The sequence below is a fragment of the Bacteroidota bacterium genome, assembly GCA_018816945.1.
Lineage (GTDB): Bacteria > Bacteroidota > Bacteroidia > Bacteroidales.
Genome location: JAHIVC010000097.1, coordinates 57,672 through 99,618, shown reverse-complemented (window position 1 = coordinate 99,618; position 41,947 = coordinate 57,672). Strand labels below are relative to the sequence as shown.

The following is a 41,947-nucleotide window of genomic DNA, read 5'->3' as shown; positions in this document are numbered from 1 at the left end:
TGTTGTGGGCGTTGGAAATTTGAGGGCACCTGACTCTAGTACGAGAGGACCGAGTTGGACGAACCTCTAGTGTACCTGTTGTCACGCCAGTGGCATCGCAGGGTAGCTATGTTCGGACGAGATAAGTGCTGAAAGCATCTAAGCACGAAACTCAGCCCAAGATGAGATTTCCTTTAAGGGTCGTTCAAGACTAGGACGTTGATAGGCTGCAGATGTAAAGTCAGTAATGACATAGTCGAGCAGTACTAATTACCCGTAAGCTTTCTACTCTGATGTTTTTATATATCATGAACTTTTGTATTTTCTTTCTAATATATGTCGATTTTTTTAAAAAAATTCTTCATTGGTTACCTTAAGGTACCCTTGAGTTAAGAATTTTTGGTGACTATTGCGGTGGTGTTCACCTCTTCCCATTCCGAACAGAGAAGTTAAGCCCACCAGCGCCGATGATACTGCAGTTAATGTGGGAAAGTAGGTCGTTGCCAACTACCATAAAAGCCCCCAATAAATTGGGGGCTTTTTTTTTTATCCAAGTGTAGCTCAACACTGCTTTTATCCGTACTTTTGGTACACTTTTTTATCTCAATTAAAAAACTGATTAGTTTTGCTTTATGTTATCCGGAAATAAATATATCACTTTTTTATTCATAATATCCTCTACCCTATTTTCATCACTCTATGCCTCACATTTTACAGATGAAAATAAAAAACCGTTATTTATCACACAGGATACAATTCCACAGAAATCTATAAAAAAAGATACAATTAAGCCTTGGAAAATAAAAGAAGATACCATCCAATCTATTTCCGCAATTCAGGATAGCATAAATTTAATAGGAACAATTAAGGATTCGTTAGTTGCAGCTCCACTCGATACGCTTAATCCAAACAAATTAAAAACCCAGGATAGTATCCCAATAATCCGTGATTCCTTTTTGGTAGAATACTTTACCGCCCGAATTGATAGTTTTGCACTTGGTAAAATTCACCGCCTCGACACAAGCCTATCTGGAATTCAAAATTACGATCCGACATACCAGGCGGGGAGTTATTATGCAAATCTTGGGAATGTTGGTCTCCCTGCTAAAAATCTACGATTTAAACCACAGATAAGTGAAGGTTTTAATTACAGATACAGCCCATTGGATATCCATACATATACCAACGAAAATGTGAAATATTATCGACTTTTCAGACCTTTTACTGAACTCTATTATGTGTCCGGACCTAAAAAAGAAAACAATTTAAGGGTAATACATTCTCAAAATATTAGTCGTGGTTTAAATGTGGGTATTAATTTTAAATTCATTAATGCGCCCGGCTTATATGAGCACCAGCGGTCTGATAATAAAAATCTGTACGTTACTGCAAGATATTCTACCCGAAATGGGCGTTATGGGTTTATAGCCAACTATATTCACGATAAATTAATAATTGAAGAGAACGGTGGCCTTGTAAATGATAGTGCTTTTACATTTAGTCTTGAAGTCAACCGTAAACTAATTGCTGTAAATCTTCAACAAGCAAAAAATACGCTTAAAAAAGGTAGTATTTACTTAAATCAGTATTTCAATATAGGCAGGGCACCTTATATTACAACTGATACTCTTGGGCAGAAATCCAGACACCAAGGATTACCACTCGGGCAACTTAGTCATACCTTATCTATCGAGCGAAAGTCATTTATTTTTGAAGACACGAAGGATCAAAGTGCATATTATAATAAATTCGATGAGATCCTGAATCCTACAAATGCATTCGACTCAACGCGAATACTTAGGATTGAGAATCAAGTAAAATGGTCGAATCTGGGATATGAAATTCAACCCGAAGACAAACCAATATATGTGTATTTTGGTATTAAACAGCTTCACACAGAAGTGTATGATACAATTGCCAGGCAATCATTTAATAATATGATACCTAAAGCCGGAATTTCAACCTTTTTATTTAAAAGTTTCAGGTTAAATGTGGATGGGTTTTATGTATTGGGAGATCACAACGATGGCAACTATTCTCTGCAAGCCAATATTCGACAATTTATTGGGAATAAAGATAGAAATTATGGATTATTAAACCTACGTGCAGAAATAGCAAAACAAAGCCCTTCATGGTTTTACAATCTTTATCATGGAAATTATTTACGTTGGGAAACAGATTTTTCTGCAGAAAAGTACCTGATATTACAGGCCGATTATTCTTATAAAGGGATCACAGCCGGCATCAACTATCAAAAGATTGATAATTACATTTTTATGGATAAAACGGCACATCCAAAACAAACAGAAATCACCCAATCCATATTCACTGCAACTCTTGATGTAAAGAAGAGATTGGGTGACTTTAGTATGGATGCACATTTGATTTATCAAAAGCCCAAGAGTGATAGTTTACTTCGTGTACCTGAATTCCATGGAAGTATTTCTTTTTATTATACAAGGTCCTTATTTCAAAATGCCACTACCGTTCAACCCGGAATTGAAATCTTCTATAACACGGCTTATTTTGCCGATGCTTATATGCCCGCGACTAGAAGTTTCCATCTTCAGAACATGAACAGGATAGGGAATGCGTTTTATGCTGATTTGTATTTAAATTTCACCATTAAAAACACGCTGCTTTTCTTTAAATACCAACATTTCAACGCTGCAGTCACAGGGTATAATTATTTTCTGGTACCACATTATCCCATGCCCGATTATGCAATCAAGTTTGGGGTGATTTGGAAATTTATTGATTAGAAAAAAGGTATTGTAATTTTGCAGAGAAACAGTTTCGCCCGGGAAGATCTTAAAAATCTTAAAAAATCAGATTTTGAAGGCAAAAAACAGCTTACTCTTGATATCCTTCCTTTAAAAGAAACAGGCAAATAAGTGCACACCCTCACCGTTGTAGAACACGTTCCATTTGTTAAAGAAACAGCTGAGCAGGATACACGAACAGGATTACTTAAAATTGGCATTGCCCTGCTAAGCGGCATTCCTGACTGCCGCCAGCCTGCCGGCTGGCAGGTCAGGCAAGTTGCAATGCCGCTTAGATCAATCGCATATCACTCCTAGCGTGGGCTAATATCGAAAATAAAAAAATCTTAACTCTCTATTGTATAGATTATTAGGATTTTTTATGGCGGAGAAAGAGGGATTCGAACCCCCGGTACACTAATGCGTACAACTGATTTCGAGTCAGTCCCGTTCGACCACTCCGGCATTTCTCCAATTTTGTTACTGAATTCTTATCTTTTTTTATCTCAAAAGATAAAAATTATTTTATACCCCTTTGCTTTTTAATTTCTTCGTAAGCAACATTTAGTTCCTTAATCTTCGATTCGGCAGATTTTTTTATTTCATCGCCTAAATGAGTAACTTTATCAGGATGGAACTTTGTTGCCATCTTGTAGTAGGCTTTCTTTACTTCATCGTCGCTCGCATCCGGTTTCACTTCTAAAATTTTATAAGCACTATCCACCTCTTTAACCGACATGGCTTTGATAGAAATATAGTCTTCTCTGTCAATCTCCAAAAACCTGGCAATTTGCTCAATAATTTCAATCTCACGTGCATGTATTTGTCCATCAGCTTTCGATATACCAAATAAAAAATGCATAAGTTGCAGTTTTGCCGCATAGTCCATATATCGCTTAATTTGACGACAAACCTCAATTAAATTAACATCTTGTTTTAAAACTTCTTTAAGTAAAAAAATATTTCTATTCGCATTATCAACCCCAAATTGTTGAACAAAGAACCTCTTCACGTAATCCAATTCTGATTTTAAAACTTTGCCATCTGCTTTCATGACTGATGCAGATAAAATCAGCAAACTCACGCTAAAGTCACCTTCCTGAGTTTGGTATGATGCGGTTCCACCAGATGGATCGTGCGCGTATTCACCTTTTTGGAGCCCATCAAACATGGATCCAAAAACAAAGCCTAATATACCTCCAATTGGACCTCCGAAAGCCCAACCAAGCCCCCCTCCTATCCATTTACCGTATGATTTTTTACTCATTTTATAATTATTGAATGAAGCTACAAAAGTAAAAATGTTTTGGTTTTTTACTCCGGTTCATATGTTAATCTAACTTAAAATTTTATTTAATATTTTCGCTCATTGGCAACCCATATTCTTCAACCATCTCTATATCCATAGTTTCAAGCTGGTCAAGGATGGGATTGTATATTTCAGGGATTACCGGAATATGAACACCTCGTGCATTAATTTTGCCTTCCAAAATCATCTCAACACCACATGCAGCCGGAAGTGCAACAGTTCTGGCAATGGATGTATCTGTTTTTAGAGTTCCAAAATCAAGCATACGGGATTTAATTACTTCTCTCTTCCCATCAGCATATTTAGCAACAAATGTATGCTGCATCACCACCATATCGCGTTCATCCTCTTGAATCATCATTTTTTCGATCATTAAATCAGATATAACTTCGAATGGAGAGTCTTCTAACCTATTCATCTTTTCGTCCGAAAATAAACCAAGCCATTCCATGGCTGCAATTGGATTTGAATCTATGGATACATCTAGCCTGGCAGCAACTTTATCTTTTATGTTTTCTGAATTATTTTCATTAATCATTTTACTCATAAATTCAGCATACGAAAAGCCTTCAAGATTCAATTTATCATAAGCGATAAGCTTGAGTGATTTAATGGCATCCAATACTTCACACCATTTTTTATAACGAAATGTACCTCTAAACATCGTTTTAGCTTCGGGTATTCCGTACAGATTAAGATAAGGTAAAGAGTCTCTGTTCGGATAAACTTCCAATTCACCAACTTCCGGAAAATCCAAACGAATTGGATTCTTAAACAAATCTTCGGTTGGGATATATTTTATTTCGCCTTTTCTAAGATATTTTCCTTCATTATTACCTGCCATTACTACGCCTTTCGGAGCCCAGGAGAATTTATAACAAAAAGGATTCTTTTCAACCTCGGGAGCTACCAATGCTCCACAAAAGGAATAAAATTCTTCAACTGCACCTCCTTTTTTATGAATATTGTCAATAATTCGCATAGCCGACATATGATCGATTCCAGGATCCAGGCCTATTTCATTCAGTATAAGAATTCCCGCATCCCGAGCTACCCCATCTAGTTCTTTCATAGCCGGTTGAACATAAGAAGTTGTAACCATGTTTTTTCCATGTTTGATACATAATTTGGCCACCATCACATGGTGGGCATAAGGTAACAGGCTCACGGTTAAGTCATGTTCTGCAATCATTTCATCTAAAAGAGTTTCCTGATCAACGGTCCATGCAATAGAATTTCCATTCGAATGTCCGTTAATCATTTTATCCGCTTTTGATTTGGTTCGGCTTGCAACACTCACAAAATAGTTTTTATTCAAAAGGTAGGTAACGATAGGTTTTACAACCATTCCGGCACCAAGGATTAGAACTTTTTTCATCTATTTAAATTTAAGTTAGGTCGATGGATAATCGTAGTTGTAAATTTATGGATGTTTATTTTAATATCTAAATATCTGTCTGTAAATTATCAAAAAAAAGCTCTCCACAGGATACTTGTTCTGAGAGAGCTTTTCTAATATCATTTTAATACCTATTTTTTTACCTCTTTTTCAATAAATTTTATTCCGTAAGTATTCAATTCTTTAAGGATGGGTTCATACACTTCTTTCACGATAGGTATTTGCACTCCTTTAAGCTGAATTTTATTTGTTAAAATCAATTTGGTTGCGATAGCAACCGGAATACCAACGGTAATTGACATGGCAGTATGCACCTGATCGTTTCCCTTAACAACCATTGTTGAAGTTAGGCTCCTCTTCTTACCATCCATCTCATAATCAAACAGATGATGCATCACAATCATATCCTTATCTTCCGGATCAAGTATCCACTTTTCTTCTAACAGGTGCTGTAAAACCTGTGCCGGAGTAGTTTTCTCTAACCCAATCACCCGATCATCAAAAATACCGGTCCAAATTATTTTTTCCATTATTTCTGATTCTACATCTATTTTAAAAACCTTTGCTAATATTGATTCGGTGCTTAATCTGCTATTATTCGGAAGAAAGCGATCTATAAACTCACGGTAAGTAATTGAAGCAGAATCTTCGATGATAAAAGTATCATCGGTTAACCCCAATTGCACAAAAACGTTCCATGCCTCGGAATAGCCTTTGCGCCTGATGGTTCCACGGAACATGGTCTGAATGTCTTCCAGTCCGTATATTTCACGATACTTTAGTGAATCTCTGTTAGGGTAAATTTCAAAGTGTCCAAGATCAAGAATTTCAACATCCTCGGTTCTAGAAAATAGTTTACTATACGGGATGTATTTGTATTTTCCGTTATGCAAAAACTGTGAAACTCCTTGTCCTGCGAGAATCACATTTCGAGGATTCCAGGTAAATTTGTAATTCCAGGGATTATTGTCAGACTCTGGTGCGACTAAACCGCCTGTTGATGATTCAAAATTAATTATTTTACCCCCCTTATCCCTGATGTCATCTATGATCTGCATGGCCGACATATGATCGATGCCCGGATCTACTCCTATTTCATTCAGTAAAAGAACCCCTTTTTCTTTAGCTTCTTTATCCAAGGCCCTTATTTCATTTGAAACGTAGGAGGCTGTAACCATATTTACACCTTTTTTAACACAATCGACCGCCACCAGATGGTGCATTCTGGCCGGAAGCATAGAAATAACAATATCTGATTCTGAAATTTCCTGCATCCGCTGCGTATCATTGTAAACATCAAAATAATATACCTCGCTACGAGGATGATTTGCTGCTTTTCGCTGAGCTAACTCAAGCGAATAATCACAAATTACTACCTTCCAATCATATTGTTCGGCATGATCAAGTAAATATTTTATTAAACTTGAAGAACTTAAACCGGCACCTAAAATCAATATCCTTTTCATCTTTGTTAATTAATTAACACTATTAAATAAGGGTGCAAAAATAGATGAATATATAGTCTAAAATGCATTGTAGGGTTGCTTTTTTTTTTACAAAATATAATATGGAAATACTCTAAATAGCTTTGCTTACAAAAACTTTTTTACGTATTGATAATCAGGGGTCAATTCTCCGTTATGAAGAATAAGCGCTCTTTTAATCGGGCCGGGTAAATCCAAAAGTTCGAATGGCTGTTGATAATTAGCCTTAGCGATTGGTTTTATAAATTTAACTAGCGCATCCCCAAAAGCAATCGATGAGTCACGAGGCAATTCACTGGGTAAGATATCAACGGACATTACTAGTATACCCTCTCCTTCAAATCCCATTTTTGGTTTTCTGGTTTGAGGGTCATATACAAAAACAGGGTCCTCAATTGCCGTTCCGATATGGGTACATTCAACCGATCCATCTGGATCACAAGTAATATCCCCAATTACCTTTAATTTCTTCTCGCCCTTGGCACACAATTCAGCCAGATAATCTTTTGTTACAATTCTGGGATATTTAATATCCCAATACATACAATTCATTAAAATGCTTAAATGAGGAAGGAATTTTTCAAAAGCATTTTTATACGCTTCGGGATGGTTATAATAATGTTGCAGCTCAAATGCAGTATTTTCATCCTTGGGTTCAGAAATATCTGACTCTTTGAATACAATTTTGTAGATAACTTTGTTATTTGAGTCACCCTGGTTTGTTATGCTCAGAAGTTCTTTGGGCCTGATTTCGGCTATGGGCAATAAGTCAATTATTTCCTGTGCCCCCTTTGAAACATTCCCATAACCTGTAAATCCGATGGTAAGCGGGCATAGTTCCTTTGGCAATCCATTTTTTTTAATTATTTCACCAACACTTGAAACAGCAGATTTTGCCTCTTCGAGTGAATGATAAAAACGTGACTGCTTTAAAACTGAAAATGGATTATCAATACCCTGAACTTTCAATCTTTGACCCAAGGACCATAGGGAATTTATCATTCCGGCCAATCCCGCAAATCGACCAAAGAAGATTAAACGTTTGCCTGCATCATCAGTAATTTTTTCATATTCAATCAGGTTACACTTTTTCTCCATCATCGCCTTTAACATGGGCATATTATAGGGCTGGCCTTTTATTACATGAGAAAAGAACACATAGGTTTTTTTGTACTCAAAAAAAGAATTCGGCATTTCTTTGACACCAAAAATTACCGGTGCCGCACTTAAATCAGAAGTTAAAACTGCACCAGCATTTTTGAACTCATCATCCGAGAAAATCCTCTTTGCCGAAGGTTCAACATAAACTTCAAGTTCTTCATTTTGGATCAGTTTTCTAACGTGCTCAGGAGTAATTGCAACCCTCCTTTCCATTACATATTTATCTTCTATCCTGATTCCAATTTTTCTGTTCATCTCTCAAATTTTTTAGCTGTACAAATTATCTTTTTTCAGAACAAACTTACAAAATATAAGCCATATTTTCCTGTCAAACTTCAATTTGCTAACCGTTTCTAATATTTATAAATAAACCATGAAAAATACCCGAAGCTTTAGATTTCCGATTGTACACCAGAGAAAAACTTTAAAGGATAAAGGTTGGTGGCTCTTAATTGTTCATGAATTTAAAAGCTAAATGAAAAATAAAACCTGCTTTTAGTAAAACCTTGATTTTTCTTTTAAAATATTGCTTTTCAATTGATTTTATAATCAAATATTAAGTCGTAGTTTAAAGAATATTACACTTTTGATTTATTAACATTTTGCTGGTTATGAGTGGGTTTTTTTGTAATTTTGCTGTCCTTTTAAAAGATTAAAAAAAGAAAGAATATTTGAGTTAAAATTTATTTAAACGTAAAAAAGAAATTAATGATGACAAATCAAAAACATGTTTATCTGTTTGGCGACAAAACTGCTGATGGAAAAGCGGACATGAAAAATTTACTTGGAGGAAAAGGAGCAAACCTTGCTGAGATGAATTTGATTGGAGTGCCGGTCCCTCCCGGGTTTACAATTACTACCGAAGTTTGTAATGAATATTATAATATAGGTCAAAACAAAACTGTAGAACTAATTAAAAAGGAAGTTGAAGATGGAGTAAAGTTCGTTGAACGAATCACAGGAACTAAATTTGGCGACAAAGAAAATCCATGTTTATTATCTGTCAGATCTGGTGCAAGAGCTTCTATGCCAGGCATGATGGATACCGTTCTTAACCTTGGGTTGAATGATACGGCTGTTGAAGGTATTGCAAAACGAACCGGAAACGACAGATTCGCATGGGATTCTTATCGACGATTTGTTCAAATGTATGGTGACGTCGTTATGGGAATGAAGCCGGAATCGAAAGAAGATATTGATCCTTTTGAAGAAATCATTGATGAAATGAAAGAAGCAAAAGGCATTGAAGATGACACCGAGCTTACAACTGATGACTTAAAAGAAATGGTTGCTAAGTTTAAGAAAGCAGTTACCGAAAAAACTGGCAAACAGTTTCCCGACGACCCTTGGGAACAACTCTGGGGTGCCGTGATGGCCGTTTTTAATAGCTGGATGAACGATCGCGCTATTTACTATCGTCAATTAAATAATATTCCTGCTGAATGGGGAACTGCTGTAAACGTGCAAGCCATGGTATTTGGAAACATGGGAAGTAATTCAGGGACAGGTGTTGCCTTTACACGTGATGCCGGAACCGGAGAAGATATTTTCAATGGCGAGTACCTGATTGATGCGCAAGGTGAAGATGTTGTTGCAGGTATTAGAACTCCTCAACAAATTACACTCGAAGGTTCAAAAAGATGGGCCATACTGGCAGGGGTTTCTGAGGAAGAACGTAAAGCTAAATTCCCTTCTTTGGAAGAAGCGATGCCGGCAATTTATAAAGAACTGATGGTAACCCAGCAAAAACTTGAAGATCACTATTCAGATATGCAGGATCTGGAATTTACTATTCAGGATGGTAAATTGTGGATGCTACAAACCAGAAACGGAAAACGTACTGGTGCAGCAATGTTGAAAATTGCCATTGATTTGTTAAAAGAAGGGAAAATTACTGAGAAAGAAGCACTGTTAAGATTTGATGCCAACAAATTGGATGAGTTGTTACACCCGGTTTTTGATGCCGATGCTATTAAATCTGCAGTAGTACTGGCCAAAGGACTTCCGGCTTCTCCCGGTGCTGCAACCGGACAAATTGTATTCCACGCTGACGAAGCTGAAGAATGGGTTGCTCAAGGAAAAGATGTTATACTTGTTCGTATTGAAACATCTCCTGAAGATTTAAAGGGAATGAATGTTGCCAAAGGGATTCTTACCGCCCGCGGTGGAATGACCTCACACGCTGCAGTAGTTGCTAGAGGAATGGGGAAATGCTGCGTTTCAGGTGCCGGTAAATTGAACATAAATTACAAGAGCCGATCACTTGTCGTTGATGGTAAAAACCTGAAAGAGGGTGATTGGATTTCATTAAACGGATCAACAGGTGAAGTTTATGAAGGTAAAATCAGTACCATTGCAGCTGAACTTAGTGGTGACTTTGGAATAATCATGGAAATCACAAACAAATATTCCACGATGTTAGTGAGAACTAATGCAGATACTCCTCGTGACTCAGAAGTAGCGCGTAAATTTGGTGCTCAGGGTATCGGTCTATGCAGAACTGAACATATGTTCTTTGAGGGTGATCGTATCCGTCCGATGAGAGAAATGATTTTAGCAAATGATGAAGCAGGCCGAAGAATTGCATTAGAGAAATTATTGCCTATACAAAGAGAAGATTTTGAAGGTATATTTGCTGCCATGCATGATCTTCCGGTGACTGTCAGGTTACTCGATCCACCTTTGCATGAGTTTGTCCCACATGAAGCTGCAAATCAGAAAGAAATGGCCGACCAAATGGGCATTTCAGTTGAAGAAGTTAAACGAAAAGTTGAAGAACTTGCTGAATTTAATCCGATGTTAGGTCATCGTGGTTGCCGACTTGGAAATACTTACCCTGAAATTACGGAAATGCAGGCAAGAGCAATTATCGAAGCTGCGCTAAACCTTAAAGCAAAGGGTATTGTTGCCATACCGGAAATCATGGTTCCTTTAATCGGTACTAAAAAGGAATTGGATATGCAAGAAAGTATTGTTCGATCAACAATTGAAAAAGTTTTTGCAGAAAGAGGCGAAAAAATTGATTACTTACTGGGAACGATGATTGAAATTCCTCGTGCTGCCCTAACTGCAGATAAAATCGCAGAATCTGCTGAATTTTTCTCATTTGGAACGAACGATCTCACACAAATGACTTTCGGTTACTCTAGAGATGATGCAGGTTCATTTTTACCAATATATATCAATAAAGGCATCCTAAAGCATGATCCATTTGAGGTATTAGATCAGGAAGGTGTTGGCCAACTCATGAAAATTGCAGTTGAAAAAGGAAGAAAAACCCGACCGAACATTAAAATTGGAATTTGCGGAGAGCACGGCGGAGAACCTTCTTCTGTTGAATTCTGCAACTCACTTGGATTCAATTATGTAAGCTGTTCCCCTTATAGGGTTCCGATTGCACGCTTAGCTGCTGCCCAGGCCGCAATTAAGCAAAATAAATAGTTAAAGTTAAGTTGATTAGGTTTCTAAAGGAAAACAGCCTGGAGCTGTTTTCCTTTGATTTGGTTTATTAACTTGTGCGATTTATTAAAATATTAAATACAACAAAATCATTTTAAATAACAAATTAACAGCTGCATCAATATGAAAAATCCGGACAGGCTAAGAAAAGCTTTAGAAAACTATGGTTTAACTCAGGTTGACACAATTTACTATAATCCTTCTTATGAGGAATTATACAAGGATGAAACTGATCCAAACCTGAAAGGATTTGAAAAAGGTCAGTTAACAGAATTGGATGCAATCAATGTAATGACAGGGAGATTTACTGGACGAGCACCAAAGGACAAATACATTGTTAAGGATAATACAACCAAAGATACCATGTGGTGGACAACTCCTGAATCACCAAACGACAATAAACCAGTTAGCACAGAGGTTTGGAATGAACTCAAAGAAAATACACTAAAACAGTTATCTGGAAAGAAATTATACGTAATGGATACTTTCTGTGGTGCAAATCCCGATTCACGATTGAAAGTTCGCTTTATCATGGAAGTTGCATGGCAGGCTCATTTTGTTAAAAACATGTTCCTTCGCCCCACTGAAAAAGAATTAGAAAATTATGGCGAACCCGATTTTATTTCTTTAAATGCTTCAAAAACTATCAATCCAAAATGGAAAGAACAAGGGTTAAATTCGGAGGTTTATACTGTATTTAATTTAACTGAAAGAATGCATGTTGTAGGGGGAAGTTGGTATGGCGGAGAAATGAAAAAAGGTTTATTTGCCATGATGAATTACTACTTACCTTTAAACGGGATGGCTGCAATGCATTGTTCTGCCAATGTTGGAGAAGAAGGTGATGTAGCTATTTTCTTTGGTCTTTCAGGTACTGGTAAAACTACCCTTTCAACCGATCCAAATCGTCAGTTAATAGGCGACGATGAACATGGTTGGGATGACGATGGCATCTTCAATTTCGAAGGTGGGTGCTATGCAAAAACGATCGATTTAGATAAAGAAGCGGAGCCGGAGATTTTCAACGCAATCAGACGTGATGCGCTTCTTGAAAATGTAACAGTTGACAGTAAAGGTAAAATTGATTTCAAAGATGGTTCGTTAACTGCAAACACACGTGTTTCCTATCCAATTTATCATATTGATAACATTGTTAAACCTGTTTCAAAAGCAGGTCACGCAACGAAAGTTATTTTCCTTACTGCTGATGCTTTTGGGGTTATGCCTCCCGTTTCGAAATTAACACCTGAGCAAACCAAATATCATTTTTTATCGGGGTTTACTGCAAAATTAGCAGGGACCGAACTTGGAGTTACCACTCCTCAACCTACATTTTCAGCTTGTTTTGGAGCTGCTTTTCTTTCTCTTCATCCAACCCGATATGGTGCTGAATTAGTAAAAAAAATGAAAGCTCACGGAGCTGAAGCTTATTTAGTAAATACAGGCTGGAATGGTTCCGGAAAAAGAATTTCCATTCGGGATACCCGCGGAATAATTGATGCAATTCTAAACGGTTCTATCGAAAAAGCTGAAACAAAGATTATTCCTGTTTTCAACTTAGAGGTTCCTACTTCACTCTCTGGGGTTGATCCGAAAATACTTGATCCACGTGATACATACGCAGATGTGAACGAGTGGAACAAGAAAGCTGTTGATCTTGGCAGCCGTTTTATTAAAAACTTCGAAAAATATACCGACAACGAAGAAGGAAAACTTTTGGTAAATGCAGGACCTAAAATTGGATAATTTCTGAGAAGTCTACTATTTAGTAAGCTTTTATTTCTCGGTTTGATGGTAATCATAATTGATTAAATATGCAAAATTCTTGCCTTGGTAGAAAATAAATGTATATTTGTATAATTATTAACTTAACTTTTTATTACTATGTCAACCGGAATTGTTAAATTTTTCAATGAAAGAAAAGGTTTTGGATTTGTTGTTGATGATGAATCAAAACAAGACATCTTTGTCCATGCCACAGGATTAGTCGACCGAATTTCTCAAGACGACAAAGTCACTTTCGACATCACAGAAGATAACCGTGGAAAAAAAGCCATTAATGTAAAACGGGCTGAATAAAGTACTTCTTCATTAATTGAAAAATTAAAAGCTCTCCAAATTGGAGGGCTTTTTTTGTTATACCACATTCGAGAAACCGTTCCCCGAAGACATAAAAAAAGCAAGGTTTTCGACCTTGCTTTATATCTTCAAATTAAACAATGCTATTGGTTAAGCATCACCGGCATAACCAACATCAAAATATCTTCTTTTTCATTTTCCGTATCAACGGGTAAGATCAAACCTGCACGGTTAGGTGCCGACATTTCAATTTTTACATCATCATTATCAAGATTTGATAACATCTCCTGCAAAAATTTCGAATTAAATCCGATCTCCATATCTTCACCTTCATAACTACAGGTCAGTCGCTCCCTAGCCTCATTTGAGTAATCAATATCTTCGGCAGAAAGGGTCAGTTCTTTACCTGAAATTTTAAACCTGACCTGATGAGTCGACTGATTTGCAAATATCGCGACACGTTTTATTGAATTAAGTAAGGATAATCTGTCAATGGTAAGAATATTCGGATTATTTGTAGGGATAACAGCATCATAATTTGGATACCTACCATCGATTAACCGACAAACCATACTCACATTTTCAAATGAAAAGAAAGCATTAATTTGATTGTATTCAATCTTTACCTTAGCATCTTCTTTGGCAGTAACCAAATGCTTAAGCTGATTAAGTGGTTTTTTAGGCAGGATAAAAGATGCTGAAATTTCCCCAAAAGCATCTGTTCTTTTGTATCTGACTAATTTATGTGCATCAGTGGCAACAAAAGTAATGTCATCAGGAGTAATTTCGCAAAACACACCCGACATTACCGGTCGTAGTTCATCATTTCCTGTCGCAAACAAAGTTTTATTTATAGCATTTACCAGGATAGGTGCCTTTATCTCTAAGGTCGTAGTATCCTCCAAAGCAGGAGCTTGTGGATATTCGTCACTGCGATGGCCGGGTAATTTATATTTACCGTCTCCGGCAGAAATTTCAATACCTAAAGTATCTTTATTTACGGATATCGTAACCGGAATATCAGCAAATGTTTTAAGTGTGTCAAGCAGAATTTTAGCAGGTATCGCAACCATTCCGGGTTCTTCGGCTTTGGTTGGTTCCAACGAAACAGTCATGGTTGTTTCTAAATCGGAAGCGGTAATAAATAACTTATCTTCTTTGAGTTCGAATAGAAAATCATCAAGGATGGGTAAGGTATTGCTTGAATTTAGAACACCACTTAAAGCTTGAATGTTTTTCAGTAACAGTGAGCTGGAAACAATAAATTTCATTTTACTATGATTTTAATAGAGAGTTGATTATTTAACAGTAAATATATTAAATAAAATTATGAACCTGACGAATAAATATTTTCTTTCTCAACAAATTTTGCACATACGAAGGCACTATTTACTTTTTCTTTTGAAGGAAATTTTTGATTCTTCACCCCTTAATAATCGCTTGATATTATTATGGTGCATCACAGGAACAAATAATCCTACAGCAATGGCGAGTAAAATTAACGGGAGATATGGGATATGAAATAAAAAAATGACAAAAAATGGAAACGAAATGGAGGCCAGAACCGACGACAAAGAAACCATTCGGGTGATAAAAAACACCAATAAAAATACGCCTAATACAGTAAGAACTGCATATGGATAAAGTGCCAATGCAATACCGAATAGTGTTGCAACACCTTTACCGCCTTTAAAGCCAACATAAATCGGGAAAATATGCCCCAAAACGGATGCTGCAGCCATACTTATTTCGAGAAATAAGAATTGATTTTCGCTAAGGCCGACATTACTAAAAATCACACCGATGTATACTGCAAACCAACCTTTAAAAACATCAACAATAATTACAGGAATACCAGCTTTTAATCCAAGTACCCTGATTGTGTTTGTAGCTCCGGCATTCTTACTACCCTGAGTCCTTACATCCACACCATAAAAAGCCCTGCCAACCCAAACTGCTGTAGGTATAGAACCAATTAAATAGGCCAGTATTACGGCAACAATTACGCTGAGTACTATGATCATTTTTATTTAGTTTTTAAAAATGTGGCTGCCATCCAGTTATTTTTTTCCTTAGAATCAACTAATTGTAAGTTAGTTTTATTAGTAGCTTGTTTGAGTTTTGTTAAATCAGACTGATAAAATCCACTAAAATAAATAATGCCACCAGCTTTCATCGCTGCGGCATAAACCTCCATATCTTGTACTAAAATATTTAAATTAATATTTGCAAAGATAACATCATATTTCTTAATAATGCAAGAAGCATCTCCTTGAACAACATTTACGTTCGTAACTTTATTCTTTTCCGTATTTGCCAGACAGTTTTTAAAGGCCCATTCTTCAATATCAATCGCGTCGATAAATTTGGCACCTTTCATAGAAGCCAGAATGGCTAAAACCCCGGTCCCTGAGCCCATATCAAGAATTTCCTTGTTTTTTAAATTGGCCTCAAGAATGTATAAAATCATCATTGCGGTGGTCTCATGGTGAGCCGTTCCGAACGACATTTGAGGTTCAATTAATATTTCAAATTCCATGCTTGGATCGGAAGGATGAAAAGGTGCACGGATTAAACAACGATTTGAAATGACAACCGCATCGTAATTACTTTCCCAAACCTCATTCCAATTACGGTCCTGTATAGTTTCTTGAGTACATATAATATCCTTACCACTAAATTTGTCAGCTAATAAGCTTTCAACTTTCAGGTTATCGAAATCGGGTTGAGCAATATAAGCCAATACGCCATTCTCAATTTCTTCAAAGCTTTCATAGCCTATTTCGCCTAAAAAAGCCATTAATACTTCCCAATCAATATATTTATACTCACTTCTAAAAGTAGATGCAACGTAATTCATAATTTCAAAAACTTTTATAGATATGGTAAAAATCATCGGGACTTAAAGATGCTCCCCCAATAAGGCCACCATCAACATTGGGTTTTGAAAAAATTTCACGTGCATTTTTGGCATTACAACTTCCACCGTAAAGGATAGACATATTTTCTGCAACTTTTTCATTATACTTCTCTTTAAGAAGTTTACGAATGAAAGCATGCATTTCTTCAGCCTGATCGGGAGTGGCTGTTAAACCTGTACCAATAGCCCAAACAGGTTCATATGCGATGACTAAATTTTCAATTTCCTCTTTTGAAAGATGAAAAAGACTATCAGATAGTTGAGATTTTACAACCTCGAATTCTTTTCCACTTTGTCTTTCATCAAGTTGTTCACCACAGCAAAAAATCGGGCAAACATCGTGCTCTAAAAGTTGCTCAACCTTTTCTTTAATTAATGCCGACGATTCATTAAAATATTTTCTGCGCTCCGAATGTCCGACTATACAATATTCAACATCCATTGAATCTAACATTGCCGCTGAAACCTCACCTGTGTATGCCCCACCTGAATGGCTACTTACATCCTGAGCTCCAATGCATATCTTAAGTTCATCAGTTAAATCCGTTCCAACCTCCAAAAAAGGATAAGGAGGGCAAATAATCATGATAGGATTCTCAGAATCTTCATCACCGTATAGATCGATAATGGATTCAAATACTTCTTCAGCCTCCTGAAAGTTTAAATTCATCTTCCAATTACCGGCTACTATTTTTTTTCTCATACCCAAATTTACAAACCCAAAACCATTGTTCAAAATTTCGCTAAGTTAAAATACATCAACTATACTTTATCCGTGGATCAAGTAATGCATAAATTATATCAACAAAAATATTGATAATCACCAAAAGTATGGAGATAATTAATACAGAACCCATAATTACAGGAAAATCGTATTTTTCAAGAGCCTTGACGATTACCACTCCTACCCCTTTCCAATCAAAAACATATTCCACAAAAACAGCACCAGCCATTAATGAAGCAAACCACCCTGAAACTGCCGTAACCACAGGGTTCATAGCATTTTTCAAGGCATGTTTACGAATAATCCGTGAAGCTGACAATCCTTTTGCCTTAGCAGTCCTGATATAATCCTGTGATAAAACATCCTGTAAGGAACTCTTTGTAAGTTCGACAACTATGGCTAGCGGACGAATTCCGAGAGTTATTGCCGGCAAAATAAGGTTTTTTAAATCAAAATATTCTCCGTTTCCAAAATCATCGACGGTTTTTAAACTCCCAAACATATTAAGTCCGGTCAGATCTCCCAGTAAATAGGCAAAAATCCAGGCAAATATTATGGCTACGAAGAAAGAGGGCAAGGACATTCCCAGCACCGAAAAAACCATCGCTAATCTTTCAATAAATATATTTTTCTTTATTGCCACAATTACTCCAACAAAAACACCAACAATTACCGCAAATAAGATTGACACGGTCGCCAGAATCATGGTATTGGGAAAAGCTTCGCTCAGGATATCCGAAACTTTGCGTTTGCTTTGATACGATCGACGCAAATATGGTTTTTTCAGGACAATTTTTTGATCTGCCAGTTTGAATAAAACTACATAAGAATACTTTTCAGGATCAAGGAACCAAAAACTGGGCTTATTCTTATAATTATGGATTGAAATAGGCGAAAGATCATTTAAGAATCCGAAATACTGTTTAGGCAAAGATTGATCTAATCCAAGGTCATGATTAATCGCTTCAACTGATGCAATATCAGCACGTTGCCCCAACATCATCCTGGCCGGATCGCCGGGCAACACATTAAACAACAGAAAAATTACGGTGATGACTCCGAACAGAACCAGAAAGCCATAAAAAATCCGCTTAAGAATGTATTGGGCCATACGTTAAAGATAGGATTTCTGTTTTAAAATCCGGGAAATTTTCTTTCAAGTTCGGCAATGTCAGGGCAATCATTATAATGCCACTTTGCCAGAATCTCGCCATCTTTTATTAGTACAATGCCCGGATTTGAGCGTATCATCGTTTTTAAAACAATGCCATCCGAATTATAAAAAACTAAATCAATGCCTGTTTTTGCCTGAAATTGCTCAATATCCTCACTTAAACTGCTGGTGAGTCCTTGAATGGAAGACCCCCTTAAAGTCACATTTTCAACTAAAGATTTGATTTGGGATATTGCTTTGGTCGGAAATTTATTAACATTCCAGGTAACAATGAATAATTGATAATCCGTCTTATGAATAATTTGGTCAGTTAAATCGCTTCCCGACAGATCTTCAAAACGTAAATTATGCAATTGAATTCCACTATGCTCCACCACACGCTGATCCACAAATTCCCATTCACTTATCCAAACAGAATCGTTCCATGGATAATTTGGCGAAAGATACTCCCGCGTTTCACCGGTCTTGGTATTTTTATAGATTAAGAATATTTCATCTCCTTGTTCATTATCAGGAGTTAAATCCGTTCCAACTTTCCATTCAAGGAAATCAATCATTGGTAAATGCCGGTATTGATAAATTGAGAACCAACTAAATCCGATAATTCCGATCAGAATTAAAACAATTTCAACTTTGGGTTTAAAGATCGATTTGAACTTCTCTTTAGAAATAAAAATAAAGAGGACAAAAACCATCAGTACCACATTTTTATAAAAGGTTTGCCAATTCGTTATAGTGATTGCATCGCCAAAACAGCCACAATCAGGAACAGGGCTGTAAAGCGCATCGTACAAAGTAAGTAAAGTAAAAAAGGACATCATTGCAAGCAACAACCAGGAAAGTTGCTTTAATTTCAAATTCAGTACAAGCGTATATCCGAGTACAAATTCAACCATGCACAGAGTTATCGATAAGAACAATGCCAGGGGCATGGCCCAATCCATTCCATAGGCATTAAAATAATCTTCGATTTTGTACGCAGTTCCTAATGGGTCGACGCCTTTTACAAATCCTGAAAAGACAAAAACAAGTCCTACCAAAATACGGCTAATCGTTCTCAATAACTTCTTCATGGATTATTTTTACTTTCTAGTTCTTTAAGCTTGATCATTGCAAATATTGAATAGTTTAATATATCGTAATAGTTGGCATCCAAACCCTCCGAAATATTTGTTTTCCCGTCATGATCTTCTATTTGTTTGATGCGCAGCAGTTTCATGAGAATGATGTCAGTTAATGAACTGATGCGCATATTTCTCCACGCTTCGCCATAATCATGATTTTTGGCTTCCATCAAATTTTTGGCCCCTGCAATATATTTATCATATAAACTCTCGACCCGGTCAATTGGCAACACCATATTTTTTTCTGCTACGCCCAGCTCAAGCTGAATTAGGGCCATGACTGAGTAATTAATGATTCCGATAAATTCAGGCTTAACACCTTCTTCTACTTTCTGAGTTCCTTTATCCTCAATACTCCTTATCCGATTTGCCTTAATGTAAATTTGATCCGTCAATGAAGGGGTTCGAAGAATTCTCCAGGCAGTACCATAATCCTTCATTTTATTGATAAAGATGCATTTACATTCGTCGATTACAGAATCAAATTGCTGAGAAGTTATGTTTATCATTCATTTATTATTTTAGAGCTTCATGAAAACGGCAAATATCTTTTTAGTTGACAGCCATAACTTAATTTTAGAATCTTTACTTTTGTATTGACCAGAATCAGTTAAGCTATATGTCAGATATTTCCGAAAGTAAAAATAAAGAATTCCCTTCAATTATAAAGCTGAAATCGGGCAGCAAATTACTTGCGCTTGATAAACCACTGGTAATGGGAATTTTAAACATTAGTCCTGATTCTTTTTATGAAGGTAGTCGTTTCCCTGAAAGTGAAGATTTACTCAAAAAAGCAGGATTAATGATTGAAGAAGGGGCAGATATCCTGGATCTTGGAGCTGTGTCAACCCGACCTTTTGCAGAGGAGGTTAGCGAACGAGAAGAACTTGGAAGGCTTTTACCTTCGCTAAGGAAAGTTAGAAAAGAGTTTCCGGATTTATTTGTATCGGTTGATACCTGGCGTTCGAAAATTGCCAGAGCCGCAATTGAAGAAGGAGCAGATATAATCAATGATGTTTCGGGTGGATGCTTTGACAAAAAAATGGCTCAAACCATTGCTCATTATAAAAAGCCGTTTGTTTTGATGCATACAAAAGGCGATCCTAAAATCATGCAGGTGGCTCCTTCTTACAGATATGTAAATCAGGAAATCATGGATTTCTTTAATGATAGAATTAAATATTTCTATGATTTGGGTGTTGATCAATTAATTTTAGATCCGGGATTTGGATTTGGAAAATCATTGGATCATAATTACGAAATCATTAAAAACCTAAAACAATACCAAACTTTTGGACTACCTGTTCTTGCTGGTGTATCCAGAAAATCAATGATCTATAAAGCACTGGGCATAACACCATCCGATGCGCTGAATGGTACCACTGTTTTGAACACAATTGCGTTGCTGAATGGTGCCAATATTTTAAGGGTGCATGATGTAAAAGCTGCTAAAGAAGCAATAAAAATCGTTAGCCGTATATAAACCTCGTCTTTTTTATTAAATTTGTTACTCAAGCTATAACCAATGGTCAATTTTATTATTCCGGGTTTTATCGATATCAGGATTCTTGATATTATTGACATTCTGCTGGTTGCTTACCTTTTATTTGAATTATACCGCCTATTGCGAGGAACAGTTGCTATCAATATTTTAATTGGAATCATTGCCATATTCCTTATTTGGAAGTTGGTTGATGCTTTAAAGATGGAACTGCTTAGTCAAATGCTTGGGGGCTTCATCAGCGTTGGATTTATTGCACTTATTGTTATATTTCAGCAGGAAATAAGGCGATTTTTACTCGCACTTGGAACGCCTGCCTATTTTCAGAAAAGAAAAGGGAAATTTCTATTTTGGAATTTTGATACGAACTATAAAGCTGAACTTGACATTGACAAAATTGTAGTTGCAACTCAACGTATGGCTGATGCAAGACAAGGAGCTTTAATCGTAATAACTGAACATAACGACCTCAGGCACTATGTTCAAACAGGCATTCGGATAGATGCGCTTATTTCCCCAATTTTAATTGAAAGTATCTTTTATAAAAACAACCCATTACACGATGGGGCTTTAATCATTTCTAACAATAAAATCTTAGCAGCAGCTTGTATTCTACCTGTCTCCGACAATTCCTCATTGCCTGCAAGGGTAGGACTTCGTCATCGTGCTGCAATTGGGATCACCGAACAATCTGACGCTGTGGCTATCGTAGTCTCAGAGCAAAGTGGCAAAATAACATTTTGCAAAGAAGGCAAACGAACGCCTTGTCAACCGGTTAAACTAAAGGATATATTAGAAGAAGAATTTGGGAACAAGCCCTTGAAAGAACCGCCGGATACGGAATAATTTTCCTTATAAAAAAGTTAAAGCATTAAATCGAAGCATGCCAAACTCTGTAAATACCTGATGTACAATTTACCATTTGCTACAACAGGTGGAGTCCATGCTAAATATCGGACATTTTCCAAACCGTTATCCGTGCTACTAATAAGATTAAATTGATTTGGGTCGGGTTCAACAAGAAACAAATTGGTTTTATAATCCATACAGATTAAATATCCGTCAACAAAAACCGTAGTGCCGTTCCCCATTTCATTCGTGCTCCACATCTCTTTTCCAGTTGATAACTCAATGCATTTAAATTTGCCTTTGTTACTTGTACTTTGACCGCTGTATCCATATAAAAACCCATCAATGAGAATTGGGTCGGAATGCTGAGCAGCAAAATCAGGGTTGGTCCAAATTACTTCGTACTTTTCTTTCGATACTTTAATGGCCTGACTTCCCATCCCATATCCTGAAGTAAAAAACACCACATCCCCATTTACAATGGGCGTTGTTGCATTAACCCCATAATCTGTTTCCCAGAGTAGCATCCACAATTCAGAACCGTTATTCGGGTTGATGCAAGACAATCCCATCCCATGAAATATCAATAAGAAAGCTTCTTCATTAAGCTTAATTGGCATGGCAGATGAAAATCCGGCTTTTCCGACTAAAGATTTCCAAATCAGTTCGCCACTCATTTTATCATAAGCCACGATTAAAGCATCTCCCCCACCCTGAACGATTACTTTATTTTCAAAAATAAAAGGGGATATTGAATAACCCCAATCCGGCTCAATACCACCTTCATCAACAACGCTTTTTTTCCAATGCATTTCTCCGTCAACCAAATTCCAACACGCCAAATCCCCACTTCTCCCAAAAGTATAAACCCTGTCCTGATCAATAAATGGAGTGCCTCTGGCTCCTTTTCCGTGAGGAGTTAAAGCTGCTGATTCATAGGATCCGGTCCAAATTAATTCTCCTGTTTCAGCATTCAAACAAAATACCAAATCATTGTTCTCATCCCTGCCTGGAACCACCAAATGATCTCCTTGAATAGCAACTGACGACCATGATCCTGTTGAGTTATCCTGACATAAAAAATCGACCTGCCACACTTTTTTTAGTCCCGAGGACCAGTTCGTATTGATTCCTATTGTTTTACTTTTACCATCCAGATCGGCACCTCGCCAATGCGGCCAATCATCGGAACCTAAAGTTAAGCCCGGTATATTATGATTTACTGCTTCAGGAATTGTCTCCTGTACGCCCCTGATTTTTTCACTACCCATTATCATTTGGTAAACCTGATATCCATAAATTCCTATGCCGATAAAAGTGACAAGAATAATTGTAAGAATTATTTTGGTTCTTCTCTTCATAATTTGAGCTATTTTTTATTAGAGTTATAAATAATTTTGGTTGGATTAAAAGTACAAAAAAGGATGACTTAAAAAGGGATAAAAAGGGATGGCGTCCCGACTCGCATCAGCGAGTTCGGGGACGCCATCCCAAACTATATTTACGCTATCTTTTCATTTACTACCTTTAAAATTTCTGTTTCCAAAGCAATTGCTTTGGCTTCAATTTCGGCACCTAAACTAAGTTTCTCATTTGCATAAGCCTTATCATCGATGCCGGCGGCATTGATCTTCACATTGAGGTAAGCACCCATTACTGCTGTTCTGGCGCAAAGAGCTCCAACACCGGCGTCAGAAACAGAATTTGGGTTTCCTATTTCCGCCATGGCCTTAATCACTTCCATTGATTCGAATGATTTTTGCATCACCCTGAATGGAATTTCGATTGCATATTTTGAAGCATCCTGAATTGCTTGTGTACGGATGGCTTTTTCCTCGTCAGTGGCTTTTGCTAATCCAAAGGCATCCATAATTTTATTGAAGGCCCGGGTGTCCTCATCCACCAGAAACAATAATTCTTTTTTGATTTTCTGGCCCTTTTCTGCCCAAACTGAAAACTCTTCCCAACGCTCATCCCAGCCTCTTTTATGTGAAGAAAGATTGGCTACCATTGTGGCTAAGGAAATTCCTAATGCCCCTGCATAAGCAGAGATAGAACCACCTCCCGGAGCAGGTGATTCGGAAGCAGTTTCATCGGCAAATTCTTCCAGGTTCATTTTAACCAATCTATTGCTTTTCCCATCTTCCAATAAATATTCGATGATTCTTTCCTTTGGATTAAATAGTTTTAAATCATCCAAACCCATTGATTTGACAGCAATTTTGATCAATTCATCATCCGAAACCCCTAGTGATCTTTCCTGTTTGCGTAAAAAATATTTTCCTGCATCGAGCATGGCATGTAATGGAATCAGCCCAACCAATTCAGAGCCCGTAACCCGGATTCCTCGTTCGGCAGCTTTCTTGCAAACCTCGTCAAATGCAATATGAACAGGGGTTATGCTGATATTCGTAAGGTTCATCGAAATTTGTGCAATCCCATATTCTTCGATAAACCAACCAATAGCCTTGACTGATTTTAAGCTTCCGGGGATCATCACCGGTTTACCATTTGCATCCTTCACAATTTTTCCGCTAATCGGATCTCCTTCTCTCATAGTGCGACCCCTTTCCCTGACATCAAATGCGATGGAATTAGCCCGTCTTGTTGAAGTTGTATTTAGGTTTACATTGTATGCGACCAGAAAATCACGGGCACTAACAGCGGTTACGCCTGCTCTCACATTTAATTCACTTGGTCCGAAATCAGGTTTCCAATTTGGATCTTTTAACTTTTTTGACATGCCCTCATACTCGCCTGAACGGCAATTGGCTAAGTTTCTGCGCTCAGGTTTGAAAGCCGCATTTTCATAACAATAAACAGAAATATTTAGTTCCTCACCGATACGTTTTGCCAATTTATGCGCATATTCAGTGGTCTCTTCCATCGTAATACCCGAAATTGGAATCAGAGGGCAAACATCAGTAGCTCCCATGCGAGGATGTTCGCCTTTATGCTTACTCATATCAATGATTTCAGCAGCTTTTTTCACTGCAACAAATGCAGCTTCAATTACTTCATCCGGGGTCCCTACAAAAGTGACAACAGTCCTGTTTGTGGCTGCACCCGGATCAACATCCAGTAATTTAACGCCCTCGATTTTTTCAATTTCGTTGGTAATCTGTTTAATGATTCCCATATCGCGCCCTTCACTGAAATTTGGAACGCATTCGATTAATTTTTTCATAGGTTGATTAATTTTTTATTCCGGGTTCTAGCCTTAATGTAATTTTAATTATTAATAAGATTTTATATCCAGTTCAAACAGTATCTGAAACTTTAACTATTTTTAATATTAAATAATTAGTCAGCAAAAATAGGAAAGGCAGATGAAACGACGAGTGGTTAATTATGAAATTATTCTTTTTTTTAATAATCTTTTTTAGGATTTGTGATTAGATCAACAGTATTATTTCCGAATTCGGTCAGATCATTCAATTTTAACAAAACGTATTCCTGATTTATATACTTAATATATATTGCCTGAAATTGAATTAACTTTAAGGATTCGTCTTGGGTCCCTATTGTTTGCAGAACCATAGTATCAGGCTTTTGAGTTCTTTTATTTGAAATCGCCTTCTTGACTGAATTTTTCAGCTTACAATTTGTGCAGTTTATTTTCAAGTCGTGACCAGAAACACTTTGATAAAAATCTTTGCAACCGAGTTTATGACCTAAAACTTCTTCAAAGTTAACCTCATCATTAGAATGAAATAGATCCCTAAATAAATGGTTGCTCAATTTAATATTTAAATCAGAATCAAGCAATACCAAGGCATCTGGTAATTGATTAAATAACTCAAAATAAAATTCTGAACTAATAAAATGATTTTTTTCTTTCATTCTAGTTATTTCTTTTTGGACAATATTTTAATAATTTTTGCAATAATTCCTCTTGAATTATCGGCTTTGTTGCAAAATCATTCATTCCACATCCCAGCACTTTAGTTTTACTTTCTTCAAATGCATCAGCAGTTAAAGCAATTATCGGGATATTGATATCTTTGATATTGGTTTTACCATTCCGAATTCGCTCACAAGTCTCCATTCCATCCATAATTGGCATTTGTAAGTCCAAAAGTACAATGTCTATTACTTTATTTTCCAATAAAAAGATAGCTTCTTTACCATTATTTGCAATATCCACATTGATACCCCAGTGTTTCAAAAATGATGCGGCCACAAATTGATTAATCGTATTATCTTCAACCACTAAAACTTTAATTCCTTTTAATACCGAAATATTTATTTCACCATTTAGCTTTTGGACCTTTTGCGTCTTAATCATTGTAAATCTAACAGGCAGGTTAAATTCAAAAATAGTACCTTTGTTTTCTACGCTTTCAACCCTAATATTTCCATCTTGAAGTTCAATTAATCGCTTTGTGATAGTTAAGCCAAGTCCTGACCCACCAAAAATTCTCGTGATTGAAGAATTAGATTGGGTAAAACTATCAAATACTGTATCAATTTTATTTTGAGGAATTCCAATTCCACTATCCGATACTTTTATTAAAAGATTTCCTGTATTTTTATTTAGTTTATCAAAGCTTGCCTCAATTCCAACAAATCCTTTATCTGTAAATTTAATTGCATTCCCTACCAGATTCATTAAGATTTGATTTAATTTAATTCGATCTCCAATTAATCTTTCAGGGACAGAATCTGATAAATTAAGCTTAAGTTCTAACTTTTTTTCCTGAATCCTGGGATTTAATACAGCTTTTAAATTATCCAGAAGGTTTCCTAAATTAAATTCAATATTTTCAAAAGTAATTTTACCGGCCTCTATTTTCGAAAAATCCAGTATATCATTAATTATTCCCATTAAATTATCAGCAGAATACTTAACCGTATGCAACATTTCTCTTATATGACTCTCACCACTTTCTCTGAGCATTAATTCAGATATTCCAATAATTCCATTCAATGGGGTGCGGATTTCATGACTCATATTGGATAAAAATAATGACTTTGCCTTTGTTGAACTTTCAGCTTCTTCCTTTGCCAGATTCAATTCTTTTGTCCGCTCCTGAATTCTTTCTTCTAAAGATTGATTCAAACTTATTAATTCCTGATTGGCAAGGTATATTTCACGTGATTTTTGCTCAATAATCGCTTCAGCCTGTTTGCGGGCTTTACGCTCTCTATCCAGAGATCTTTTTATAGCATCTAACTCACTCAAAATAATTTATTTTTTATTTAAAACGATAGTGACTAGGCTTCCATCGTTTGATTTTCCCACAACACTGACTGTAATTTTTTCGTTGAAATGATTAATACAACCATTAATTAAGCCCAAAGCCAGATCACTTAATTTTCGCTCTGAGGTATAAATCATTGTCATTTGGGTTTTGTCCTCATTGAGCTGAGTAATAATTTTCGGTAATTGAGCATCCGGATATAGCTTTAAAACTTCTACATGAATATATTTATCTATTTGGGTAAGAAATTCAAATACGTTTTTTTTATCCTCAAAGAGCAGAGGATAAAGAATTAACAATCTTGAGAATAAATAATTTCCAAAAACTTCTAATAGATAAGGAATAGGGGTTTTTGTCTCTTTGCCTAACATTGTAATTAAACACAGCATTTCATCAAAATCATAGGTACCTACTGCAGTATACACACCTTTTGATTTTAATTCAGGTTGGGTAAGAAGCTTATCAGCCATTTCAAAGCCAAATTTTTCTTCAACCATTTCAATAAATTCAGTAAAAATAACACCTTTCATCGAAAATAATTTTACATAAATATATGAAATTATTTCATTTTCCCGTTGATAATCATTGATTCTACTTTATTACTTCCATAAGCATAAGGCATAAATTCGATGCTTGGAATTTCTTTACTGATAAATAAATTGGCTTTTTTGCCAACGGCAATTGTTCCAAGTTCTTCTTCAACACCCATGGCATAAGCTGTATTTAATGTAGTTGCATTGATGGCTTCTTCTGGCAACATCCGATAAAGTATACTTGCCATTGATAGGATTAATTGCATATTTCCGGAAGGCGAAGAACCCGGGTTGAAATCACTCGCCAAAGCCACCGGTAGTCCTGCATCAATCATTTTGCGAACCGGTGCATAAACCATCCCCAGAAAAAATGCAGCTCCGGGTAAAACAGTCGGCATCGTTTCGGTATTCAGCAATGCTTTTATTTCAGCATAACCTGTGTACTCAAGATGGTCAACAGACAATGCATTATACTTCACTCCAACCTGAATCCCTCCCGAATAATCCAGCTCATTGGCATGTATTTTTGGGCGCAAACCATACTTCATGGCTGCGTTTAAAATCCGATCTGTATCCTCAACCGTGAAGAAACCACGATCGCAAAATACATCCACATAATCTGCAAGTTCTTCAGATGCAACCCTGGGAATCATTTCATTGATCACCAAATCAACATAGTCACTTTGTTTTCCTTTATATTCGCCTGAAACGGCATGAGCTCCTAAAAAAGTAGATTTAATGGTAAGTGGGTGAGATTCTTTCAGTCGTCGGATTACCCTGAGCATTTTCAATTCAGATTCGGTATTCAGTCCATACCCGCTTTTGATTTCAACGGCACCTGTACCCAAATACATAATTTCATCCAGGCGCTTCATGGCTGATTCGAATAATTCGGTTTCAGAAATTTCCTGCATTTTCCTGGCAGTATTCAGGATTCCTCCCCCACGTTTTGCAATTTCTTCGTACGACAGCCCTTTGATTTTATCTACATATTCAATTTCGCGACTGGCAGGATAAACCAGATGAGTATGAGAATCGCAGAAGGCAGGGAAAACCATTTTTCCCGTTGCATCTATAACTTTCCTTGCAGATTTAGGTCTTAACGGATCATCCATTTTGCCAAATGAAGCAATCCGATTTTTTTCAATCAGTATCCATGCCTCATCCAAAACCGGTAATTTAGCCATGGCATTTCCGGCAACGAACTTCCGAGGTTGATCTTCAACCTGCACCAATTTTTTAATATTTTCTATTAATATGCTCATCCAAATATTTATCTCACAAAATTATGATAATACCAGCATTATAGGCTAAAAATGATGACTAGTCTTGCTTGAATTTGACCCCAATTTCATAATTGGTTGGAGGTTCTGCCCCCATCAAATTTTTAACAAAATAATCCCATCTTTTACGGGTGAAAAACTTATGATCATACAAATTATGATCTTTATTCGGGATAATCAGCATATCAAAATCACGGTTCGCCTCCATTAAGGCATTAGCCATCCTGATGGTCTCGATCGGATTTACGTTATTATCCATATCTCCATGGATGAGCAAAAGTTTTCCTTTGAGGTTGGCTGCTTTGGACATATTTGCCTGTTGTTCATATTCAGGACCTTCAGGAAAACCCATATAGAGTTCATTCCACCACACTTTATCGATACGCTGATCATGGTTACCTGCCGATGAAACACCTACTTTATAAAAATCCGGTTTGATTAACAAAGCTCTCGCTGCATCGTAGCCACCCGCTGAATGTCCAAAAATCCCAACCCGATCAATGTCCATATATTTATATTTGGCTGCAAGCTCCCTTATTGCTTTTTCGTGGTCATCGGCTCCAATATCACCCAAATTTTTATAGGAAAAATCGTGGAATTTTTTGGATCGCTGAGCCGTTCCCAAACCATCCACAGTAACCACAATTGATCCAAGTTCGGCGAACGATTGATCCCAGCTTCTGTATGCGTTGGTAAACGAAATGGGCATACGGACAGCATGAGGACCCGAATAGGTGCCATCAATAATCGGATATTTATTTTTTGCACTAAAATTACTTGGTCTGCGGATTACACCCCAAATATCGGTCTCGTTATCCCTGGCTTTAACTTTATAAACTTCCGGATAGGTCCATCCTGTAGCTAATAAATCTTTAACGTCTGCTTGTTCGATTTCCATCAATATTTCCCCTGTTTTTGAATATCTTAAAACAGATATGGTTGGCAAATCAACCCTTGAATAATTATCCACAAATAAATCGCCTGTTTTATTAAATAGAATTTCATGATGAGCATCTTCAGGGGTCAGAAGTTTCAATCCTGAGCCATCAAAATTTACTACATATAAATGATCGAGATAAGGATTCCTTTCATCTTCCATCCCGCAGGCAGTGAAATAAATCAATCGGTTTTCTTCATCTAAATACTTAAGACTTTTGAAAACAAAATTCCCTTTTGTCACTTGGTTTTTTAGCTCCCCACTTTCCCAATCAAAAAGGTAAAGGTGGTTCCATCCATCCCTCTCGGAAGTCACTAATAGCTCCCTGGTTTTATCCAAAACCTTATAAAAGGCTATGTTCACATCAACATAGGTATCCATTTTGTCACTTGCAACGAGTCTGGTTTTTCCATTTATTCCGTTTACTTCAATTATATCATTTTGTTTATATCCACGAAGGTTTCTGTCAAAAACCAGCATTTCGTTATTTAACCATTCCATACTACCGGAATATAAGAATTTTGGGAAAGGTTCAATATCAACTTTGGTTTGTTTGCGCGTATTTACATCAAAAAGCACGAACTCAATCATGGCTAAAGCAGTATCGCCAACTAAAACCCGTTCATAAAACCAAACTTTGGCCCTTCTTTCTTTCTCTAAAACGCTCTGCAATAAGTATAGGTATTTTGAGTTACGATAATCAACACGGAATGTTGCTATTTTCTTTGAATCGGGCGACCATTCAACAGTCAACTCCTTATTATCCAAAGCGGGGTTTTGAAGATCGAATAAATTGTACCATGAATACGAATTCCCATACTCGTATTTTGCCATCCCATCCGAACTTAATGCAATCTCTTGTTTTGAATTTAAATTTTGAATGTACAAATTGTGATTTTTCGAATAAGCCGTCCATTTGCCATCCGGTGATTTTACACCTTTGATGTTTTCCTCCTCTTTGACTTCGGCAATCAATGAAAAAACTCTGTTAAATCCATATTTTTTCCCTTTCACTGTAAATTCAACTACATCATTTTTAAGCTCGATGCGATTAAAAGGCAGTTTATAGGCATCATAAACTGTGTCCATTAGAGCCGATAATACTGAAGCAAGCAATTCATGATCAAAAACAGGCTTTTTGGTTTTAGTTTCCATATTTACCTCCAGAAATTCTTTACCTTTTCGGGTATTGATCGTATACCAAAAATTACTTGTTGAATCAATAAAATTGGCACGCACATAATTATTGAATACGAGTTTTTCTGAATTTACCGGCAGAAACTGTTCAGCGTTAACATAGTTTTCGACATCTAATTGTTTAACACTTGGGCTGCAGGCAGCCAACAGGATTAAAATGACAAATAAGAATTGGAATTTGTAAGTTTTCATTGGTTTAAGGTTTACTGAATTAATGCTTTTTATTGCATGCTAATTTATAAAAATTAGCTCAGCAATCAGTAATTTTCAAGAGAAGTATTATCTGGAATCTCCATCCTATTATTAATAAAAACATACAATGTGTTGATAAAGGAATTCAAGCATTTCTTGATGATTGAATTATGAGGTATGTTCTTCCCAAATTACCCTCAACATTAATAATTGTTGAGTTTTATGCATTTCCCTGCTATAAAAACCATCTTCTTCGGGTACATAGTGATATTGAAATTTATCCCCGTATTTAGCCTCCACCTTTTTACGACCAAGGTATTTGTGCCAGGCAACTTCTTCAGGGCTAAAAGGCTCCCTTTCACCTTTCATTGCCTGAATAAATCTTCTTTGACGTTCGGTGAAAATTTCCAGATCACCATTACATATCGCTTTAAACCAATGCCCATATCTTTCCAGTATTTCAATTTCTTCAATAGAAAAGATGAAGGTATTGCAATCAACCACAAAACGGCCCTTTTGTTTAAGGTAATTTTTATGCAGTTCTTCTTTGATACTGATGATTTTCATAATGAAGCAATATTTGGTAAATATCGTGAAAATGTAGCTAACAAAAAACCCTGTCGGTGCTTTAAATACCGACAGGGTTTAGATTCCGGAATAAATCCGGAATGACACATCTCGACAACATCTCGACAAGCTCGATGTGACAATGTCAGGTCAGTTCGAGCCTGTCGAGAACAAGTTACTGTCGATGTGACCGCATCTCGACAAGCTCGATGTGACAAGCCCGATGTGAATTTACTTTTTGATATGATTTTTGTAAGGTGGAATCGGAGGTAAGGGTTTTGTTTTTTTCATCTCTTCCAAAATCACCTCAATAGCTTTGTTCAATTGCTGATCCTCGCCATTGTATTGTTTTGCAGGATCATTGTCCAAAATGATATCAGGTTCAACACCCCAACCTTCAACAATCCAATCCCCACTATCATGATCGAAAGGTGCAAATTCGGGTTTTTGCAGCGAGCCGCCATCAATAAATGGCAATGAGCCACGTATGCCAACAACCCCACCCCATGAGCGAACACCAATGGTTTTGCCCAAACCAAGTTTCTTAAACTGGTATGCGAAGAAATCGCCATCTGAAGCCGAATAATTATCGAACAGCATTACTTTTGGCCCAACCATCATTTGGGCAGGTTTTGTATTGACCCCGGTATTGCGAGCCATACCCAACATGGTTAGTTCGCGGCTTAATCTTTCGATAATCATGGGTGAAACATTTCCTCCACCATTGCCACGATCGTCAATAATCAAAGCTTTTTTACCTAATTGAGGATAAAAATATTTAACAAATTCATTTAACCCGGCAACACCCATATCAGGGATATGAATATACCCAACTTCCCCATTTGTAGCTTTGTTTACCTTTTCGATGTTATTACGTACCCAGTTTAAATAATACAAACCACTTTCGCTTGCAACAGGTACCACAATAACCTTACGTTCATTTTTACCTGATGCATCCTCAGCCAAAGTTAATTCAACCTGATCGCCAACTGTTCCAATCAAAGATTGGTAAATGTCATTCATTTTTGAAGTCGGTTTTCCATTCACTGCTGTAATTAAATCACCTTCTTTAGCATTTACACCAACTTCAGTTAATGGAGATATGGTATTACGGGCCCAATTTTCACCTTTTAAAATTTTATCAATTTGATAATATCCCGATTTATCTCTTGAAAGTTCGGCACCTAAAAGTCCCATATTAATACGCGGAGCTTCGAATTTATCGCCACCACTAACGTAGGTATGTCCGGTACTCAATTCCCCAATCATTTCGCCTATGAGGTAGGTCAAATCGTGTCGATCATTTACATAAGGAACCAGTTGCGCGTATTTGTCGTGAATTGCCGGCCAATCCAATCCATGCATATTGGGTGCATAGAAGAAATCGCGCATTTGTCGCCATGATTCGGTGAAGATTTGTTTCCATTCCTTTTTAGGATCGACCCATACTTTCATATTACTTAAATCCACACTTTCGTTTGGTTTAACTGCTGATTGGGGCAATCCGATTACATAATATTTACCACGATTACTGATAAACATTTTTTTCTTATCGGCAGAAATGATGTAATTAGTGAAATCCCCGATTTCTATTTCTTTTTTGCTTTCAAGATTGTACATCATCAAATTGCCAGATCGGGTTGTAGATGAGAATTTCGCATAATAAACATTATTACCGATGGCACGAATATTGAAATAGTTAGCTATCTCAATGGGTAAAGCCATTGTTCTGTCAACGATTCCATCAAAATCAATTTTAATATTTTTATCAGCTTCTTTTTTTGCAGCAGTATCCTTTTTAGCCGGTTCTGCTTTATCTTTTACTTCAGGTTTCTTGGTGTCTTCAATTTTCACCACATCATTTTCCGGTGTAAAAGGCGAAGGTGTTTCTTTTTGAAGGGTAACAAAATAAACTTTTCCCATGTCGGCATAAGCGTAACTCCATTCAACCTGACTGTATATCGGACTAAAATCACGTTGTGAACTAAAGAATAAATATTTTCCATCATCACTAAAAGTCGGTCCTCCAACTTCGTACCATTCACCTGTTACCCTATGGGCTATTTTATCAGGTATACTATAAATGTAAATCTCAGATACGCTGCTCGTTTTTGGCAAAGTATAAGTGACCCATCGGCTGTCAGGAGCCCATTTGTAATCCCTGATTTCTCCGTCGGTCGCTTTAACAACCTGGGTTACTTCCTTGCTTTCAATTTCGACATATTGTAACCTTAGTTTTTTATCGCTCCACAATATTTTTTTGCTGTCGGGCGACCAAATAGGATTATATTTATAAGTATCACCGTTAGAGGTCATTTTAACTGCTTTGTCGCTTCCATCCTGCTTCATGATATAAATTTCATCCTCGCCGGTAACATCCGATATAAAAGAGATGTATTTACCATCGGGTGACCATTCAACATTGCGATCGTGAACACTTGAAGTTTGGGTTAAGTTTTTTGTGATACCAGATTTTACAGGTACTGTAAATACATCACCCCTGGCACCGAAAGTCAAACGCTTTCCATCGGGTGAAATGGAAAATGAGCTAATACTTTGGCTGGCATCCTTCTGAACTTCTCTGCTATGCAGAAAATCGCTGGCTATTTTAACTTCGATTTTTACCGTTTTTCCTGACGTAAGGTCATAAGTATAAAGATATCCCCCATTTTCATAAATAATTGCCTCATCACCCAATGAAGGGAATTTGATGTCGTACTCGGTATAATTGGTGATTTTTTTTGTTTCTTTCGTTTTCAAATCGTACGAAAAAAGATTCATGGTACGATCCCGATCAGAAAGAAAATAAACTTTGTCGCCATGCCACATTGGGAAAATATCCTGATTTACATTGTTGGTAATATTTTCAATCTTTTTTGATTTAAAATCATATATCCAAACATCATCGGCCATGCCGCCTTTATAGTATTTCCATGTTCTGAATTCACGGAAAACGCGATTATAAGCTAATTTCGATTGATCCGGAGAATAAGAATTAAAACCTCCGGTCGGCAGCGGTAGTTCTTCTGACAATCCACCATTTACATTGGCAAGATATAACTGACCTGTAAAATCATTATAAGTTTTTTTTCTGGATCGATAAATTATTTCTTTATCATTTTTCCAACCCATTACGAGGTTGTTTGGGCCCATACGATCCGATAGATCGTCACGATCCAAAGTAGCGGTATAGGTTAACCTTTTAGGTTCACCCCCAATTGCGGGAATTAAATAAACCTCGGTATTTCCATCGTATTGACCTGTAAAAGCAAGCCATTTTCCATCAGGTGAAAAATGCGCGAACATTTCATAACCTTCGTCGTTGGTAAGTTTGGTGGCCATTCCACCAGCCTTAGAAACGGAATATAAATCCCCAGCGTAGGAAAATACAACCTGGTTCCCATGAATTGTCGGGAAGCGCATTAAGCGGGCTTCATCCTGAGCATAAGTTCCCAGAACGAATAATCCTAACATTGTAAGCAGTAAAAAAGTTTTTCTCATAAACGTTGATTTTAATAATGGTTTAACAATGTGGTGCATTATTTTTTGAAGTGCCTAAAATACGTGAATTATTTAAAGTACTTAAAGTTTTAATTTTTTACCAATTGAAGTGAAAATAGCGTCGATATCACATGATTCTGCTAAAATCAATTTAAGTAACCCAGCATCCTCAATATCCAAATCACAAATTAACTCAAGGCAATTTTAACTTTAGGCACTCTAAGTACTTCGGATGATAAAGTTATAAATAATTAATCAACCTCAACAACCTGAATATCCTCATTTATATATATTAAGTATTTATGAATATTATTATATCCCAATGTTGACAAATGCTTTGCGTAGCCTGAAATTTGCTGCTCGTGTTTGTACTCAATTTTACCCGTTTTATAATCGATGATGCTTAGTTTATTTTCTTCGAAAACCAATCGATCAGGCCTTAAAACATGACCGTCAGCAAGTAAAATCTCAGCTTCGTTTTTCACATTTAAACCATTGATAAAAAATCTCCCTGCAAGTTCATGATCCATCAACTTATTTATCAACTTTAAAACTACCTCCGAATCAGTTGATTTAATTATTCCAGATTCAACAATTTGAGCAATCACATTTTCTGCATTTTCTTTAATCTTAATTTTAGAAAGAATTAGATGAATAAGATTGCCCCATTCTTTATTTTTCTCCGGGTTTTGAATATCCCAAATCTCCGGAGCATTAGCACTGATCAATAATTTCCGGCGCCAATTTTCAGAAATGAATGATTCTAATTTAATGGATTTACCTGTTGACTCTTTCATTCCCATATCCTTCACCAATCGTTGTCCATAACTATAAGATAATTTTTCTTCTTCAAAACCACCTGATTGTTGCAAATAGTAAAGAATTAATTTAGGTATAGCTTGGGTGGTGCTTTTAGCCTCATCAATCTTTTCACTGAGGATGTATAATCGCTCTGTCGGCCTTGTAAAAGCCACATATAATATATTTATCAGATCGAGTAAGGACTTATTGGTTTCCGTTAACAGCACATCAGCATAAGCACTATTTTCAACTTCTTTTTTTGTTAGTGGCAGATAAAATGATTGAAGTTTGGGGAGGTACTCATCTTGTAAATCGATCCAGGAATGTTTAATGGTTGTTTTAACATTATTATTCGCGAAAGGATAAATTACTACCGGAAATTCAAGTCCTTTCGACTTATGAATACTTAATATTTGAATAGCATCCAAATCGTCGGGAATAATTACAGATTCTTTGGTTTGGTTTCTTTCCCACCAATCAAGAAAATCAAAAATATCTGCATGTTCTTTCGAATTGCATCTCATCACTGCATCCAAAAAAAACTGCACAAAAGGGTTCACTTCATCATTCAAATGAAAAATTCTTATCAGCTCTTCAGTAAGATCATATACCGGCAAGCTTAATAAATAAGCCGGATTTATTTCAAAATTATAAGATTTCAGATACTCCAGAAAAACATCCTTTTTAAGCTCAGAAGCAGCTTGTTCCGACAGAATCTGATTTAAAAGGTTTAATCCCTCATCCAAGGTTTCGGACACGCAATTTGCTTCTACCAAATATTTTAAAATGGCTGCTTTATAAATCCGTTCGGAAGGATTTATTAAATACTGAAAGATAGCGATGATGAAATTTACTTCTGCCGATCCGCTCAAAATAAGGGATTCGTTTGTAATAATGGGGTATTCTTGCGTTAACAAAAAGTTGGCTACCGTTGTAATTTCATCATTGCTGCGACATAAAACGGTAATTTCTTTAAAGGAGAAATTATCGTTTATTAATTCATCGACAATTTCTTTAATCCTCAACAGGTTTGCTTCTGTATATGCTTCTCCTTTTTCGCAATCAAGCAAATCAATATGAACATAACCTCCTGTGTTTTCATTATCAAATTTTTGTTTTACCTGATCATAGATAGGCTGATAATCAGCTGCCAACTGTTTAGAGATTATCTCAAAAAACGCATTATTGAACTCAATAATTTCCCTTTTTGATCGGAAATTTCGGTCAAGCGGTTTTTGTTCAAAATTCCTAATTAGCATTTGTTCACGTTCATCGGCAAGAGGCAGGTTTTCTGCCCGATACAGTTTTGGCAATTTTGCAAATTGTTCAACTTCACCACCACGAAAACGGTAAATGGCTTGCTTCCCATCTCCTACGATCATATTAAAATTTCCCTCTGCCAATGAATTATCAATCAAGGGTATAAAATTTTGCCATTGAAGCACCGATGTATCCTGAAATTCGTCAATCAAAAACGATTTATACCGTTCACCTAATCGCTCATAAATAAAAGGAACCGGTTCGTTAAATACAATTTCAGCTACCTTTTTATTGAATTCAGAGATGTGGATGATATTATTCACTTGTTTCTGCTCTTCTAATATTTTTTCGATCTCATTTAAAACTGCAACTGCATAAATTTGTTGGTGAATAATCCGGTAAAGATGAAAACGTTCTAAATCCCGATCTAAAATTGCTGTAATCTGTATGTAATAGTTCCTGATTTCATCCTTTATCGATTCTATTAAACCAGCTTCAGTAGCTTCAACCTTTTTACCGTACCATATATCATCCTCAACAGTTTTGCGGACATAATTATTGGGTTTAAAATCTTCATTATTTTGTTTAGTAAGCTTTTTTAAATAAGTGGAAATTCCCTTTGAACCATAATAAAAAGCCGAATCAGGAATTTGCCTGGTATTAATCAAATCGACGGCAGATTGTGCCAGTGGAAGGATTTGATTTTTAAAATCTCTTATAAACTTTGAAGTTTTTGAAGCTATTTCCTTAAAATCATCATTCCTCAGATCTCTAATTTTATCAATCCCTTTTCGTCCATCTTCACTAATTAGCGTTTTCGAAAATTTTAATAAATCTTTTTCGATCTGCCAGTCTGTTTCTTCACTGGTTTTTAATTTGGTAAAATTGATGAGTATTTCGGTGAGATCTTCATCAACGCCAATTTTATTGATCAAGATATCGATGGCCCTATTTAAATGTTCATCATCATCCAATTCAACGTCAAAACTAAGCGGCAGCTTTAAATCGTAGGCAAAAGACTTAATGATCCGATGAACAAAACTATCAATGGTTCCAATGGCGAAATCTGAATAATTATGCAAAATCAAGCTTAATGTTTTCCCTGCCCTCTCCTTAATTGCAGCTTCATCAAGTTTTGTTTCTTCGATGAGGATCGGAAGCATGAATTTTTTAACGGAAGAAGTCTCGCAATTACCATCAGAAGCCAGTTCTTTCAAATAACTTAGCACCCTGTCTTTTAGTTCATTTGCGGCTTTATTTGTAAATGTAATTGCCAGAATATTACGAAAAGTTGATGGTTGCTTTAGAACCATACAGAGATACTCTTTTACAAGTGTAAAAGTTTTTCCGGAACCGGCAGAAGATTTATAAACCGTAAACCCCATAAAGATATAAAAGTAAGAAGTTTTAGATTAAGTTTTAGCAGAAATCAGGACCAAGGTAGAAACTTATAAAACCGGAACTTTAACATTTTTTGATTTAGGCTTACCATTGCTGAAAAGATCTCCAAAACTGTCAAATTCGCGGCGGTAGAAAATACCGACTCCTTGAGTATATGGTGATCTATCGTCCAAAGTATTCGTGTTATAGGCTGAGTTAATATTTGAGCGGTTAAACGCTTTAATCCTAAACCTACCATCATCTGTAATTTTCACTTCTACATTTACGTCACCAACAATACCTGAAGCATTACTGGATTGTTGATTACCAAGAACTCCGAAATTTCCATCAATAAGCACACGATCATCAAATAATTGGGTTGAAAGTGCCACTTCTACTTCTTGTTCGGTGTAGGCACCACTTGGACGGTAATTAATTCCTACATCAAAATCTTTACTGATTTGAGATAGCCAGTTACTTAACTGATTTGAAAGAACATTGATAGAAGATGCTCCGATTTCACCTGCCGATGGTGTCATGTTAGAACTTGAGCTAAAGCTTCCCAACACTAATAATGAGATCATTTGCTGATTCATCTGAGCTTCATTTTCGGTATCAAGTTGTGCAAATACCTTTTGTTCATCCTCCTTATCGATATTTGGGATGGCAATACTAAAATGGATCGTAGGATCGGAAAGTTGCTGGCTCAAATCCAGAAAACAATCAATATTATACCTGCGGTCATTAGCGATATCAAATCCGGCTAAGGAAGCCTTGGTTTTGTATAAAGTCTTAATATCCAATTCTGCTTCATAAGGGTTGCCTGTCCATGAAATTTTTCCACCTTCCAAAATACTAAACTTTCTGCTAACTAAATTTTTCAGTGTAAAAAGGAAAGTACCCTTGTGGATAAAATAATCTCCAAAAATTTCAAAATCGCCCCTCGAATTCACAGTAATAGTAATATCTCCGTTTCCATCTGCCCTAATGTTACCCATTTCATAAGGCAGGAAAAGTTCTATATCAGCATCCTGTGTAACGCTTAAGTTAAGATTCAAACTCAATCCGCTTAAATCAACCTTATAATCAATTGGCTTACTAACCGTATCGGCAGAATTGACAAATACAATATAATTGGTTTCAGTCATTTCGGAGTCATAACTGATGGGAATTTTAATTTGTGTTCCCTTTTCAGAGCGGACAGCTATATCGATCACAATTTCATCCAGTGGCCCACGGATATTTATATCGCCTGAAGCAAATGCAGTACCATAAAACATGCTATTTTGAGACTTATTGGTACTTAGTCCCAATACTTTTTGGGGCTTAATATTAATATCAAATTTAAAATTGTCGAAATATTCGTGTGTAATTTTGCCCTGACAAATAGCTTGGTTTCCTAAGGTATCGTATAGTATAACATGATTGAATTGAATTTCATTTTCCCTGAATTTAATTTCATTGGATAAAGAATATTTCACGTTTGTATAATCTATTTTTACCGAGGTTCGCATCAAATTTACATTCCCAATGATACGTGGCTTTGACAGTGAGCCATCCAATAGCAAACGTCCGGACGCAAGCCCTTCTAATTCACTCATAAAATCGGATACATAAGGTGATAATATTTGTAAATCCAAATTACTCAGATCAATCCCAAAATCTAAATTATGCTCATCGCGATTAGGAAAGAATGTTCCTGCAATTCCAAATACCTTGCCTTCACCTGCATTTCCGATATTAATGATATCAAAGGAAGCTTCCAGTGAATTATTAGCATTATTCCATGTTGACCTTATCACGCCCCTACCCAACTGCTGTTCATTAAGTGCCAATTGTGCTATTCCAAGCCGGGCTGTAATTTTAGGCGAATCGTACAAATCCATAAGTTGAACTTCGCCATCTATTATTCCATCAACATTTAAGTTTGGATCGTTGATAAGTAAATCAAAATTAGAGAGATCCCAATTTCTGAAAATGACCTTCAGTGTATCATCGGCTTTTCCTGAAGCGGCCCCTGTAAGGAATAAACTCTGTTTATCGCTAAAAATATTCAGGCTATCAATTAAAAACAATGATTTATCAAAATACAGATGACTATTCAAGTCGATGTTCCATGCCCTATTATTTATGATGAAATCCGCTTTTTTTAACTTCATTTCGAATTCTGTGCGGTTATTAAATTTAAAATAGCCGGAAAGATAACCGGTATTTTCATCAATAGATTCAGAATCATTCCAGGCGACCCGGTAATTGATACTATCGTTCTGAACTGAAGCTAAGAGATTAAAATTCTCCAGACCAAATGAAGTACTATCATTTTCAGTGGCAGTTTTAAAAACCACATCTTTACTCCCGGTTAAAATAAGAAAAGCTTTCGCATTATTATCCGTTTTTAAATACCAGTCATGAAATTTAACCCCCATTAATTCAATTTCAGATGAATTGGCTTGAACATAAACAGAATTTAAATCGGTATAATAATGTCCTACAATTTTACTATTTGGTGCAATTTTAAGGCCCGGATATAAAAGATCGGTCAGCACATCCGAATTTTTAAAATTGATTTCAAAATCTAAATTTTGCGAAGTTAATATAGGTTCTACATTTATACTGTCATAGAAAAAGCGCGGGATATATTGCCCTATCAATGATTCAACAGAGACAAACAATTCTGCAAATTTAAATTTACCTTTAATATCCGCATCGATATAATCCGATCTGAGTTCTATGATTTTATTTCGAAGACCATCGTAATTTGAATTCAAGGTTAAATTATCAAGCTTATAGGTTTTATTGCCCTGCTCGTAAACCGTATTGCTAACCTGAATCATACCTTCCAGATCATCCAGGTTCAGTCCTGCATAATTGAGGTCCAATTGAGTTGAAAGGATAGCTGTTGAATCATATTTCAGCAAATTGATTTTGTAAAGGTTCGCGTGTTGTATATCTGCACTAAAATTAAATTCAGGGATATCTTTCTTGAAATCAACACTTCCGTTAAATTGAAGATCGATATTCTCATCCATTACATCAAGGTGCCCATCAAACTTCTTATCTGCCAGTTCCCCATTAATAATAATTTGATTATAATTATTTTGCATTAATTCTACTGAACTGATAACACCATCCAACCTTAATTTAATGTCTTCATTGGTTAAACCCGAG

The 41,947-nt window shown here is 36.3% G+C and carries 28 protein-coding genes, 1 tRNA gene and 2 rRNA genes (1 of these 31 running past the window's edge); 8 read left to right on the top strand and 23 right to left on the bottom strand.

From position 1 onward, the window contains the following. The 3 genes from KKG99_14350 to KKG99_14340 form a co-directional block, all read left to right on the top strand. Nucleotides 1–270: ribosomal RNA gene (locus KKG99_14350) — 23S ribosomal RNA — on the top strand; the annotation flags it as partial. Between the two features lie 107 nt (nt 271–377). After that, nucleotides 378–488: ribosomal RNA gene (rrf, locus tag KKG99_14345) — 5S ribosomal RNA — on the top strand. Nucleotides 489–611: 123 nt separating this feature from the next. Then, nucleotides 612–2,741 (top strand): putative porin, encoded by a 2,130-nt coding sequence (locus tag KKG99_14340; GenBank protein ID MBU1014175.1) that lies wholly within the window; start codon nt 612–614, stop codon nt 2,739–2,741. A gap of 383 nt (nt 2,742–3,124) precedes the next feature. On the opposite strand, the gene KKG99_14335 is transcribed toward KKG99_14340, so the two are convergent. The 5 genes from KKG99_14335 to KKG99_14315 all read right to left on the bottom strand — a co-directional run bounded on the left by KKG99_14335 (nt 3,125) and on the right by KKG99_14315 (nt 8,349). Further along, nucleotides 3,125–3,214, bottom strand: a tRNA-Ser gene (locus KKG99_14335). Nucleotides 3,215–3,261: 47 nt separating this feature from the next. Next, nucleotides 3,262–4,008 (bottom strand): TerB family tellurite resistance protein, encoded by a 747-nt coding sequence (locus KKG99_14330; protein ID MBU1014174.1) that lies wholly within the window; start codon nt 4,006–4,008, stop codon nt 3,262–3,264. Nucleotides 4,009–4,090: 82 nt separating this feature from the next. After that, the gene (locus KKG99_14325) at nt 4,091–5,428 is read right to left on the bottom strand and encodes a saccharopine dehydrogenase NADP-binding domain-containing protein (protein ID MBU1014173.1); all 1,338 of its coding nucleotides are present in this window, start codon (nt 5,426–5,428) and stop codon (nt 4,091–4,093) included. Nucleotides 5,429–5,580: 152 nt separating this feature from the next. Beyond that, nucleotides 5,581–6,915, bottom strand: a complete 1,335-nt coding sequence (locus KKG99_14320; protein MBU1014172.1) for a saccharopine dehydrogenase NADP-binding domain-containing protein — start codon at nt 6,913–6,915, stop codon at nt 5,581–5,583. A gap of 126 nt (nt 6,916–7,041) precedes the next feature. Next, nucleotides 7,042–8,349, bottom strand: coding sequence for a hypothetical protein (locus KKG99_14315; GenBank protein MBU1014171.1), 1,308 nt, complete (start codon nt 8,347–8,349; stop codon nt 7,042–7,044). 456 nt (nt 8,350–8,805) lie between these two features. Here KKG99_14315 and ppdK point away from each other — a divergent pair, with 456 nt between their 5' ends. From ppdK to KKG99_14300, 3 genes are all read left to right on the top strand, one after another. Further along, entirely contained in the window at nt 8,806–11,535 is a 2,730-nt protein-coding gene (gene ppdK, locus KKG99_14310; protein ID MBU1014170.1) for a pyruvate, phosphate dikinase, read from the top strand. A gap of 141 nt (nt 11,536–11,676) precedes the next feature. Further along, nucleotides 11,677–13,299 (top strand): phosphoenolpyruvate carboxykinase (ATP), encoded by a 1,623-nt coding sequence (gene pckA / locus KKG99_14305; GenBank protein MBU1014169.1) that lies wholly within the window; start codon nt 11,677–11,679, stop codon nt 13,297–13,299. A gap of 138 nt (nt 13,300–13,437) precedes the next feature. After that, nucleotides 13,438–13,632, top strand: coding sequence for a cold shock domain-containing protein (locus KKG99_14300; protein ID MBU1014168.1), 195 nt, complete (start codon nt 13,438–13,440; stop codon nt 13,630–13,632). A gap of 143 nt (nt 13,633–13,775) precedes the next feature. Here KKG99_14300 and dnaN read toward each other — a convergent pair whose 3' ends face one another. From dnaN to KKG99_14265, 7 genes are all read right to left on the bottom strand, one after another. After that, nucleotides 13,776–14,903 carry a DNA polymerase III subunit beta gene (dnaN, locus tag KKG99_14295; GenBank protein ID MBU1014167.1) on the bottom strand — a complete coding sequence of 376 codons (1,128 nt, stop codon included), beginning with the start codon at nt 14,901–14,903 and terminating at the stop codon, nt 13,776–13,778. Between the two features lie 114 nt (nt 14,904–15,017). Next, a complete protein-coding gene (gene plsY, locus KKG99_14290; protein ID MBU1014166.1) occupies nt 15,018–15,656 on the bottom strand; it encodes a glycerol-3-phosphate 1-O-acyltransferase PlsY in 639 nt (212 codons plus the stop codon). A 2-nt stretch (nt 15,657–15,658) separates the two neighbouring features. Then, on the bottom strand, nt 15,659–16,492 hold the full coding sequence (gene prmA / locus KKG99_14285) for a 50S ribosomal protein L11 methyltransferase (protein ID MBU1014165.1): 834 nt from the start codon (nt 16,490–16,492) through the stop codon (nt 15,659–15,661). 4 nt (nt 16,493–16,496) lie between these two features. Beyond that, on the bottom strand, nt 16,497–17,255 hold the full coding sequence (tpiA, locus tag KKG99_14280; GenBank protein MBU1014164.1) for a triose-phosphate isomerase: 759 nt from the start codon (nt 17,253–17,255) through the stop codon (nt 16,497–16,499). Between the two features lie 55 nt (nt 17,256–17,310). After that, a complete protein-coding gene (locus KKG99_14275) occupies nt 17,311–18,387 on the bottom strand; it encodes an ABC transporter permease (GenBank protein ID MBU1014163.1) in 1,077 nt (358 codons plus the stop codon). A 23-nt stretch (nt 18,388–18,410) separates the two neighbouring features. Further along, the gene (locus tag KKG99_14270) at nt 18,411–19,523 is read right to left on the bottom strand and encodes a DoxX family protein (protein MBU1014162.1); all 1,113 of its coding nucleotides are present in this window, start codon (nt 19,521–19,523) and stop codon (nt 18,411–18,413) included. After that, nucleotides 19,520–20,080, bottom strand: a complete 561-nt coding sequence (locus tag KKG99_14265; protein ID MBU1014161.1) for a DUF1599 domain-containing protein — start codon at nt 20,078–20,080, stop codon at nt 19,520–19,522. The genes KKG99_14270 and KKG99_14265 overlap by 4 nt, the downstream gene beginning before the upstream one ends. Before the next feature lie 113 nt (nt 20,081–20,193). Between KKG99_14265 and folP the strand changes: the two genes are divergently transcribed. After that, nucleotides 20,194–21,057, top strand: coding sequence for a dihydropteroate synthase (gene folP, locus KKG99_14260; GenBank protein MBU1014160.1), 864 nt, complete (start codon nt 20,194–20,196; stop codon nt 21,055–21,057). A gap of 42 nt (nt 21,058–21,099) precedes the next feature. Beyond that, nucleotides 21,100–21,921 carry a diadenylate cyclase CdaA gene (cdaA, locus tag KKG99_14255; GenBank protein ID MBU1014159.1) on the top strand — a complete coding sequence of 274 codons (822 nt, stop codon included), beginning with the start codon at nt 21,100–21,102 and terminating at the stop codon, nt 21,919–21,921. Between the two features lie 17 nt (nt 21,922–21,938). On the opposite strand, the gene KKG99_14250 is transcribed toward cdaA, so the two are convergent. The 11 genes from KKG99_14250 to KKG99_14200 all read right to left on the bottom strand — a co-directional run. Next, nucleotides 21,939–23,285 carry a PQQ-like beta-propeller repeat protein gene (locus KKG99_14250; GenBank protein ID MBU1014158.1) on the bottom strand — a complete coding sequence of 449 codons (1,347 nt, stop codon included), beginning with the start codon at nt 23,283–23,285 and terminating at the stop codon, nt 21,939–21,941. 140 nt (nt 23,286–23,425) lie between these two features. Continuing rightward, nucleotides 23,426–25,111 carry a glutamate formimidoyltransferase gene (ftcD, locus tag KKG99_14245; GenBank protein ID MBU1014157.1) on the bottom strand — a complete coding sequence of 562 codons (1,686 nt, stop codon included), beginning with the start codon at nt 25,109–25,111 and terminating at the stop codon, nt 23,426–23,428. 182 nt (nt 25,112–25,293) lie between these two features. Beyond that, nucleotides 25,294–25,767: a hypothetical protein gene (locus tag KKG99_14240; GenBank protein ID MBU1014156.1), complete on the bottom strand. Its 474-nt coding sequence runs from the start codon at nt 25,765–25,767 to the stop codon at nt 25,294–25,296. 1 nt (nt 25,768) lies between these two features. After that, entirely contained in the window at nt 25,769–27,109 is a 1,341-nt protein-coding gene (locus KKG99_14235; GenBank protein MBU1014155.1) for a response regulator, read from the bottom strand. Between the two features lie 6 nt (nt 27,110–27,115). After that, nucleotides 27,116–27,625, bottom strand: coding sequence for a heme NO-binding domain-containing protein (locus KKG99_14230; GenBank protein MBU1014154.1), 510 nt, complete (start codon nt 27,623–27,625; stop codon nt 27,116–27,118). Nucleotides 27,626–27,687: 62 nt separating this feature from the next. Continuing rightward, entirely contained in the window at nt 27,688–28,926 is a 1,239-nt protein-coding gene (hutI, locus tag KKG99_14225; GenBank protein ID MBU1014153.1) for an imidazolonepropionase, read from the bottom strand. A 58-nt stretch (nt 28,927–28,984) separates the two neighbouring features. Beyond that, complete coding sequence (locus KKG99_14220; protein ID MBU1014152.1) at nt 28,985–31,270, bottom strand: S9 family peptidase; 2,286 nt, start codon at nt 31,268–31,270, stop codon at nt 28,985–28,987. A 168-nt stretch (nt 31,271–31,438) separates the two neighbouring features. Beyond that, a complete protein-coding gene (maoP, locus tag KKG99_14215; GenBank protein MBU1014151.1) occupies nt 31,439–31,837 on the bottom strand; it encodes a DUF413 domain-containing protein in 399 nt (132 codons plus the stop codon). A 231-nt stretch (nt 31,838–32,068) separates the two neighbouring features. Beyond that, entirely contained in the window at nt 32,069–35,338 is a 3,270-nt protein-coding gene (locus KKG99_14210; GenBank protein MBU1014150.1) for a PDZ domain-containing protein, read from the bottom strand. A 251-nt stretch (nt 35,339–35,589) separates the two neighbouring features. Next, nucleotides 35,590–38,784 carry a UvrD-helicase domain-containing protein gene (locus KKG99_14205; GenBank protein ID MBU1014149.1) on the bottom strand — a complete coding sequence of 1,065 codons (3,195 nt, stop codon included), beginning with the start codon at nt 38,782–38,784 and terminating at the stop codon, nt 35,590–35,592. Between the two features lie 63 nt (nt 38,785–38,847). Next, nucleotides 38,848–41,947: the 3' portion of a translocation/assembly module TamB domain-containing protein gene (locus KKG99_14200; GenBank protein MBU1014148.1), read on the bottom strand. It continues 1,283 nt past the right edge of the window; only the last 3,100 of its 4,383 coding nucleotides appear in the window; the start codon falls outside the window, past its right edge; its stop codon occupies nt 38,848–38,850.

Excerpts from the sequence above, each read along its gene's own strand:
- KKG99_14340 (MBU1014175.1), top strand. The coding sequence starts at position 612 with ATGTTATCCGGAAATAAATATATCACTTTTTTATTCATAATATCCTCT.
- KKG99_14330 (MBU1014174.1), bottom strand. The coding sequence starts at position 4,008 with ATGAGTAAAAAATCATACGGTAAATGGATAGGAGGGGGGCTTGGTTGG.
- KKG99_14325 (MBU1014173.1), bottom strand. The coding sequence starts at position 5,428 with ATGAAAAAAGTTCTAATCCTTGGTGCCGGAATGGTTGTAAAACCTATC.
- KKG99_14320 (MBU1014172.1), bottom strand. The coding sequence starts at position 6,915 with ATGAAAAGGATATTGATTTTAGGTGCCGGTTTAAGTTCTTCAAGTTTA.
- KKG99_14315 (MBU1014171.1), bottom strand. The coding sequence starts at position 8,349 with ATGAACAGAAAAATTGGAATCAGGATAGAAGATAAATATGTAATGGAA.
- ppdK (MBU1014170.1), top strand. The coding sequence starts at position 8,806 with ATGACAAATCAAAAACATGTTTATCTGTTTGGCGACAAAACTGCTGAT.
- pckA (MBU1014169.1), top strand. The coding sequence starts at position 11,677 with ATGAAAAATCCGGACAGGCTAAGAAAAGCTTTAGAAAACTATGGTTTA.
- KKG99_14300 (MBU1014168.1), top strand. The coding sequence starts at position 13,438 with ATGTCAACCGGAATTGTTAAATTTTTCAATGAAAGAAAAGGTTTTGGA.
- dnaN (MBU1014167.1), bottom strand. The coding sequence starts at position 14,903 with ATGAAATTTATTGTTTCCAGCTCACTGTTACTGAAAAACATTCAAGCT.
- plsY (MBU1014166.1), bottom strand. The coding sequence starts at position 15,656 with ATGATCATAGTACTCAGCGTAATTGTTGCCGTAATACTGGCCTATTTA.
- prmA (MBU1014165.1), bottom strand. The coding sequence starts at position 16,492 with ATGAATTACGTTGCATCTACTTTTAGAAGTGAGTATAAATATATTGAT.
- tpiA (MBU1014164.1), bottom strand. The coding sequence starts at position 17,255 with ATGAGAAAAAAAATAGTAGCCGGTAATTGGAAGATGAATTTAAACTTT.
- KKG99_14275 (MBU1014163.1), bottom strand. The coding sequence starts at position 18,387 with ATGGCCCAATACATTCTTAAGCGGATTTTTTATGGCTTTCTGGTTCTG.
- KKG99_14270 (MBU1014162.1), bottom strand. The coding sequence starts at position 19,523 with ATGAAGAAGTTATTGAGAACGATTAGCCGTATTTTGGTAGGACTTGTT.
- folP (MBU1014160.1), top strand. The coding sequence starts at position 20,194 with ATGTCAGATATTTCCGAAAGTAAAAATAAAGAATTCCCTTCAATTATA.
- cdaA (MBU1014159.1), top strand. The coding sequence starts at position 21,100 with ATGGTCAATTTTATTATTCCGGGTTTTATCGATATCAGGATTCTTGAT.
- KKG99_14250 (MBU1014158.1), bottom strand. The coding sequence starts at position 23,285 with ATGAAGAGAAGAACCAAAATAATTCTTACAATTATTCTTGTCACTTTT.
- ftcD (MBU1014157.1), bottom strand. The coding sequence starts at position 25,111 with ATGAAAAAATTAATCGAATGCGTTCCAAATTTCAGTGAAGGGCGCGAT.
- KKG99_14240 (MBU1014156.1), bottom strand. The coding sequence starts at position 25,767 with ATGAAAGAAAAAAATCATTTTATTAGTTCAGAATTTTATTTTGAGTTA.
- KKG99_14230 (MBU1014154.1), bottom strand. The coding sequence starts at position 27,625 with ATGGTTGAAGAAAAATTTGGCTTTGAAATGGCTGATAAGCTTCTTACC.
- hutI (MBU1014153.1), bottom strand. The coding sequence starts at position 28,926 with ATGAGCATATTAATAGAAAATATTAAAAAATTGGTGCAGGTTGAAGAT.
- KKG99_14220 (MBU1014152.1), bottom strand. The coding sequence starts at position 31,270 with ATGAAAACTTACAAATTCCAATTCTTATTTGTCATTTTAATCCTGTTG.
- maoP (MBU1014151.1), bottom strand. The coding sequence starts at position 31,837 with ATGAAAATCATCAGTATCAAAGAAGAACTGCATAAAAATTACCTTAAA.
- KKG99_14210 (MBU1014150.1), bottom strand. The coding sequence starts at position 35,338 with ATGAGAAAAACTTTTTTACTGCTTACAATGTTAGGATTATTCGTTCTG.
- KKG99_14205 (MBU1014149.1), bottom strand. The coding sequence starts at position 38,784 with ATGGGGTTTACGGTTTATAAATCTTCTGCCGGTTCCGGAAAAACTTTT.